Origin of the sequence: Micromonospora violae, from assembly GCF_004217135.1 — a bacterium.
Lineage (GTDB): Bacteria > Actinomycetota > Actinomycetes > Mycobacteriales > Micromonosporaceae > Micromonospora > Micromonospora violae.
The window spans coordinates 1,491,883-1,546,937 of the sequence record NZ_SHKK01000001.1 but is presented as its reverse complement, the minus strand read 5'-3'; the positions used below and the strand labels follow the sequence as shown (position 1 = coordinate 1,546,937).

61 protein-coding genes (2 of these 61 only partly in view) are annotated in these 55,055 nt (G+C 72.1%); 30 read left to right on the top strand and 31 right to left on the bottom strand.

Features of this window, described 5'->3' with window-relative positions; translation table 11 throughout:
• From EV382_RS06865 to EV382_RS06855, 3 genes are all read right to left on the bottom strand, one after another.
• On the bottom strand, window positions 1–151 hold the beginning of the coding sequence (locus EV382_RS06865) for a VOC family protein (protein WP_130400752.1). The gene continues 572 nt to the left of window position 1, outside the view; 151 of the gene's 723 nt are visible here — the first part of the coding sequence; the start codon lies at window positions 149–151; its stop codon lies beyond the left edge, outside the window.
• 440 nt (window positions 152–591) lie between these two features.
• A complete protein-coding gene (locus tag EV382_RS06860) occupies window positions 592–1,200 on the bottom strand; it encodes a transposase (RefSeq protein ID WP_130400751.1) in 609 nt (202 codons plus the stop codon).
• Window positions 1,179–1,643, bottom strand: coding sequence for a winged helix-turn-helix domain-containing protein (locus EV382_RS06855; RefSeq protein WP_244236577.1), 465 nt, complete (start codon window positions 1,641–1,643; stop codon window positions 1,179–1,181). Before EV382_RS06855 ends, EV382_RS06860 begins: the two co-directional genes overlap by 22 nt.
• 113 nt (window positions 1,644–1,756) lie before the next feature.
• Between EV382_RS06855 and EV382_RS06850 the strand changes: the two genes are divergently transcribed.
• From EV382_RS06850 to EV382_RS06840, 3 genes are read left to right on the top strand one after another with little or no spacing between them, the layout of a single operon-like run.
• Window positions 1,757–2,647, top strand: coding sequence for a hypothetical protein (locus tag EV382_RS06850; protein WP_130400749.1), 891 nt, complete (start codon window positions 1,757–1,759; stop codon window positions 2,645–2,647).
• Window positions 2,631–3,083, top strand: a complete 453-nt coding sequence (locus EV382_RS06845; RefSeq protein ID WP_130400748.1) for a hypothetical protein — start codon at window positions 2,631–2,633, stop codon at window positions 3,081–3,083. Before EV382_RS06850 ends, EV382_RS06845 begins: the two co-directional genes overlap by 17 nt.
• Window positions 3,080–3,466, top strand: coding sequence for a hypothetical protein (locus EV382_RS06840; protein WP_130400747.1), 387 nt, complete (start codon window positions 3,080–3,082; stop codon window positions 3,464–3,466). The genes EV382_RS06845 and EV382_RS06840 overlap by 4 nt, the downstream gene beginning before the upstream one ends.
• Before the next feature lie 31 nt (window positions 3,467–3,497).
• Here EV382_RS06840 and EV382_RS06835 read toward each other — a convergent pair whose 3' ends face one another.
• From EV382_RS06835 to EV382_RS06815, 5 genes are all read right to left on the bottom strand, one after another.
• On the bottom strand, window positions 3,498–3,791 hold the full coding sequence (locus EV382_RS06835; RefSeq protein WP_130400746.1) for a DUF6510 family protein: 294 nt from the start codon (window positions 3,789–3,791) through the stop codon (window positions 3,498–3,500).
• A 25-nt stretch (window positions 3,792–3,816) separates the two neighbouring features.
• Window positions 3,817–4,581 carry a ferredoxin reductase gene (locus EV382_RS06830; RefSeq protein ID WP_130408538.1) on the bottom strand — a complete coding sequence of 255 codons (765 nt, stop codon included), beginning with the start codon at window positions 4,579–4,581 and terminating at the stop codon, window positions 3,817–3,819.
• Window positions 4,582–4,588: 7 nt separating this feature from the next.
• The gene (locus EV382_RS06825; protein ID WP_130400745.1) at window positions 4,589–5,188 is read right to left on the bottom strand and encodes a sulfite oxidase-like oxidoreductase; all 600 of its coding nucleotides are present in this window, start codon (window positions 5,186–5,188) and stop codon (window positions 4,589–4,591) included.
• Window positions 5,189–5,263: 75 nt separating this feature from the next.
• Window positions 5,264–6,289 (bottom strand): TerC/Alx family metal homeostasis membrane protein, encoded by a 1,026-nt coding sequence (locus EV382_RS06820; protein ID WP_130400744.1) that lies wholly within the window; start codon window positions 6,287–6,289, stop codon window positions 5,264–5,266.
• A gap of 208 nt (window positions 6,290–6,497) precedes the next feature.
• A complete protein-coding gene (locus EV382_RS06815) occupies window positions 6,498–6,908 on the bottom strand; it encodes a DUF2267 domain-containing protein (protein WP_130400743.1) in 411 nt (136 codons plus the stop codon).
• Window positions 6,909–7,063: 155 nt separating this feature from the next.
• Between EV382_RS06815 and EV382_RS06810 the strand changes: the two genes are divergently transcribed.
• Window positions 7,064–7,336, top strand: a complete 273-nt coding sequence (locus EV382_RS06810) for a DUF2795 domain-containing protein (RefSeq protein ID WP_130400742.1) — start codon at window positions 7,064–7,066, stop codon at window positions 7,334–7,336.
• A gap of 78 nt (window positions 7,337–7,414) precedes the next feature.
• Window positions 7,415–8,080 (top strand): DUF1345 domain-containing protein, encoded by a 666-nt coding sequence (locus EV382_RS06805; RefSeq protein ID WP_130400741.1) that lies wholly within the window; start codon window positions 7,415–7,417, stop codon window positions 8,078–8,080.
• Window positions 8,081–8,387: 307 nt separating this feature from the next.
• On the opposite strand, the gene EV382_RS06800 is transcribed toward EV382_RS06805, so the two are convergent.
• The 5 genes from EV382_RS06800 to EV382_RS06780 form a co-directional block, all read right to left on the bottom strand.
• Window positions 8,388–9,056 (bottom strand): hypothetical protein, encoded by a 669-nt coding sequence (locus EV382_RS06800; RefSeq protein WP_130400740.1) that lies wholly within the window; start codon window positions 9,054–9,056, stop codon window positions 8,388–8,390.
• A gap of 57 nt (window positions 9,057–9,113) precedes the next feature.
• Window positions 9,114–10,088 carry a pirin family protein gene (locus tag EV382_RS06795; RefSeq protein WP_130400739.1) on the bottom strand — a complete coding sequence of 325 codons (975 nt, stop codon included), beginning with the start codon at window positions 10,086–10,088 and terminating at the stop codon, window positions 9,114–9,116.
• Between the two features lie 409 nt (window positions 10,089–10,497).
• Entirely contained in the window at window positions 10,498–11,523 is a 1,026-nt protein-coding gene (locus EV382_RS06790; protein WP_130399851.1) for an IS30 family transposase, read from the bottom strand.
• A 368-nt stretch (window positions 11,524–11,891) separates the two neighbouring features.
• Window positions 11,892–12,476: a hypothetical protein gene (locus tag EV382_RS06785; protein WP_130400738.1), complete on the bottom strand. Its 585-nt coding sequence runs from the start codon at window positions 12,474–12,476 to the stop codon at window positions 11,892–11,894.
• 720 nt (window positions 12,477–13,196) lie between these two features.
• On the bottom strand, window positions 13,197–13,523 hold the full coding sequence (locus EV382_RS06780; RefSeq protein ID WP_130400737.1) for a MazG-like family protein: 327 nt from the start codon (window positions 13,521–13,523) through the stop codon (window positions 13,197–13,199).
• Between the two features lie 258 nt (window positions 13,524–13,781).
• Here EV382_RS06780 and EV382_RS06775 point away from each other — a divergent pair, with 258 nt between their 5' ends.
• Window positions 13,782–15,152 carry an alpha/beta hydrolase family protein gene (locus EV382_RS06775; RefSeq protein WP_130400736.1) on the top strand — a complete coding sequence of 457 codons (1,371 nt, stop codon included), beginning with the start codon at window positions 13,782–13,784 and terminating at the stop codon, window positions 15,150–15,152.
• Window positions 15,153–15,210: 58 nt separating this feature from the next.
• Here the strand turns inward: EV382_RS06775 and EV382_RS06770 are convergent, their stop codons facing one another.
• Together EV382_RS06770 and EV382_RS06765 are read right to left on the bottom strand one after the other, a co-directional pair.
• Entirely contained in the window at window positions 15,211–15,924 is a 714-nt protein-coding gene (locus EV382_RS06770) for a hypothetical protein (RefSeq protein ID WP_130400735.1), read from the bottom strand.
• Window positions 15,925–16,354: 430 nt separating this feature from the next.
• A complete protein-coding gene (locus EV382_RS06765) occupies window positions 16,355–16,858 on the bottom strand; it encodes a VOC family protein (protein WP_130400734.1) in 504 nt (167 codons plus the stop codon).
• 58 nt (window positions 16,859–16,916) lie between these two features.
• On the opposite strand from EV382_RS06765, the gene tsaA reads away from it, so the two are divergent.
• A complete protein-coding gene (gene tsaA, locus EV382_RS06760) occupies window positions 16,917–17,345 on the top strand; it encodes a tRNA (N6-threonylcarbamoyladenosine(37)-N6)-methyltransferase TrmO (RefSeq protein WP_130400733.1) in 429 nt (142 codons plus the stop codon).
• Window positions 17,346–17,371: 26 nt separating this feature from the next.
• Here tsaA and EV382_RS06755 read toward each other — a convergent pair whose 3' ends face one another.
• Window positions 17,372–18,001, bottom strand: coding sequence for an MBL fold metallo-hydrolase (locus EV382_RS06755; RefSeq protein WP_130400732.1), 630 nt, complete (start codon window positions 17,999–18,001; stop codon window positions 17,372–17,374).
• A complete protein-coding gene (locus EV382_RS06750) occupies window positions 17,998–19,086 on the bottom strand; it encodes an S-(hydroxymethyl)mycothiol dehydrogenase (RefSeq protein WP_130400731.1) in 1,089 nt (362 codons plus the stop codon). The genes EV382_RS06755 and EV382_RS06750 overlap by 4 nt, the downstream gene beginning before the upstream one ends.
• A gap of 184 nt (window positions 19,087–19,270) precedes the next feature.
• On the opposite strand from EV382_RS06750, the gene EV382_RS06745 reads away from it, so the two are divergent.
• Both EV382_RS06745 and EV382_RS06740 read left to right on the top strand, forming a co-directional pair.
• Window positions 19,271–19,690: a hypothetical protein gene (locus tag EV382_RS06745; RefSeq protein WP_130400730.1), complete on the top strand. Its 420-nt coding sequence runs from the start codon at window positions 19,271–19,273 to the stop codon at window positions 19,688–19,690.
• A gap of 26 nt (window positions 19,691–19,716) precedes the next feature.
• A complete protein-coding gene (locus EV382_RS06740; protein ID WP_208758328.1) occupies window positions 19,717–20,898 on the top strand; it encodes a low temperature requirement protein A in 1,182 nt (393 codons plus the stop codon).
• A gap of 148 nt (window positions 20,899–21,046) precedes the next feature.
• Here the strand turns inward: EV382_RS06740 and EV382_RS06735 are convergent, their stop codons facing one another.
• The gene (locus EV382_RS06735) at window positions 21,047–22,459 is read right to left on the bottom strand and encodes an FAD-binding oxidoreductase (RefSeq protein ID WP_130400729.1); all 1,413 of its coding nucleotides are present in this window, start codon (window positions 22,457–22,459) and stop codon (window positions 21,047–21,049) included.
• A gap of 142 nt (window positions 22,460–22,601) precedes the next feature.
• On the bottom strand, window positions 22,602–23,096 hold the full coding sequence (locus tag EV382_RS06730) for a hypothetical protein (RefSeq protein ID WP_130400728.1): 495 nt from the start codon (window positions 23,094–23,096) through the stop codon (window positions 22,602–22,604).
• Window positions 23,097–23,140: 44 nt separating this feature from the next.
• On the opposite strand from EV382_RS06730, the gene EV382_RS06725 reads away from it, so the two are divergent.
• The 7 genes from EV382_RS06725 to EV382_RS06695 all read left to right on the top strand — a co-directional run bounded on the left by EV382_RS06725 (window position 23,141) and on the right by EV382_RS06695 (window position 32,352).
• Window positions 23,141–24,118 carry a helix-turn-helix transcriptional regulator gene (locus EV382_RS06725; protein ID WP_130400727.1) on the top strand — a complete coding sequence of 326 codons (978 nt, stop codon included), beginning with the start codon at window positions 23,141–23,143 and terminating at the stop codon, window positions 24,116–24,118.
• A gap of 77 nt (window positions 24,119–24,195) precedes the next feature.
• Entirely contained in the window at window positions 24,196–24,828 is a 633-nt protein-coding gene (locus EV382_RS06720; protein WP_165435735.1) for an ATP-binding cassette domain-containing protein, read from the top strand.
• On the top strand, window positions 24,825–26,102 hold the full coding sequence (locus EV382_RS06715) for a type 2 periplasmic-binding domain-containing protein (protein WP_130400725.1): 1,278 nt from the start codon (window positions 24,825–24,827) through the stop codon (window positions 26,100–26,102). The genes EV382_RS06720 and EV382_RS06715 overlap by 4 nt, the downstream gene beginning before the upstream one ends.
• The gene (locus tag EV382_RS06710) at window positions 26,099–27,865 is read left to right on the top strand and encodes an ABC transporter permease (protein ID WP_130400724.1); all 1,767 of its coding nucleotides are present in this window, start codon (window positions 26,099–26,101) and stop codon (window positions 27,863–27,865) included. The genes EV382_RS06715 and EV382_RS06710 overlap by 4 nt, the downstream gene beginning before the upstream one ends.
• Window positions 27,862–30,270, top strand: coding sequence for a tetratricopeptide repeat protein (locus tag EV382_RS06705; RefSeq protein WP_130400723.1), 2,409 nt, complete (start codon window positions 27,862–27,864; stop codon window positions 30,268–30,270). The genes EV382_RS06710 and EV382_RS06705 overlap by 4 nt, the downstream gene beginning before the upstream one ends.
• 40 nt (window positions 30,271–30,310) lie before the next feature.
• Window positions 30,311–30,934: an ABC transporter ATP-binding protein gene (locus EV382_RS06700; protein ID WP_130400722.1), complete on the top strand. Its 624-nt coding sequence runs from the start codon at window positions 30,311–30,313 to the stop codon at window positions 30,932–30,934.
• On the top strand, window positions 30,931–32,352 hold the full coding sequence (locus EV382_RS06695) for a DUF6297 family protein (protein ID WP_130400721.1): 1,422 nt from the start codon (window positions 30,931–30,933) through the stop codon (window positions 32,350–32,352). Before EV382_RS06700 ends, EV382_RS06695 begins: the two co-directional genes overlap by 4 nt.
• 31 nt (window positions 32,353–32,383) lie before the next feature.
• Here the strand turns inward: EV382_RS06695 and EV382_RS06690 are convergent, their stop codons facing one another.
• Window positions 32,384–33,415 (bottom strand): extracellular catalytic domain type 2 short-chain-length polyhydroxyalkanoate depolymerase, encoded by a 1,032-nt coding sequence (locus EV382_RS06690; protein ID WP_130400720.1) that lies wholly within the window; start codon window positions 33,413–33,415, stop codon window positions 32,384–32,386.
• Window positions 33,416–33,548: 133 nt separating this feature from the next.
• Complete coding sequence (gene pdxR / locus EV382_RS06685; RefSeq protein ID WP_130400719.1) at window positions 33,549–35,030, bottom strand: MocR-like pyridoxine biosynthesis transcription factor PdxR; 1,482 nt, start codon at window positions 35,028–35,030, stop codon at window positions 33,549–33,551.
• Window positions 35,031–35,092: 62 nt separating this feature from the next.
• Here pdxR and EV382_RS06680 point away from each other — a divergent pair, with 62 nt between their 5' ends.
• The gene (locus EV382_RS06680; protein WP_130400718.1) at window positions 35,093–35,704 is read left to right on the top strand and encodes a LysE family translocator; all 612 of its coding nucleotides are present in this window, start codon (window positions 35,093–35,095) and stop codon (window positions 35,702–35,704) included.
• Between the two features lie 71 nt (window positions 35,705–35,775).
• Here the strand turns inward: EV382_RS06680 and EV382_RS06675 are convergent, their stop codons facing one another.
• On the bottom strand, window positions 35,776–36,378 hold the full coding sequence (locus tag EV382_RS06675) for an MBL fold metallo-hydrolase (protein WP_130400717.1): 603 nt from the start codon (window positions 36,376–36,378) through the stop codon (window positions 35,776–35,778).
• A gap of 173 nt (window positions 36,379–36,551) precedes the next feature.
• Here EV382_RS06675 and EV382_RS06670 point away from each other — a divergent pair, with 173 nt between their 5' ends.
• Complete coding sequence (locus tag EV382_RS06670) at window positions 36,552–37,439, top strand: pentapeptide repeat-containing protein (RefSeq protein WP_244236576.1); 888 nt, start codon at window positions 36,552–36,554, stop codon at window positions 37,437–37,439.
• Window positions 37,440–37,511: 72 nt separating this feature from the next.
• The gene (locus EV382_RS06665; RefSeq protein WP_130400716.1) at window positions 37,512–37,748 is read left to right on the top strand and encodes a preprotein translocase YidC; all 237 of its coding nucleotides are present in this window, start codon (window positions 37,512–37,514) and stop codon (window positions 37,746–37,748) included.
• Between the two features lie 7 nt (window positions 37,749–37,755).
• Here the strand turns inward: EV382_RS06665 and rnhA are convergent, their stop codons facing one another.
• Both rnhA and EV382_RS06655 read right to left on the bottom strand, forming a co-directional pair.
• A complete protein-coding gene (rnhA, locus tag EV382_RS06660) occupies window positions 37,756–38,229 on the bottom strand; it encodes a ribonuclease HI (protein WP_030491933.1) in 474 nt (157 codons plus the stop codon).
• 10 nt (window positions 38,230–38,239) lie between these two features.
• Entirely contained in the window at window positions 38,240–39,523 is a 1,284-nt protein-coding gene (locus tag EV382_RS06655) for a lycopene cyclase family protein (RefSeq protein ID WP_208758327.1), read from the bottom strand.
• A gap of 319 nt (window positions 39,524–39,842) precedes the next feature.
• Here EV382_RS06655 and EV382_RS06650 point away from each other — a divergent pair, with 319 nt between their 5' ends.
• From EV382_RS06650 to EV382_RS06640, 3 genes are all read left to right on the top strand, one after another.
• Complete coding sequence (locus tag EV382_RS06650; protein WP_130400714.1) at window positions 39,843–40,328, top strand: hypothetical protein; 486 nt, start codon at window positions 39,843–39,845, stop codon at window positions 40,326–40,328.
• Window positions 40,329–40,414: 86 nt separating this feature from the next.
• Window positions 40,415–41,026 (top strand): class F sortase, encoded by a 612-nt coding sequence (locus EV382_RS06645; RefSeq protein ID WP_130400713.1) that lies wholly within the window; start codon window positions 40,415–40,417, stop codon window positions 41,024–41,026.
• Window positions 41,027–41,125: 99 nt separating this feature from the next.
• Window positions 41,126–42,226 carry a magnesium and cobalt transport protein CorA gene (locus EV382_RS06640; RefSeq protein ID WP_130400712.1) on the top strand — a complete coding sequence of 367 codons (1,101 nt, stop codon included), beginning with the start codon at window positions 41,126–41,128 and terminating at the stop codon, window positions 42,224–42,226.
• Window positions 42,227–42,245: 19 nt separating this feature from the next.
• Here the strand turns inward: EV382_RS06640 and EV382_RS06635 are convergent, their stop codons facing one another.
• Window positions 42,246–42,956, bottom strand: a complete 711-nt coding sequence (locus EV382_RS06635; RefSeq protein WP_130400711.1) for an MBL fold metallo-hydrolase — start codon at window positions 42,954–42,956, stop codon at window positions 42,246–42,248.
• A 105-nt stretch (window positions 42,957–43,061) separates the two neighbouring features.
• Between EV382_RS06635 and EV382_RS06630 the strand changes: the two genes are divergently transcribed.
• Window positions 43,062–43,478 carry a YchJ family protein gene (locus EV382_RS06630; RefSeq protein WP_130400710.1) on the top strand — a complete coding sequence of 139 codons (417 nt, stop codon included), beginning with the start codon at window positions 43,062–43,064 and terminating at the stop codon, window positions 43,476–43,478.
• A gap of 24 nt (window positions 43,479–43,502) precedes the next feature.
• Window positions 43,503–43,889, top strand: coding sequence for a VOC family protein (locus EV382_RS06625; RefSeq protein ID WP_130400709.1), 387 nt, complete (start codon window positions 43,503–43,505; stop codon window positions 43,887–43,889).
• A gap of 35 nt (window positions 43,890–43,924) precedes the next feature.
• On the opposite strand, the gene EV382_RS06620 is transcribed toward EV382_RS06625, so the two are convergent.
• The 4 genes from EV382_RS06620 to EV382_RS06605 all read right to left on the bottom strand — a co-directional run bounded on the left by EV382_RS06620 (window position 43,925) and on the right by EV382_RS06605 (window position 48,492).
• Window positions 43,925–45,178: an MFS transporter gene (locus tag EV382_RS06620; protein ID WP_130400708.1), complete on the bottom strand. Its 1,254-nt coding sequence runs from the start codon at window positions 45,176–45,178 to the stop codon at window positions 43,925–43,927.
• 207 nt (window positions 45,179–45,385) lie between these two features.
• Window positions 45,386–46,351, bottom strand: coding sequence for a mechanosensitive ion channel family protein (locus EV382_RS06615; RefSeq protein ID WP_130400707.1), 966 nt, complete (start codon window positions 46,349–46,351; stop codon window positions 45,386–45,388).
• Between the two features lie 360 nt (window positions 46,352–46,711).
• Window positions 46,712–47,770, bottom strand: coding sequence for an IS110 family RNA-guided transposase (locus EV382_RS06610; RefSeq protein WP_130400442.1), 1,059 nt, complete (start codon window positions 47,768–47,770; stop codon window positions 46,712–46,714).
• 251 nt (window positions 47,771–48,021) lie between these two features.
• Window positions 48,022–48,492, bottom strand: a complete 471-nt coding sequence (locus EV382_RS06605) for a DIP1984 family protein (protein ID WP_130400706.1) — start codon at window positions 48,490–48,492, stop codon at window positions 48,022–48,024.
• Between the two features lie 186 nt (window positions 48,493–48,678).
• Between EV382_RS06605 and EV382_RS06600 the strand changes: the two genes are divergently transcribed.
• From EV382_RS06600 to EV382_RS06580, 4 genes are all read left to right on the top strand, one after another.
• Window positions 48,679–49,809 (top strand): peptidoglycan recognition protein family protein, encoded by a 1,131-nt coding sequence (locus EV382_RS06600; RefSeq protein WP_130400705.1) that lies wholly within the window; start codon window positions 48,679–48,681, stop codon window positions 49,807–49,809.
• 88 nt (window positions 49,810–49,897) lie between these two features.
• The gene (locus EV382_RS06595; protein ID WP_130400704.1) at window positions 49,898–51,472 is read left to right on the top strand and encodes an FMN-binding glutamate synthase family protein; all 1,575 of its coding nucleotides are present in this window, start codon (window positions 49,898–49,900) and stop codon (window positions 51,470–51,472) included.
• 445 nt (window positions 51,473–51,917) lie between these two features.
• A complete protein-coding gene (locus EV382_RS06585) occupies window positions 51,918–52,442 on the top strand; it encodes a GNAT family N-acetyltransferase (RefSeq protein WP_130400703.1) in 525 nt (174 codons plus the stop codon).
• Window positions 52,439–53,041 carry a GNAT family N-acetyltransferase gene (locus tag EV382_RS06580; protein ID WP_244236574.1) on the top strand — a complete coding sequence of 201 codons (603 nt, stop codon included), beginning with the start codon at window positions 52,439–52,441 and terminating at the stop codon, window positions 53,039–53,041. The genes EV382_RS06585 and EV382_RS06580 overlap by 4 nt, the downstream gene beginning before the upstream one ends.
• Here the strand turns inward: EV382_RS06580 and EV382_RS06575 are convergent.
• Window positions 52,933–53,910: a helix-turn-helix transcriptional regulator gene (locus EV382_RS06575; RefSeq protein ID WP_130400702.1), complete on the bottom strand. Its 978-nt coding sequence runs from the start codon at window positions 53,908–53,910 to the stop codon at window positions 52,933–52,935. The genes EV382_RS06580 and EV382_RS06575 overlap by 109 nt on opposite strands.
• Window positions 53,911–53,971: 61 nt before the next feature.
• Here EV382_RS06575 and EV382_RS06570 point away from each other — a divergent pair, with 61 nt between their 5' ends.
• Window positions 53,972–54,442, top strand: a complete 471-nt coding sequence (locus EV382_RS06570) for a VOC family protein (protein WP_208758326.1) — start codon at window positions 53,972–53,974, stop codon at window positions 54,440–54,442.
• A gap of 121 nt (window positions 54,443–54,563) precedes the next feature.
• The gene (locus EV382_RS06565) at window positions 54,564–54,929 is read left to right on the top strand and encodes a hypothetical protein (RefSeq protein ID WP_130400700.1); all 366 of its coding nucleotides are present in this window, start codon (window positions 54,564–54,566) and stop codon (window positions 54,927–54,929) included.
• A gap of 84 nt (window positions 54,930–55,013) precedes the next feature.
• On the opposite strand, the gene htpG is transcribed toward EV382_RS06565, so the two are convergent.
• A protein-coding gene (gene htpG / locus EV382_RS06560; RefSeq protein WP_130400699.1) for a molecular chaperone HtpG crosses the window boundary here: on the bottom strand, window positions 55,014–55,055 show its 3' portion. 1,887 nt of this gene lie beyond the right edge of the window; the window shows 42 of its 1,929 coding nt (coding positions 1,888–1,929); its start codon lies off the right edge, out of view; it ends in the stop codon at window positions 55,014–55,016.

Genomic DNA, 55,055 nt, shown 5'->3' with positions numbered 1-55,055 from the left:
GGATGTGGAACGCGTTGTCGGTGGCGGGCAGGAGCAGCACGCCGTCGTGTGGATCGTCGACGATCCCCCGCCCCAGGAGCCCGGACCAGAACTGCGCGAGCCGCATCGGCTCGCGCGCGTCGAAGGTGATCGCGAACAGGTGTGCGGTCATCGCTGCGCTCGTCTCCCATCCGACCGGACGCCGTGCCAGCCGTCGCAGCGGGAGCCTAGGAGCCTGCCCGGCCGATCGCACCCGAGTTTCGGCGCGATCATCCCCGGTGCGGCAGGGCCACACCCCAACCCCAACGCGGCGGCACAAAATTCCGGGTCGTCGGGCAGGCCGACAAAGCGCAGGTGTCGGCATCGCGACAGATCCTCGCGTCCGCCTTCTGCGCTGTTAGCTTCTTTCGATCACCGTCGCGAATGACACCCCAGGGGCCAGCCGATGATCTTGGATGATCTCGCACCGTATTGGACAGAAGTCGAGCAACGCTGGGATCGCACGGTGCGAATCGTCGACTCCGCGACCAGCGACACGCTGCCGCGCACCATCGAGATCACCGAGGTGCAGCGGCATCCTCGGCTACAGAGGTTGAAAGGTCGAGGTTCGGGCTATCTCGGTGGTTCGGGTTCGAGGGTCATGCCGGTGCTGGCGAAGAAGCCGGCGAGGAGATCGGTTTGTTGCTGACAAGCGCGTAGTCGGCGTTTGACCAGTTGGGCGAGGTGGTCGACGCCTCGGGCGGCGGTGTTGGTCAGGCCGCGTTTCATCCAGCGCCAGACGCCTTCGGTGGGGTTGAGGTCCGGGGCGTAGGGGGGTAGCCGGATCACGGTCAGCCACGGCCGGGCGGCGATCAGGGTGTGCATGCGGCGGCTGACGTGGGTGTTCAGGTTGTCCCAGATCAGCACTATCGGCGCGTGCAGGCGCTGGTGGGCTTGGTCGAGGAAGGCGATGTAGTCGTCCTCGCTGAAGCTGCCGCGCTCCCCGGCGCGACCGCGGTGCAGCCGGGTTCGCCACATCAGCCGGCCTCGCTGTCCGGGCTTGAGGCAGACCAGGCCGGCGATCGAGATCCGGCCGGAGCCCTTGCCGGAGACCTCGACCACCGGCGTGTGCCCGCGCCGGGCCCACGTCTTGGCCACCGGCGGTCGCATGACCTGCCCTGCCTCGTCCTGGAAGCAGATCCAGGCGCCCTGCGCCGCCGCTAACCTCTTACCGACGGCCACCGCCCACGATGCCAGCCGGCGATCGCTTCCGGATCGCGTTCGATCGCCCGACGAGTGGGAACCTGCTGGCTGTACCCGAGGCGATGCAGCAGGTAGGACACCCCGCGCAGCGTGTAGGAGACGCCGAAACGACGCTCGATCACCTCGGCCACCCGGGTGAGAGTCCAACGGGCATCGGCCCAGCCGTGCACGATCGGACCTTCATCGAGCATCTCGGCCAACTGTTTGCGCTGCTCAACGGAGAGTTTGCAGTCCGAGCCGCCCGGCCCGGCCGACGCCAGAGCCTCCGTTCCGCCAGCAGTCCACTGTCGCCGCCACAGACGCACCGACTTCTCCGAAACCCGCAGCTCAGAAGCGATCTGCGCGGTCGGTACGGACTCCTCGAACATCGCCGCGGCCTGGATCCGGACCTTCTCACGCCGGACCCGGGCTGCCGCGTTCATGCCACCACCAGCCGGATACCTCATACCCCCGGCCTACCAAACCCATCGACATCGGTCACGCCAACACGCCGACGGACGTCAGCCTTTCAACCTCTGTAGCGGAGATCACGCCCATGATGATTGTCGGTGATCGGTTCGCCGGCAAGAGTGCGCTGTTTCATCGAATCTCGAACAGCAGCGGGTACGTACAACAGCGGACCAAGGATCACACCACCCACAAAGTCGTCATCCGCGGTCGCAAGGGAAAGGTGAACGCTCTTGTCGCGGTCACACCGGGCCAGCAGGTCGGCGAGGAGTTCGTGGACGGCGACATCGACGCGTGGAACGCCATGTTGCAGCCACCCAACTATCCCTCGGGTGTCATATACGTGGTGGCTGAGCGGATGACCCGGTCGTGGACGGCGGACGAGATCAACATCGTGGAGCAGCAGCGCGCCGCGATGGAGGCGGGTCAGCGGGAGTCGTTGCAGCGTGCGCTCGAGGAGGCCTGGCGCGATTCACTCGACCACGAGCCGTCGCCGGAGGAACTTCGCGCAAAGCTACCGGACATCGACCAGGAGGTGGACCGCAGAACCCCCTCACAGTCTGAACAGTACTGGCAGTTGAGCATGGACAACGAGTGCAAGCACTTCGAGTTGATCGCTCGTCGGCTGCTCGAGTCCTGGGGAAATGGCAGCGCTGCCCAGAACGCCTGGCTCATCATCGCCGTGACAAAGGTTGACCTGCACCGGAGGAACCAGCTTGACGAGCTCAAGCGGTACTACATTCCGAATCCGTCGGTGCCGCTGTCCCCATTCGGGCGGCTGCTCAGCGATTTCATCCGCGGATTCGGATCCGGGCCCAAGCCGCGTCTGGCGATCCTCCCCTTCGCCGGTCAGCGTGAGAACTTCCGCGTCCTGCCCTCCGTAGCGGAGGCGACCTCGCAACTCGACGACACCAGGTTCGACGCGTTGCAGCGCACTTTCAACAACACGCTGGGAGAGTTCTGTGGGCTCCAGAGCTGAGGCGGGATCGCAGTACACGTCCGGCGACGACTTCGAACGTTCCCTGCGGGAGGCCGAGGCGCTGCTAGCCACCGTGGATGGAGCGCGCGACCGCTATCGGCGTTACCTACTCATCGAGCGGATCGCCGTGGCCGCGATCCTCGCCACCGGTGTCTGCGCGCTCATCGCCGTGCTGCCGCACTACGCCGGGGCAGCGGCCACGCTGGCGGCATTCGTCGTACTGCCCACAATCCTGGTGAGCTCCCTGCGGAAAGGTGTGCGGGCGCCACTGAACGCCGAGATCTATCGGGACGAGAAAGTCATGGCGGGGATGGTGAACATCCTCCGCGAACTCCTTCCGCTGATTGCCGAGAACGAACGGTGGTTGGAGCTGCGGATCACCCAGACCCGCATGCGGATCGGTCGGTTTCCCATCGAACCGCGAGGTCGGCGATGACGGCCTCTGGCGGCTCCGCGTCCCACCAGGAGCAGGCGTGGCCGTGGTTGTGGCTGGCACGGCTGGGCATTCTGCTCTCGGTGATCAATGGCGCGTTTCAGGTCGTCCGCATCCTCACGACGAACGCGACGACCGTGACGGCGCTGGTCAACGACGACCTGGTGGTGTGGAGCCTCGCGACCGTGGCAGTTCTGCCCCTGCTGATCGGCGCTGGGATCTTCCTCTATGACCTGACGGCCCCGAGGAGCGACTTCGACGCTTTCCGGCCGGAACGGCAAGCGCGCAGGATCGCCCGACTTCGTACCGGAATCGCGTTCCTGGCACTCGGTGCTGTGCTCACGGTGGCCTACGCGACCGTGTTGGTCTGGGCTCTGCACCGATGACGTCCGTCGGCTGAGCGTGTCGGGCCAACAGTCAGAGTGGGCCGGGGAACGTCTGCTCCATCGGCATCGGCACCTGGAGGAAGGTGGTGCCGCGCATGTCCAGCCAGGCCCGGTCCGGCCCACGCACCAGACGCATCATCACCTCCTCGCAGGACGGGCAGCGGGCGACGAGGCCCGGTGCGTGCGAGTAGACGTGCAGGCTGGCCATCGACCCGGTCATCCCGCAGTTGTCGCAGCGGCCCACCGCGGTGCTCAGGTCGACGGTGAACAGCTCACGCATCGGGCCGTCGAGCATGTTGCCGTCCAGGTACGACATCTCGGTCATCGGAATCTCCTCGACAGGGCGTGCGTCAGCCGGTGGGGCCGAAGCGTTCGGTCTTGACCTTGCGCGACGGGTGGCCCAGGCCCACCAGCAGGTCGGCCACGGTCTCCACGAACGCGGTCGGGCCACAGACGTAGGTCAACGGTTCCAGATCCGGCGGCCACCCGTGGGTGTTGACGTCCGCCAGCCCGATCCGGTGCGGCTCACCGCGCCAGCCCTCGGGCGCCTCGCGGGTGTAGACGTACGCGACGTCCAGCCCGAAGTCGTCGCGGGCCCGGCGGCGCAGCTCGTCGGCGTAGATCACGTCGACGGGGGTGCGGACCGAGTAGACCAGCCGGAACAGTGCCTTGCTGCCCGCCGCCCGCCGCGCCCGGATCATCGCCATCAGCGGCACGATGCCCGAACCACCGGCGACGAGCTGCACCGGCGCGGTCTCCTCGGGTCGCCAGATGAACCAGCCACCGAGCGGTCCGCGGACCTCCACCGGGTCGCCGACGCCAAAAACATCAATGAGGTACGGCGACACCTCGCCGTCGTGCACCCGCTGCACGGTCACCTCGATGCGCGGGCCGCCAGGCCCGTCCACCGTCGGCCCGGCAATGGAGTACGACCGGGCCGCCTGGTAGCCGTCCGGGGCGGTGAGCCGCAGGTCGACGTGCTGCCCCGGCAGGTGCCCCGGCCAGTCCGGCACCTCCAGCACCAGGGTCTGCGCGGTCGGTGTCTCCACCCGGCGCTCCACCAGCCGGCCAACCTGCCAACGGTTCGGCGTCCGACGCTGCGTGTTCGTCGCCACGGCGCGCTCAGTCACCCTGGTACCGCTGTTCGCGCCACGGATCGCCGTAGTCGTGGTACCCGGCGGTCTCCCAGAACCCCGGCTCGTCCATCGTCTTGAGCCGGATGCCGCGCACCCACTTGGCGGACTTCCAGAAGTACAGGTGCGGCACCAGCAGTCGCGCCGGGCCGCCGTGCTCGGCGGGCAGCGGAGCGCCGTCGAAGGTGTGCACCACCCACGCCTGGCCGCCGCGCAGGTCGTCCAGCGGCAGGTTGGTGGTGTACCCGCCGTAGGAGTGCGCCAGCGCGAAGTGCGCCCCCGTGTCGACGTCGGCGAGCAGCGTGTCCAGGGAGACGCCCTGCCAACTGGTGCCGAACTTGGACCAGCGGGTGACGCAGTGGATGTCCACCATCGGCGTCTCCTGCGGCAGGGCCATCATCTCCTGCCACGACCAGCGGTGTTCGCTGCCGTTCTCGGCGGAGATGACGAACTCCCAGGTGTCCAGGGACACCCGGGGCGTCGGGCCTGCCGAGAGCACCGGAAAGTCCTCGGTCAGATACTGACCCGGTGGCAGCGCCGGCTCCTGCGTTCGGGGCCGGCCCTGAAAGCCCGGTGACACGATTCCCATCACCCAGTCGTACCACCCGCGCCGGCCGGGGCGGGAGCTTTCCCGCGTACCCCCTCGTCGGCTGGCGCGGCGCGGTCAGTGCCGGTCCGCAACGACCTCGCGGTCCGCGGGCAGGTCACCGCCCCGGGTGGCGCGCAGGCTGGTCAGTGTGACCACCACCAACACGCCGATGATCACAAAGAGCGAGGCCAGGGTGGGGATCTCCGGAACGTTGTCCCAGATGCCGTGCGCCCAGTGCAGGCCCAGCTTGAGACCGATGAACGCCAGGATGATGGCCAGGCCGTAGCTGAGGTGCACCAGCCGGCTCAGCGCCGCGTGCAGGACGAAGTAGAGCGCCCGCAGACCGAGCAGAGCGAAGGCGTTGGTGGCGAACACCAGGTACGGGTCCTCGGTGATGCCGTAGACCGCCGGCACCGAGTCGACCGCGAAGACGATGTCGGTGGCCAGCACCGCGACCACCACCAGGGCGAAGGGGGTGAGCGCCCGCTTCGCGCCCTGCCGGACGGTCATCCTGGTGCCGTGGTACTCATCGACCACCGGCATGACCTTGCGCAGCAGCTTCACCGAACGCATGTTGTTGATGTCGACCTCCTGCTGGTGCCCGGACAGGGCGTCGCGCAGCAGCTTCACCGCGGTGGCGATGAGGATGATCGCGAAGAGCAGGAAGGCGAAGTCGAGGGTCTGCAACGCCGCCGCGCCGAGAGCGATGAAGACGGCCCGCAACACCAGCGCGCCGGCGATGCCGTACAGCAGCACCCGCTGGGCGAGCACCGCCGGCACCGCGAACGCCGCCAACAGCAGCATGAAGACGAAGAGGTTGTCGACCGAGAGCGACTTCTCCACCAGGTAACCGGTCAGGTACTCCACGCCCTGCTGGGAGCCGAAGCGGAACCACAGCCAGGCGCCGAACGCCAACGGCAGGGCGATGTAGAACGCCGACCAGCCGATGGCCTCCCGCATGGACACCTCGTGCGGGCGGCGCGTGACCAGGAAGTCCAGAACCAGCAGCAGGATGACCCCGATGATGGTGACCGCCCACAGCGTGGGCGTGCCCACCGACGACAGGTCACTGGCGGCGGACAGATAAGAAAGGTGGCTCATATGAGGTCTCCTCGAACACCGTCATGTTCGAGGTCTCCTTCACCCACCAAAAGGTGGACAACCACCCGAGGCGCGCCGGGCGCGCCGTACTGACCGGAATGGTTCGTGGGAAGTACTCCCCTCGCACGACCAGGTTAGGCCAGGCGGAATCGCCACGCCAAGCGGGACATCGATGGTTGCCCTGGTAAACCGCTGTGGGTGGAGCCCGTCAGCCGCGGCGCAACGTCGCCCCCGGGGCCATCGCCGGCTCGATCAGACCCCGATAGTCACGCGGCAGTTGAGTCGCCACGTCATCGAACTCACCACCGGTGATCGCCTCCCGCAGGGTGGTGAAGACCGCCCGGCTGGCGTCCTGGGCCGCCGGCTCCGGCACACCGGCGCGCAACGCGACCCGGGCCACGAACTCCGCCGCGCCGAACCGGTCCGCCTGCTCCGTGCTCGGGCTCGGTTTCAGCACCAGTTGCAGCGGCTGCGGCAACTGGGCGGCCAGGTCCAACACCTCGCCGCCGGTCAACCGCTCGGCGAACGTCTCCAACACGGCCCGCGTCAACTCCACCGCCCGCTCGGACGACGTGGCGGTGCGCTGGGAAACCTGGTCGATGAAGGTGTCGTAGTTCATCGCGTACTCCCTTGGGCTCGCGTCGGCGACTGCGGGTACCCGCGGCGGCCGAGGAGAAACGGCGCCGGGTTTCCTCCGCCGGCGGGCGTGACCGGGCGGCGGACGGGTAACCGCCGCCGGTCGTCACCACACCGATGCCCGAGGGAGCCCACGCCATGGCGAGCTACGCCGACGTCCTGCAGTACCTGTCGAGCCTGGACTACCCGGCCGAGAAGGACGACGTGGTCCGCGAAGCCGAACGGGAAGGTGCCCCGCCGGACGTGCTGAAGGCGCTCCGCGCCCTGCCGCCGGTCGACTACGCCAACGGGACCGAGGTGGCCCGCTCTGCCGGGATCGAAGCGGCACCCGAGGTGAGCCCCGCCCAGCGGGCCGAGCAGGCCCGGGACAAGAAGCACAACCGGGTCTCGCAGCACCTGCGCGGCATCTGACCCGGCGGTGGCGGTGCCCGATCCCGTCGTCGCCACCCGGCACGAACCATCCAGCGCCCGGACCGGGGAGCGGCACGGATGACCCGCACCGGCCCGTCCCGGCCAGCGGATGTACGCTTCCCGGCCGCGGCACAGCTCGCCGTCGTGGCGGTGGTCGGCATCATCGCCGGCTGCGTCTTCGCACTACTGCTGCCGCTGCCGCTCGCCGCCCTCGTCGGCTGGGACGTCGGCGCGCTGAGCTGGCTCGTGCTGGTCTGGCACAAGATCTGGCCGATGGACGCCGAGCGCACCGCCCAACTCGCCGTCCACGAGGACCCGAACCGGGCGATCCGGGACGCCCTGCTGCTCGTCGCCTGCCTGGCCAGCCTGCTGGCCGTGGGGCTGGTCGTGGCCAGCTCCCAGAACGCGCCCCCCGGGACGACCCGGGAACTGCACAGCGGCCTGGGAGTGCTCAGCGTGGTGCTCTCCTGGTTCGTGGTGCACACCGTGTTCGCCGCCCGGTACGCCCGGATCTACTACACGGGCCCGGACGGCGGGGTGAACTTCAACCAGCCCGAACCGCCGTGCTACTCCGACTTCGCGTACGTCGCGTTCACCATTGGGACGACGTTCCAGATCTCCGACACCAACCTGACCAGCAACGAGATGCGTCGTACGGTGCTGCGGCACTCGTTGGTGTCGTACCTGTTCGGGGCGTTCATCATCGCCGTGACGGTGAACCTGCTGGCGGGTCTGGCCAAGTGAGGTTGTGGCCTGTTCCGGTGGGGCTCGGGCCTGGTTCGGTGGGCTCTGGTCTGTTTCGGCCACGAGGCCCCGGAGCGCGACACGGGGTGGGCCGATCGGAGCGCCGGGACAGGCGGGCGCCCCTGGTCACGAACCGCGACCCAGGGCGCCACGACGCCTGCCCAGGCGGTGAACCGCTCCCGAACCGGTCACGGTCACCTGGCGGTGGAGGGCCACCCGAACCGAGCGGCCAGCACTGCCGGGTCCAACCATACGGCAGGACATCCCCCGTTTGGTCAGAATTTGCGGAAGTGTGGGCCAGGGCACGTCACGGCCGACCGGTCACCTCCGCGTACCGGTGCTCCAGGTCGACCCGGGCCAACGCCCCCACCAGCCAGGCCAACTGCTCCGACTCACCCGTGGCCAGGCCCGCCAGGTCCTCCGCCGACCGGCCCAACCCGAGCCGACGCGCGGCCGCCAACGCCCGCCGGTCGGCGACCGGAGCCACCTCCCGCCACAACGCCTGCGCCTCCCGGAGAAACAGCTCGACGACCTGGTCGTCGACGCCCGGAAGCTCAGCGAGCAGCGCCCGCTCCCGCACCGGGTCGTGGTGCGCCACCGCCCGCAACCTGCGCAGATCACCCCGGTACCGCTCGACCACCGTCCGGGCCAGATCCCCCAGCGCGGCGGCCAACGCGTCCACGTCACCACGTTGGCCGCTGGCGCGCAGCACCCGTACCCGGTCCTCGTGCAGCGAACGAGCCAGCCGGGCCGCGCTGTCCCACCCCTCGTCGCGGACCGCCCGCGCCCCATCCAACGCCCGCCGGAAATCACCACGACGGGCCAGCAGCACCGACAGGTAGAGAACCTGGAACAGGCTCGCCGGGTTGTTGGTCACCCGGAACCCGTACTGCTCGGCGAAGCCCCGCCCGCTACCGGCGAGCCGGCGCGCCAGACGTTTACGGTCCTCCACCGGAGTGATCAAACTGGTCGCCATGGCGGCGACTACCCGCGCCGCCGACAGCCACACACCTTGCCGGGCGCGCCGGTGGCATCAACCGTGCAGGCCGCCGGTACGGTCCCGGGCCTTGAGGCGGGTCGTGGGCAGGGCGGGCGCCAGCAGCGGTGGCGCCGCATCGTCGGCCACCACACCGAAGCGACTCGCGCCGGCCATCCAGTCCTCCCGGGCGGCGGCGATCTCCTCGTGCGACCGGCCCACGAAGTTCCACCACATCACCAACGGCTCCTCGAACGGCGTACCGCCCAACAGCAGCAACCGCGCCCCAGGCCCACCCCGCACCGTCAGCTCCCGACGACCCGAACCCAGATACAGCAGCGCCCCCGGCTCGAACCCGACCCCGGCCGCCTCCGCGGACCCGGACATCGCCAGCACCGCGTACTCAAAATCGGGCCGCAACGACAGCGTCGTCGGCGCCGCACCACCCAACTCCAGCTGCACCCCCACCAGCGGGGTGTGCACCACCGCCGGTGACCGCTCCCCGGCGAACTCGCCAACCAGCAGGGTGGCGTCCACCTCGCCGTCGCGCCAACGCGGCAGGTCGGCGTGGTGCGCGAAGTCCGCCGCCCCGGCCCGCGCCGGATCCGGCAGCGCCACCCAGAGCTGCACGCCGTGCATCACCGGCGGGTGGGTGGCCGGCGAACGCTCCGAGTGGGCGATGCCGTTCCCGGAGGTCATCACGTTCAGCTGGCCGGGCACAATCGGCTGCACACTGCCCAGGCTGTCCCGGTGCAGGATCTCCCCGTCAAGCAGCCAGGTCACCGTCTGCAACCCGGTGTGCGGGTGCGGCGGTACCTCCATACCGGGCCGCTGAGCCACATCGTCCGGGCCGAAATGATCCACGAAACACCACGCGCCAACCATCCGGCGGGCGCGCTGCGGAAGCAGCCGCCGCACCGTGGTGTACCGACCCAACGGCACATCGTGGCCGGGCAACAACACACTGCCGGGATCGACGTCGGCCACGCCAGGCGGTCGGGTCTGCGCCAGCATCGATTCAGTACGCTCCACCGCCCGACTGTACGCTCACGCCAACCAACGACCCCGGCGCTTCCCGCCAGGGCAGGGCGGGGTTCACCAGCCCGTGGTCGTCACGGCACCGCCCTGTCGGCGCTCGCACATCGGCGCTGTCTGGCCTGCTCCGGGATTCATCGGCACGGACTTGTCGGCGCGGCCCAACCTGGTCCCGGGCTCATCGGCCTGGGCTTGTCGGCACTGCCTGGTCTGGTCCGGGCTCATCGGCGCAGCGCGGCTTGGCGGCATGGTCCGACCTGGTCCGGGCTCATCGGCGCGGGTCCGCTGGTTGCTGGCGGACACCAGCACGCTGTTAAGACCGGCAACCATCGCTTGGCGTCGATCACCTCATCCCGCCACGTCGCCAAACGCGAGATCTTGGACAGTTTCCGTTCTGTGGGCGGGCTCAACCGGTGGTTGCAACACCGAGTAGCTGGGTCATCTTCTCACCTGGGGTGGCCCAGCCCAGGGTCATGCGGGGGCGGTCGTTGAGTTCGTCGGCGACGTGGTCGAGGCCGGCCTGGTCGATGGTGGTGAAGTCGAATTGGCCCTTGGGGAAGTACTGGCGCAGCAGCCCGTTGGTGTTCTCGTTGCTGCCGCGTTGCCAGGGGCTGTGGGGGTCGCAGAAGTAGACCGGGCAGTCGGTGGCGATGGTGAAGTCACGGTGGCGGGCCATCTCGACGCCCTGGTCCCAGGTCAGCGAGGCCCTCAACCGTTGTGGGAGCCAGGTCATCGCGGTGGCCAGCTGGGACACGACGTGTTCGGAGACCTTGCCCTCGGGCAGCCCGACCAGGATCACGAACCGGGTAGCGCGTTCCACCAACGTGGCGATCGCGGAACCACCGCGCCCACCCCGACGGACCCCTTCGAGCAGGTCACCCTCCCAATGCCCCGGCACCGCCCGGTCAGCGACCTCGGCTGGCCGGTCAGCGATGCGCAGGTTCACCCAGGGCCTAGCTGAACGCACCGCCCCGGCGCTCGCCGGCCGGCGGCGGCGGGCGGCCCGACCCGAGCGCAACGCCATCTGCCGCGTCAAGTCCGCACGCAGATTGCCCCGCGCCTGCAGGTAGATCGCCTGGTAAATCGTCTCGTGCGACACCCACATCTCCGGCGTGTCCGGGAACTGCGTCCGCAGCCGGGCACTGATCTGCTGCGGCGAACGACGTCGTCGCAGCATATCCAGCACCACCTGACGCAACGGCCCGTCAACAGCCAACCGCGGCACCCGCCCGGACCGGTTATGCCGCAGAAACGACGCCCACTGCGCCATCAACGGCTGATACCGCTGCCCATAGCGCTCGAACCGACCCACCTCCCGCGAGATCGTCGACACCGACCGCCCCAACCTTCGCGCGATCGACCGCAACGACTCACCCGCAGCCCGACCCAACCCAATCTGCTCCCGCTCCAGCGGGCTCAACCTCGACGCCATAACCACCCCAACGACAATCACCGAAGGGTGTTGCAACCACCGGTTGAGCCCGCCGTGCGAACGAAAACTGTCCAAGATCTCCAGGCAACCCCCGACCAGAGGACGCATTCGCCTCCCCGAGAGGGCCTTACATCTCCAGCCCGCCCGACCGACGAACGCATCGAGCGACCGACAAACGACAGCCGGCGGCGGGCGGCGGCGGGCGGCGGCGGGCGGCGGCGGGCGGCGGCGGGCGGCGGCGGGCGGCGGCGGGCGGCGGCGGGCGGCGGCGGCAACAGCAGGGAGGCCGCTGGCCGGCACCCCAGGTTGCGGGTGCCGGCCAGCGGTCGGTGTCCTGTCGTGCGGTGGTGCGGTGGTGGTGCTGTGGGTCAGCTGTTCCAGTACTGGGCAACCAGGTCAGCAGCCTGCTGCTCCCACTGGGCGTAGGCGTCCGGGTAAGCCGACACCTGCACCGTCTGCGCGGCCTCGGTCAGCGGCATGTCCTGCCAACCGTCGACCTGCTTCAGACCCTTCAGGAACGCCGTCGTCGAGTACTCAGGGTTGGTGATCTGCTCCGGGGTACCCCAACCCGAGCTCGGGCGCTGCTGGAACAGGCCCAGCGAGTCGTGGTCGTTCATGTCACCCAGGTGACCCAGGTTCTCCAGCTTCGACTCCTGCAGGCTCGTCGCGATCGAGATCACCGCGGCCCGCTCGGGCATACCGGCCTTCTTCGTGGCGGCGATGATCGCCTTGACGTTGGCGGTCTGCTCGTCGTTCAGGGTGATGTGCGACTGGTCGCCCTGGGTGCCGTGCGGGATCAGCTTGCTGGTGTCGGGCTTGTCAGCCTGCACCGCGACCGCAGCCGGCTTGGCGTCGACCGGGTTGGCTACGTGGGCGATCGGGCCGGCGAAGACACCACCGGCGAACGCGAGACCAGCAACGGACAGCACGCTCTTACGAATGATCGTGTTCATGGGGGTAGCTCCTTCGGGGGTAGGAACACCCGACCGCCAGGGGGCGGCGGCAGGGTGTGAGCACCTCGTCCGGCGCTGCACAAACAAGGGGGAAAGTCTGAGGGGGTGACGCCCCGCTGGGCGTCGGGGTCGGCGACCTGCGAGCGGGGGCTCGTGGCGCCGGGTCCCTGTGTAACGACCAGGCGGCCGGGGTCATTCCCGAGGCGGCCTGTCCGCCGGCACCCTCATCGAGGCGCTGGCCGGGCGGTTGGTCGTGGGGACTGCAACGACCGGGCGGTCGGGGTCATTCCCGGAGGTTGGCCCACCTGCCAGGCACCCACATCGAGGCGGTGCGGTCGGTCGTGGGGACTGCAACGACCGCGGGTCCAGGGTCATTCCCGGGCGGCCCACCTCCCGGCACCCACATCAAGATGGTGGCCGGGCGGTTGGTGCCGGCGTCCCACACCCGTGCGGGCCGGGCGGGCAGTGGTGCTGCGATCGTCAGGATGTGTAACGACCCCGGGCCAGCGACGATTCCACCGCACGGGTGCGCCCGGCCACACCCCACAACCACCCCTCACCGGACAAACCACCCAAACCGACGTCAGGCCGGCGGTGTCGAATCGGCCCTCACTCGGGTGATCCACTCGAGTTCATGAAAGTCGGGGCATCCGGGACGGACGGGACCCCCCGACTTCATGAAACCCGAGTCGATCACGATCATGCCGACCGACGCAGCACTCACAATGCGGACATAGGGCCGTTCAGGCGGGAGCGCACTTTTGCGGCGCAGGCGTTCAGGGCCGTCTGGGCGTCCAGCCCCAGGCTTTCGATGGCCACCAGGGCGGTGAAGGCGACGTCGGCCAGTTCCGCCGCGACATCCTCTCGGGTGTGGGTGACACCTTTGCGCGGATTCTGCCCGAGCAGCCCGATCCAGGCGGCCGACGCCTCCCCCGCTTCCTCGGTCAGCTTGAGGATGCGGCAGGTCAGTTCGGTCTGCCCGGTTCCGTTCGCTGCGTCCAGCCAGCCGCGCGACGCGCGGGCCGCCTCCCAGATCGACTCGTCCACGACGACCAGTCAACCTGACGGACCGACCGGCCCACGCGACCGGGTACGGCACGGCCACCACGGATGAGCGCAGCCGGCCGGACCCGCGCGCGGCGCATACCACGCGACCTGAGCGGCTGCACAGTCGTGCCTGACCGGCCGATCAGCGTACCCATTGACACTGGTCGACGGCGGTTCTAGGTTCAGGACGCTACCGGCCGGTAGGCAACCGTCCCGCTGGTCGCCCCCGGGCGACAAACCGTCCGATGGGGAGCGTCGATGCTGTCCACACCCGTTCGCACCCTGCGCCGGTTGCTCGCCGCGACCGCGACGGTCACCCTCGCGATCGGGCTGGCCGGTGCCGCGCCGGCCGGTGCCACCGGTCGCGACCCGAGGGGCAGCGAGCCGCTGCCCGGCTACACCATCGAGAATCCGCCGCTGGCCCCGTTGGTCGTGGGAGGAAAATCGACGACGGTACGCCAGGGCGTACACCGCCACGCTGGGTACATCATCGAGGTCCCCGGGCGGTGGAACGGCGATCTGGTGCTGTGGGCGCACGGGTACCGCGGTCAGGGCACCGTGCTCTCGCCGGAACCGCCCGGGTTCGAGCTGCGCCAGCGGCTCCTGGAGCAGGGGTACGCCTGGGCGTCGTCCTCGTACGACCGTAACGGGTTCGACATCCGTTCCGGGGTGCTGGGGACGAAGGATCTCGCCGACCACTTCGGGCGGACCGTCCGCCGGCCGCAGCACGTCTACGTCGCCGGGGTGTCGATGGGTGGGTACGTCATCGGTCGTTCGCTGGAGCAGTACCCCGGCTACTACGACGGCGCGTTGCCGATGTGCGGGGTGCTCGGCGACCAGACGCTGCTCGACTTCTACCTGGATTACAACCTGGTCGCGCAGGCCCTCGCCGGGGTGCCGGCGTACCCGACGCCGGCCGACTACCTGACCAACGCGGTACCCCGCATCCAGGTGGCGCTCGGTCTGGCCGGGCTGACCCCGACCGGGCCGGACACCACCACGGACCGGGGCAAGCAACTGCGGGCGATCACCGTGAACCGTTCCGGCGGGCCGCGCCCGGGGGCGGACGCGGCGTTCGCGCTCTGGAAGGACTTCCTCTTCTCGATCAGCGTGCCCACCGGGAGCGGCAACTCCCCGGCGCAGCGGCCCGGTCAGCTCTCCACCAACCTGCTCACCCGCTACGCCCCGAACAGCCCGGTCGACGTCAACGCGAGCGTGCGGCGGGTGGCCCCGGAGAACGTGCGTCAGCGGCTCCTGCCGACGTTGACCGAGGTGCCGCGGATCGCCGGCCGCCCGAGCGCGCCGGTGCTGAGCCTGCACGGTCTCGGCGACCTGTTCGTACCGTTCAGCATGGCGCAGGCGTACGCCACCGACGTGGCACGGCACGGTCGCAGCAGGCTGGTGGTGCAGCGGGCGATCCGGGCCACGCAGCACTGCGAGTTCACCCCGGCCGAGGCCGGCGCCGCCTGGGACGACCTGGTGTCCTGGGTACGCACCGGCAAGCGCCCGGCCGGCGACAGCGTGACCGACCCGGCGGTGGTGGCCCGGCCGGACTACGGCTGCCGGTTCAGTGACCGCGAGGCGTACGCGGCCGGGGTCGGCACCCGCCGCCTCTACCCGGCCTGCTGACGACATGACGACGCCGGCCGGCCCCTGAACGGGACCGGCCGGCGCGGATGTGCGGGTGTCACCAGAGCTGCTGGACGATGTCCGCCGCCTGCTCCTCCCACTGCGCGTACGCGTACGGGAAGGCGGAGACCTGCACGGTCTGCGCGGCGGCGGTCAGCGGCAGGTTCTGCCAGCCGCCGACGTTCTTGAGTGCGGTGAAGAACGCCGTGGCGGCGTACTCCGGGTTGGTGATCTGGTCGGGCGTGCCCCAACCGGACGACGGACGCTGCTGGAACAGGCCCTGCGAGTCGTGGTCGTTGTACGCGCCGAGGTGGCCGAGGTTGTACAGCTTCGACTCCTGCAGCGAGGTGGCGACGCCGATCACGGCGCCCCGGTCACCGACGCCGGTCTTCTTGGCGGCGTCGACGATGGCCCGGGCGTTGGCCAGCTGGGCGTCGTCGAGCGGTACGCGCGACTGTGCGCCCTCGATGCCGTGCGGAATCAGCTGCGCACGGCTCGGCTTGCCCGCCGGCGGCTTGCCGGTGGCGGAGCCGGTGGTCAGGCCCGACTCGACGGGCTGATCGTCCTGCTTCGCCGAGCTGGCGGCCTTGCCGGTGGCGAGGTCGATGGCGGCGACGGCGCCCTGGTGCGGCCCGGAGGTGACCGGGGCGGCGGTTGCGGTCGGCGCGAGGGCCAGACCGCCGAGGGCGGCCACACCCGCCACGCTCAGCGCGGTCTTGCGGTACGAATCCTTAGCGATGGCGGGGAGCCATCGAGTGAAGTCGACCTTCACGATGGTTGCCCTTTCGATCGTGCGAAGCGCTCCGGGGTGAACACTCCTCGGGAGATGACCGCGGAAAGGGGTTTGGTCTCCGGCGGTACGGGGGACACAACCGGGTTCACCTGTCGGGCATTCCGGAAAGGCCCGAATCTCGGCCGGGTGCGGCCGCGGTCACGGCACCGAGTCGGACATTGCGGCTCTGGGCACATCAGGCCGGATGGCCGTGACGGAGGGTGATTTCGGAACCGGGGGCCAGTTTCCGAACATCAGCCTTTGCTCTGCTGCCCTATATGCACCGGCTACGGTCCGGAAACGCCGGCGCGATACCTCCGTGACTGGCGGAAAGCACGTCTTCGCAGCTCGGGGGACGTGGTGCAGATAGGGCAGCAGAGCAAAGGGGCAAAACACGGTGGTGGGATGGCGGGCAGTTAGTGGTTTGTCGCTACCGTGAGTTGGCGTCTGGGCCAACACCGTGGGTGAGGTTGCCCTCGTCCGGTCCGGGGAGTTCCTGGAAGATGGTGATCTGAAGGTCGGCGGGGGCGTCGAGGCGGGAGTTGAGCGACTGCCACGGCGTACGCGTCGGCGGCGCGATCTCGCTCGCCCCGGCGGCCACCAGACGGGCGGTCGTCGCCTCCGTGTCGTCCACCTCGAAGGCCACCCGGATGCGCGGCGCGACCTGCCGACCCACCTCGACCTCGTCGATCAGGCGTTTCTGCGCCGGATTGGCGATCTCCAGGGTGGCGCGGCCGGCGTCCAGGATCACCACCCGGGCATCCCCCTCGCTGATGAACTCCGCCTCCTGCGGCAGACCCAGCGCGTCGCGGAAGAACGCGACGGCGGCCTCGTGGTCGGCGGCCTCCACCACGAGGCGCAGCTGACGGACGACCGGGGCGGGTGAGGCGCCGGGAACGGCTGAGCCGGCGGGGACGGGCGAGTCGGTGGCCATGCGCGGCAGCCTAACGTCGCGGTGGGGCTAGGTTGAGGCCGTCCAGGAGGGAGCGAGGATGGTCGAGACAGGAAGCGACGACGCGTACCTGCTGCACCCGGTCGGCCGGGTCGCCTCGTCACTGACCGACGCGGCGAGCGCACCACGACAGGGCGATGAGGGCGCGCCGCCGGCCTGGTTGGTCTTCGACCCGCTGGTCGAACGGGCCCTGCGCGACCTGCGGGTGGGCGCCGAACTGCTGGTGCTGACCTGGTTGGACCGCGCCCGGCGTGACGTGCTGGCGGTGCACCCGCGCGGTGACCAGACCCGACCGGAGACCGGGGTTTTCAGCACCCGCTCCCCGCACCGGCCCAACCCGATCGGGCTGCACCGGGTGCGGGTGCTGGCGGTGGACGGGCTGCGCGTCGAGGTGGCCGACCTGGAGGCCCTCGACGGCACCCCGATCCTGGACGTCAAACCGGTGCTGGGCGCGGCCGACGAACGCTGAACCGCCGACCGCGCCGCAAGCGGGCCTCAGTGGCCCCGGGCCAACCACTCCGACAGGTGCGGCGCCTCCGCGCCGATCGTGGTGTCGTCGCCGTGGCCGGTGTGCACGACCGTCTCCGCCGGAAGGGTCAGCAGCCGGGTACGGATCGACTGGACGATGGTGGCGAAGTCGCTGTACGAGCGGCCCGTCGCGCCCGGACCACCGGCGAAGAGCGTGTCGCCGGTGAACACGACGCCCAGCTCCGGCGCGTGGAAGCTGCACGCGCCGGGGCTGTGCCCGGGGGTGTGCAGCACCCGCAGCGTGGTGCCGCCCACCTCGATGCTCTGCCCGTCGTGCAGCTCGCCGTGGGGCGGCAGGTGCGGGTGCACCATGTCCCAGAGGACCCGGTCGGCGGCGTGCAGCAGCACCGGCGCGCCGGTGGCCTCGGCCAGTTCGGGTGCGACCCGGACGTGGTCGTCGTGGGCGTGGGTGGCCAGGATCGCCCGCACCTGCCGGTCTCCCACCAGGGCGCGGATCGCCGCCGCGTCGTGCGGCGCGTCCAGGACGACGCACTCGCGGTCGTCGCCGATCACCCAGACGTTGTTGTCCACGTCGAACGTCTGCCCGTCCAGCGAGAACGTGCCCGAGGTGACGGCGTGGTCGACGCGGGCGCTCACGGGAACACCACCACCGAGCGGAGCACGTCGCCGTGGTGCATCCGGTCGAACGCGTTCTCGACCTGGTCGAGGGCGATCTCCTCGGTGACGAATGCGTCGAGGTCGAGTCGGCCCTGCAGGTACAGCTCGGTGAGCATCGGGAAGTCGCGGCTGGGCAGGCAGTCGCCGTACCAACTGGACTTGAGTGCGCCGCCGCGCCCGAAGACGTCCAGCAGCGGCAGCTCGATCTGCATCTGCGGGGTCGGTACGCCCACCAGCACCACCGTGCCGGCCAGGTCGCGGGCGTAGAACGCCTGCTTCCACGTCTCCGGTCGACCCACCGCGTCGATCACCACGTCGGCGCCGAAACCGCCGGTGGCGGCACGGATCGCCTCGACCGGGTCGGTCTCGGAGGCGTTCACCGTGTGCGTGGCACCGAACTTGCGGGCCCAGTCGAGCTTGCGGCTGTCGGTGTCCACCGCGACGATCGTGGTGGCGCCGGCGAGGACCGCGCCGGCGACCGCCGCGTCCCCGACACCACCGCAGCCGATCACCGCGACCGAGTCACCCCGGGTGACGTTGCCGGTGTTCATCGCCGCACCCAGCCCGGCCATCACCCCGCAGCCGAGCAGACCCACGGCGGCGGGACGGGCCGCCGGGTCCACCTTGGTGCACTGCCCGGCGTGCACCAGCGTCTTCTCGGCGAACGCGCCGATGCCCAGCGCCGGGGCGAGTTCGGTGCCGTCGGTGAGGGTCATCCGCTGCTTGGCGTTGTAGGTGTTGAAGCAGTACCACGGCCGACCCCGGCGGCAGGCGCGGCACACCCCACAGACCGCCCGCCAGTTGAGCACCACGAAATCACCCGGGGCTACGTCGGTGACGCCCTCGCCAACCTGCTCCACGATGCCCGCCGCCTCGTGACCGAGCAGGAACGGGTAGTCGTCGTTGATGCCGCCCTCGCGGTAGTGCAGGTCGGTGTGGCAGACCCCGCACGACTGGATCCGGACGATCGCCTCACCGGGCCCGGGATCGGGCACCACGATGGTAGTGACCTCGACCGGCGCTCCCTTGCTGCGGGAGATGACTCCCCGGACTTCCTGGCTCACTTCGCCTCCTGCTGGTGGTCTGCGGCAGGGCCGGACGCCGGGGTGGGCGGTGTGCCACGGGCCCGGCGGTGGGCCCGAGGCGAACCTACCGTGACCACCACGGCCAGCCCAGCCGCCCCGGCGGGTTATCGCGGGCGGTCCGGGGTACGCGGGCCGCATTCGACCACGGCCAACGGGAGTGACAATGAAACTCGCGCACCTGCCGCTGCGGCTCAGCATCGGCGCGTACTTCCTCAACTCGGGTCTGGGCAAGCGCAACCTGGAGGGCGACGCCGCGGAGGGCATGCACGGCATGGCGGTCACCGCCATGCCGCAGCTGAGCCAGTTCGAGCCGGCGCGCTTCGCGAAGGTGCTGGCGTACTCGGAGGTCGCCCTGGGGGCCGCGCTGATGGCGCCGTTCGTCCCGGCCCCCCTGGTCGGGCTCGGCCTGACCGCGTTCGGTGCGGGCCTGGTGCAGCTCTACCTCAAGACGCCCGGGTTGCGGGAGCCCGGCAGCATCCGCCCGACCCAGCAGGGCACCGGGCTCGCCAAGGACGTCTGGCTGGTCGGCGCCGGTCTGACCCTGGTGCTGGAGGGGTTGACCCACGGCCGTCGGCGCCGCTGACCCGGCGTTCGACCTGAGGAGACGCGGTGACCCAGCCCCGGTCGGTGCGACCGTTCTACCGGCCGATGCGGCCACGGCGTCGCGACGAGCCGCACCGCGCGGCCACGCCGCTGGAACTCTTCTTCGACCTGTGCTTCGTGGTGGCCGTGGCGCAGGCCGCCGCCAACCTGCACCACGACGTCTCCGAGGGTCACCTCGGCCACGCGCTGACCAGGTACCTGATGGTCTTCTTCGCGATCTGGTGGTCGTGGATGAACTTCACCTGGTTCGCCTCGGCCTACGACACCGATGACGACCTCTACCGGATCGCGACGCTGGTGCAGATCGCCGGGGCGCTGATCATCGCGGCCGGGGTGCCACGGGCGTTCACCGACGGCGACTTCAGTGTCATCACGTACGGCTACGTGGTGATGCGCATCGCGCTCGTCGTGCAGTGGTGCCGGGCCGCGGCCGGTGACCCGGCGCACCGCCGGGCGGCCCGGCGGTACGCGATCGGCGTCACCGTCGTTCAACTCGGCTGGCTGCTGCGGCTGGCCCTGCCGCAGGGTTGGGGGACGGCGGCGTTTCTGCTGCTGGTCGTGGCGGACCTGCTGGTGCCGGCGGTCGCCGAGCGACCGGGGATGACTCCCTGGCACCCGCGACACATCACCGAACGGTACGGGCTGTTCACCCTGATCGTGCTCGGGGACGTGGTGCTGGCCACGTCGGTGGCCATCCAGACCGGAGTGGACGCCGGCGACCGGCACCTCTGGTCGCTGGCGGCAGCGGCCACGGTGACCGTGTTCGCCCTGTGGTGGCTCTACTTCGACCGGCCCGTCGAGGCGCCCGCCCAGCTGCCGTACTCCCTGCTCTGGGGGTACGGCCACTACCTGATCTTCGCGGCAATCGCCGCGGTCGGCGCGGGCCTGAGCGTGTCGGTGGACTACGAGCGGCACCTCACACACATCTCGGAACGGACCGCCGGGTACGCGGTGGCCGTCCCGACCGCCGTCTTCCTGCTCACGGTCTGGGCGCTGCACGTCCGCCGGCGGCAGCGCGCCACGGTGGTCGTGGCCTTCCCGGTCGTCGCCCTGTTGGCGCTGCTCGCGCCGCTCGGGCCGGCCCCGGTGTACGTGCTCGCCGGGCTGCTGGTCGCGCTGGTGGCGGTGACCGTGCTGGTGCGCAGCCGCGACCTCGACCGGATTGCGACGGCGGCCGACCCGGCCTGACGGCGGGTCAGGCCACCTCCCGGGCCGGGTCGGCCAAGTCGTCGACGAGCCGGCCGTGCCGCATGAGCAACGCGTCCCAGGCGTAGTTCTGGTGCAGCCGCCACGGGCGCGCTCGCGCCCGGCCGACGAACTATCGGCGGGCTCGCACCTACTCGCCCCGGCCCGGGGCGATGTTGTGGTTCACGCGGAAGATGTTGGTCGGGTCGTAGCTGCGCTTGACCGCCGCCAACCGTTCGTACGTCTGCGCGGGGTAGGTGGCCGCGACCCCGTCGGCGGTGGCGTCGCTGGCACCGAGGAAGTTCACGAACCGCCCGCCGGTGCTCCACGGCGCGATGGCCTGCAACAGTCGGGTCAGGTGACCGTGGAACGCCTCGGCCTGATCCGGCCCACCGATCGCGACCGCGTAGAAGGTGAAGGCGGCGTCCCGCAGGTCGATCGCGTTCGTCGGCTCCGGGCGGCGGTCGAGTGCCCCGCCCAGGTGCCGGATCTCCAGGACGGTCAGCGGGCTGCCCGTGTCGGGGCCGGCCTGGGCGATGATCGTGTCGACCAGTTCCGGGGTGAACTCCCGCAGCAGTGCCGAGCGGTCCACGAACGGGATCGGGGTGGGCGGGTCGGCGTGGATCGAGCCGACCGCGCTGTACGGCATCTCGGTCACCGAGTCGATCAGCGTCGGGGCGATCGCGCGGAGCGGGGCGATCAGCCGTTCGCCGTCCTCTGCCGCGCCGACGTAGGCGATCCGGATGTGCGCCACCAGCCGGCCGCGCAGCGGTTCGGGCACCTCGGGGAGCGGTGGCAGTTGCAGCAACGCGACCGACGACGTCATCTCGTCGGGGACGTCGGCCGTCCATCGTCCCCACGCCGTGAGCACGTCGGCCGCCCGCTCAGCCGGGAAGAAGAGGCCGCCGCCGTAGATCCGGCTGACCGGGAAGAGGGCGAACTCCAGCGCGGTGACCACGCCGAAGTTGCCCTTGCCGCCGCGCAGCGCCCAGAACAGCTCCGGCTCGTCGGTCGCGGTCACGGTGCGCAGCTCGCCGTCCGCGGTGACAAGCTCGATCAGGTGTACGTGGTCGGCGGCGAAACCGAAGGTGCGGCCGATCGGGCTCAACCCGCCGCCGAGCGTGTAGCTGACCGCGCCGACGCTCGGCGCCGCCCCGTTGAGGGGTGCCAGCTCGTGTTTGGCCGCCGCGTCGACGACCTGCTGCCACCGCACGCCGGCCTCGATCCGGGCGGTTCGCGCCTCGGCGTCGATGACGACCCCGTCCATCCGCCGGGTGGTGATCAGCAGCGCTCCGGCCGACGGGAGCGCGGAGTGCCCGGTGGCGAGCACCGCCACCGGCATGCCCTGGTCGGCGGCGAAGCGGACGGCTGCCTGGACGTCGGCGGCGTTGGTGGCGCCGACCACGAGTGCCGGCTGCTGCGGAATGGCGAGGTTGTACGACGCGCACTCGACGTCGTACCCCTCGCCGCCGGGGAGGAGCACCGGTCCGCTGGTCTGGGCCGCGAGCTGTGTTGCGGCCTCCTTGGTGATCCCGGTGTGGTGGGCTGGATCGTTGGGGTTCATCACGCTGTGCCTTCCATGGTCGGGACGTGCGTCCGTCCCGGATGCGACCGCGTGTCGATTGGTTCGAGGTGTGGCCGCGACTGCGAGGCGCCTCACACGTCGGGTGCCGTGCCGGTCAGCAGGGCAGCGACGAATGACCTGGCTAGGACGCCCGGGTGAAGGTCATGATCCAATTGGTTTCCCAGGTCTGCTCGCCGTCGACCGAGAACGCCTGCTCCCACCGCGCGGTGGTCGCGCTGATCTCCGACCAGATGAACCGACACCGGACCGGACGCCCCTCGTGCTGGTCGTCGGCGTAGAAGCGGCCGACCCCGTCGACGAAGCGACCCACCATCGGTGGCTGCCCCAGCACCCCGATGTCGCTGCTCATCCAGTAGATCGACCACTCCTGCCGGGCCGGGTCGAAGACCCGGACCGTGGCGCCGGCGGAACCCTTGGTGGGGAAGGTGATCTCGTCGAAGTTGCCGCCACCGGCGAAGAAGCCGTGCGCCACCGACACCCCCGGGAACTCCTCCCACTCGTCGGAGCCGACCAGCCGCTTACGCAGCCGCCGGTTCACGACGTTCCAGGTGCCCGTGAAAAAATCGAAGTCGCCGGTCGTCCCACCGGCGCCGCCGCTCGTCGCGTTCTCAGTCATGTCGGGACGGTACGACTGGTCCCCTGACACCTAGTGTCAGGGGAGTGCGGGCCTCTCGACTTGTCTCCCTCCTGTTACTGCTCCAGTCGCACGGCCGGATGACCGCCGCGCAGCTCGCCGAGCGGCTGACCGTCTCTCCCCGCACCATCTACCGGGACGTCGAGTCGCTGCACGCCGCCGGCATCCCGCTCTACGGAGAGGCCGGGCACGCCGGTGGCTATCAGCTTGTCGACGGCTGGCGGACCCGGCTGACCGGGCTGACCGCCGAGGAGGCCGACCGGCTGTTCCTCGCCGGGCTGCCCGGCCCCGCCGACGAGTTGGGGTACGGCGACGTGGTGGCGGCGCTGCAACTCAAGCTGCACGCCGCGCTCCCCGCGCCGCTGCGCGACCGGGCGACCCGACTGCAACAACGCTTCCACCTGGACACTCCCGGGTGGTACGCCGACGGCGACGCCTCCCCCGAGCTGGCCCGCACGGCCGAGGCGGTGTGGCGGCAGCACCGCGTCGAGGTGCGCTACCGCAGCTGGAACGGCGAGGTGACCCGCGTTCTGGAGCCGTACGGCCTGGTGCTCAAGGGGGGCCGTTGGTATGTGGTGGCCGACCAGCCCGGCCGTGGCGCGCCGGCGACGTACCGGGTCAACCAGATCCTCGCGCTGACACCGCTGGCGCAGGAGTTCGACCGCCCCGCCGACTTCGACCTGCCGTCCTGGTGGCGGGCGCACGTGGTGCGGTTCCGGGCCCGGCTGCACCGCGACGAGGCCCACGTCCGGCTCTCGCCGGCCGGGCGGGAGCGGCTGCGCGAGGTTGCCAGCGACCCGGTGGTGACCGCGATGGACGCCAGCGCCGGGGCACCGGACGCGCGGGGCTGGGTGACCGCGGTGCTGCCGATCGAGTCGCTCACCCACGCTCACGGTGAGCTGCTGCGCCTCGGCGCCGACGTCGAGGTGCTCGCCCCGACGGCGCTGCGGGAACGGCTGGCCGCCACGGCTGCCGGGCTCGCCGCGCTCTACTCCCCCACCTGATCCACAGTGGAAAGGGACGGGGGCGTCGATTGTCGGCACAATGTGCCACCCTGGGACGGTCATCGACGTCACCGGAGGTGAGGGTCACGTTACGGCTACGCGCACTGGTCGCCGTCCCCGGCACCGGGCCGGTGACCTTCGACGTTCCCGCCGGCACACTCGCCGCCCTGGTGGCGCCGCCCCGGTTCGGCACGGCGGTCGCCCGGGTGCTGGCCGGGCTGGCCCCGCCGGTGACCGGTCGCGTCCTCGTCGGTGACCGGGACGTCACCGGCCTGCCGCCGCCGCGCCGGCAGATCGGCTACGTGCCCGCCGGTGGCGCGCTGCTGCCGCAGCTCACCGTGCGGCGCAACATCGAGTACGGCCAGCGCAAACGCGAACGGGTGCACGAGGTGGCGAACGACTGGACGGCCACCGTGGTCGACCGACTCGAGTTGGCGCTCTCCCTCGCCCTGCTGCCGCACCAGATCTCCGCCGCCCAGCGGTTCCGGGTGGCGCTCGCCCGGGCGGCGGCCTGCCTGCCCGAGGTGCTGGTGGTGGACCTGCCGGCCGGATCGGCCGGCGACAGCCGCCTCGGTGACCTGATGCCTCGACTCTCCCCACCGGACGCTCCCGGCGTGGCGGTGCTGGTCTGCACCGCCGACCCGGCCACCCTGGCCGAGATTCCGGTGCGACACGAGTTGGTCACCGAGCCGAGCGAGGCGAGTCGATGAGGCCGGCGCTGCGGGCGAGTCGTCGTACGCTGCTGCGGGCCACCGCCGCGGGTGCCACCGCGCTGGCCGCCGGCTGCTCCGGCGGGTCCCGGTCGGTGCAGGTCGCGGTGGTGTGGAGCACCAGCGAGCTGGACCGGTTCCGGGACGTCGTCCGCGGCTACTCCCCCAACGTGCAGGTGGTCAGCGCCGGCAACGACATCGACGCGTTCCTGCGCGCCCGACACCTCGCCGGCACCAGCCCGGACGTGGCGATCCTGCCCCGCCCCGGCCTGGTCACCGAGTACGCCCAGCGCGGCTGGCTGAGCCCGGTGCGCGGGTCCACCGAGTACGCCGTACCCGCCGGGCTGGGCGAACTGCTGACCGCCGAGGGTCAGCGCTACGGCGTCTGGGTCAAGGCGGCGCACAAGTCGCTGGTCTGGCACCTGCCCTCGATGCTGCCGGTCCAGCCCGCCAACTGGGACGCGCTGGTCCGGCGTACGCAGGAGTTGGGCGCGCTCGCCCGGCGCGACGGCGGGCCGGCGCCGCTGGCCATCGGCGCCGCCGACGGCTGGGTGCTGACCGACTGGTTCGAGAACGTCCTGGCCGACGTGGCACCGGAGAGCTACAACACCCTGGCCCGACCGGACGCGGACTGGCAGAGCAGACCGGTGCGCGACGCACTGGACCGGCTCGCCGGGCTCTGGAGCATCAAGGGGGCGTTCGTCGGCGGCGGCCGTCGCGCCCTGCTCACCCAGTACGAGGAGTCGGTGATCCAGGTGGTGCACACGAAGCGGGCGGTGATGCTGGTCGGGGCCGACTTCACCGCCGACGTCGCCGACCCGTTCCAGCGCGGCCCGGAAGCGCCGGTCACGTTCCGGTTCCCGGGTGCCGAGCCGGGCGGCGGCCCACTGATCGTCGGCGGGGACGCGGCCGTGGCGTTCGCCGACGCCCGGGGCGGGGTCGAGCTGGTCGAGTGGCTCACCAGGGCCGACTCGTTCCAGCCGTGGCTGCGCGCCGGCGGCTACCTCTCACCCAACACCAACGTCACGATCGACAGCTACCGGGACGCGGTCGGCCAGCGGCTCGCCGAGGAGATGCGGACGCCCCGCACGCTGCGTTTCGACCTCTCCGACCAGTTGCCCGGCGCGTTCACCGGTTCGGACGGGGTCGGCATCTGGCGGATCATGCAGGGGTTCTTCGCCGACGTCACCGACGGGGTCCGCGCCAGCGAGGCGATTCGCCGGGCCACCGGCCTGCTCGCCACCGCGGCCCGCAGCGCGGGGGGCGGCCGATGAGCCAGGTGCGGGTCCTCGGGGAGCTGGCGGTCCTCGACGACGTCGGGCCAGCCCGACGGGGTCGGGCGTATCCGGCGGCGGGGGCGACCTCGGCCCTGCTGCTGCCGGCCGCGGTGCTGCTCGGCGGGCTGGTGCTGTGGCCGGTGCTGCGGACCATGCACGCCAGCGTCACCACCGACGGTCGCTGGGTCGGCGCGGCGCACTTCCGGGCCGCGCTCGCCACCCCGGGCACCGGCGCGGTGGTCGGCCGGACGGTCCTCTGGGCCCTGCTGGTGCCGGCGGTGGTGACGGCACTGGGCTACCTGCTCGCCGCCGCGTCGCGCCGCTCCCAGGAGGGCGGCCTGGTCCGGTTGATCCTCCTGGTGCCGGTGGCGTTGCCGCTGGTCGTCACCGGGGTCACCTTCCGGCTGATGTACGACCCGGACCCGAGCCGGGGGTTGGCCACCCTGGTCGCGACCCGATTGACCGGCCGGTCGGTCGACGACGCGCCGCAGCTGCTCGGGCCGGGGCTGGTCACCGTCGCGCTGATGTCGGCGTTCGTCTGGGCCTGGGTCGGGTTGGCGGTGCTGGTCTTCCGGTCCGCGCTGGACGCGGTGCCGCCGAGTCTCGCCGACGCGGTCCGTGCCTACGGCGGCGGGCGTCGCCATGTGCTGTGGGACGCCCAGTGGCGGCCCCTGCTGCTGCGCACGACGGCGGTGGTCTTCGCGTTGGTGGCGGTCGGCACCAGCCGCACGTTCGACCTCATCCTGGTGATGACCCCCGGTTCGGTCCGCGACGAGGCCTCGGTGCTCGCGCTGCGGATCTGGCAGACGTCCGGGGGCACCACCACCGGCGACGGCGCGGCGCTCGGCGTGGTGTGGCTGGTGGCGGTGATCGGCGGGATCATCGTGGCCGCGCTCTTCGTCCGGCAGGCGTGGCCGCCGCCGCGCGTCGAGGCGGCACCGGAGCCCGCTCCGGCGGCCCCGCCCCGGCGGGTGTTCCGACTGCTCGCGGCGGGTGCCGCGATCGCCTGGCTGGTGCCGCTGGCGGTGCTGGTCGCCACGTCGGCGCACGGCCGGGTGGACGCCGCCGCGCGCGGCTGGTGGTCGACGACGCCGACTGTCGAGTCGTACCGCGACGTGGTCACCGGCACCGAGCTGTGGCGCACGTTGAGCTTCACCCTGCTGTTGGCCACCGCGGTGACCGCCACGGTGCTGGTGGTCGCGCTGCTGGCCGCGTACCCGCTGGCCTGGTTGACCGGGCCGGCCGCGCAGGCCACCGGCCTGCTGCTGCTGGCGGCCAGCGTGGTGCCGATCCAGGTCATCGCCGGGCCGGTCAACGAGGTGCTGGGCCTGGTGCTCTCGTCCGGCACGGCGCAGGGCCTGGCCCTGGTGCACATCGCGCTGGGCGTGCCGTTCGCGGTGCTGGTGCTGCGCAACGCGTTCGCCGACCTGCCGGTCGAGCAGGTCCACGACGCCCGGCTGGGCGGGCGCCGGTGGTGGCACACCCTGCGCCGGTTGGCCCGGCACAACCTGTCGGCGGTGGTGGCGGTCGGCGTACTGGAGTTCGTCCAGGTCTGGAACGACCTGGTGGTGGGTCGGCTGTTCGGTGGGCCGGGGGCGTCGCCGCTCGGGCCGTTCCTGGCCGAGCAGACCCGCGGCTTCGTGAGCAACAGTGGCGCGTTGGCGGCCAGCTCGGTGCTCGCCTCGGTGCTGCCGGTGGTGCTCGTGGTCCTCTCCCGGCGGCACCTCGTCGCCGGGCTGGTCTCCGGAGGCGTGCGGTGACCGGGCCGGGTGGTGCGCGCGGCGGTTCGCGCTGGCCGGCGCTGATCGCGATCGGCGGCGTGCTCGGCAGCATCCTCGCCAACGTGGGCAGCAACCTGGCCGGCAACCTCCTCTCCGAGCTGGCGGCCAGCGTGCTCGGGCCGGTGACCACCGTGCTGGCCGCCGGTGGCGTGGTCGGGTACGTGGTGTACGAGGTGCGCCGCCGCCGGGCCGGCCGGGAGGTCGGCCCGGAGCCGACGGAGGTGCTCACCACGCCCGCCACCGGGGCGCCCACCCTGCCCTACACGGCCGAGTTCACCGGGCGCGCCCAGCACGTCGACGCGGTCGTCGGTCTGCTCGCGCGCAAACACGCGGTGGCGGTCCTGGGCCGACGTGCGGTGGGCACCTCCGCGTGCGCGGTGCAGGCGGCCAACCGGTGCCGGGAGGACTTCCCGGACGGGCAGTACTACCTGGACCTGCGGCGGCGCGGCCGACCCCGGACGGCCCGGCAGGTGCTCACCGCGCTGGCTCGGATCCTGGGCACCGCACCGCCGACCTCCGGCCGGCCGGACGCGCTCGCCGTCGCCGCCGACGCGCTACGCGGGCAGCTCGACGGTCGCAAGATCCTGCTGGTGCTGGACAACGTCGACCGTCCCGACCAGGTCCAGCCACTGTTGCCGCCCACCGCGCGCACCTGCCGCCTGCTCCTCGCCGGTGGTCCGGCGCTGGTCGGCCTGGAGGGGGTGGTCGCGCACTGGATCGCCGAACCGGGCACATCCGAGGCGGTGGAGCTGTTCGCGACGGCGGGCGGGGCCGCGCCCGCCGCCCGGGTCCGGCGTGCCGACCCGCGCACCGACCCGGCGGTACGCGACATCGTCGACCTGTGCGGGCGGCAACCACGCACCGTCCGCGCGCTCGGTTACCGGACGGCTCAGCACGGCTGGCGGCACTCCGACGTGCTGGACGCGCTGCGTCGCGCGGTGCAGACGCCCCCGCATCAGCGCCTCGCCGTCTCGCCGGCGGCCCGCCTGGTCACCGAACGGGACATCGCCTACCGGGTGCTGCCCCGCGCGGCCCGACGGTTGTACCGGCTGATGTCGCTAGCCCCCGCCCCGGTGGACCGGCCCACCATCGCCGCGCTGGCCGGGCGGCACGCCGAGCTGGTGACCATGCTGCTCGACCGGTTGGCCGCGGCGGCGTTCGTGGTCGGCGCGCCCGGCGACCGGTACGAGATCCGCCCCCTGCTGGCCGGCAGTGCCCGACTGCACCTGCGCGACGCCGATCCGGTCCGGGCCCGGGTCGCCGCGCAGGCCCGACTGACCCGGCACCTGGCCCGCCGCGCGGAACGGCACGTGGCCAACCTGGCGGTGCTCGGCTCGGCCGGGGACCGAGAGTGGTCGCTGCCGCTGGACGACGACCCGTACGGGTGGTTCGACCTGCACCAGGAGCTGCTGCTGGCGGTGGTGCGGGTGCCGGCCGGCGCGAAGGAGACCCTGCCCCGCCGGGTCCGCCGGTGGTGGTTCCGGCTGGCCGTGGCGTTGTGCGGGTGGCTGGCGTACGCCGAGCGGCTCGACGAGTGGGAGCAGGTCTGCCGCACCGTGCTGGCCACCCCGACCGCCGACGACCGCCCGGAGATCGCCGGTTGGGCCCACAACGAGCTGGGTGTGCTGCGCCGACGCCGGCACGACCCGCAGGGGGCGGCTGCCGCGCTCACCCTCGCGGTCAACGAGCGTGGTCGGCGCGGCAACGCGCAGGCGCGGATGAACCTCGGTCTGGCCCTGCTCGACCTGGGGCAGCTCGACGACGCGGTGGAACACCTGGAGATGTCCCGCCGACACCGCTCGGGTGCCGACCGGGCCGGGCACGCCCTCACCGACCTGGGCCTGGGGGCGGCACAGCTGGCCCGGGGGGAACCGGACACCGCGCACCACCACCTGGTGCGGGCGGCCAACACGTTCCGGTCGGTGGGTGACGCACGCGGGTACGCGGCGGCGTTGACCAATCTGGTGCTGGTGCACGCGGCGCTCGGCGAGCACCTGGACGCCGCTCAGGCGTGGCGGGCCGCACTGCGTGAGTACGAGTCGGTCAACGACCCGACCAGCCGGGCGACGGCGTTGCTCAACGCCGGGGCGACGCTGCTGAACAGCACACCGGGGCAGGCGCGGACGGCGTACGAGCTGTTGACCGAGAGCCGCCGGCTGCGCGACGAGACCCGTCCGACCGCCGGGCTGGCGCGCACCCTGCTCTACCTGGGCGACGCCTGCGCCGCGCTGGGCGACCCGGCCGAGGCGCGACGGCACTGGGCGGACGCGGCGACGTTCGCCGAGGAGGTCGCCGACGCCCAGGGGTTGGCCGCCGCCGACGCCCGACTCGACGACGACCCGGAGAGCCGCGTGACGGACGACGCCGAGAGCCGCGTGACGTAGGTCGCTCGGGTTGGCCGGTGGCCGGGCTCTGGGAGACTCTGTGATCGTGGACGCGCTCTCGGTACGGGGACTCAGCCGAAACTTCGGCGACCTGGTCGTGCTCGACGATGTGAGCTTCACGCTCCCGGCGGGCCGGATCGCGGTGGTGCTGGGCCCCAACGGCAGCGGCAAGACCACCCTGCTGCGCTGTGTCGTCGGTGCCGACCGACCGGACGCGGGCGAGGTGCTGGTGCAGGGCCGCCGGGCCGACGAGACCGATCCTCAGGTGCGGGCGCTGGTGGCGGCCGCCCTGGACGACATCGACTTCTTTCCCGACCTGTCCGTGGTCGAGCACCTGGAGTTGGTCGCGTACGCCCACGGGGGTGACGCCGAGCCGGTCGAGGAGGTCCTCGCCGAGCTGGGTCTGGAGCCGGCCCGCGACCAGTTGCCGGTGACGTTGTCCAGCGGACAGCGCCGCCGGTTGGCGCTGGCGTCCTGTTTCGTCCGGCCGCGTCGGGTGCTGATCCTGGACGAGCCCGAGCAGCGGCTGGACGTACGCGGGCGACAGTGGCTCGCCGACCGGCTGCTGCGGGAACGGGCGGCGGGCACGGCCGTGCTGCTGGCCTCGCACGACCCGGAGCTGATCGACGCGGTGGTCGACGAGCGCATCGAGATCGGCAAGTGACCGCCGGGCCGGCCACGGTCGCCGACACGCTGGCCGGGGTGCCCACCGCCCGCCAGGTGCGGACACATCTGCGCCGGGCCCGCAGCCGGCACCACGACCATTCCCTCGGTGACGTGCTGGGCGACGCGTACGTCATGGTCCTGTTCGTGGGCATGTACGGCTGGTTCGCGATCAGCGCCAGCCGTAACCTGCTGGACTCCCCCACGGTGGGGCGGGCCGAGCCGGGTGTGCGGTGGTGGTTGGCCGTCGCCGCGCTGCTGGCCGGCGCGGGGCTCGCCTGGCGGGGCCTGCGGGCGCTCGGCCCGCTGCTGGTCACCCCGGCCACGCAGAGCTGGGCGGTCAGCGGGCCGATCGACCGGCGGGCCTGGCTGGCGCCGCGCTTCGTCCTGCTGCTGGTGGGCGCGGCGGCCGGCACCGCGGCGCTCGCGGTGGCCGTGGCGGCGCTCGGTGGAGTCAGCGACCCGACGGCCCTGGGTTGGGCGGCGGCGGCCGGAGCGGGGTGGGGTGCGGCCGCGTTGGCGCTCAGCGTCGTCGCCCAGAGCAGCCGGTCGGGGCGACGCTGGCCGACAGTCGTCGGGGCGGTGCCGATGGCGGCGGCGGCCGTGATCACCGCAGTGGTCGTGCTCGTCGGTCGCTTCGGCGACGGGCTGCCCCGGCCGGCGACGACGCCGACCATCGCGCTGGTCGCCCTCGCCGTGCCGCTCGCCGTCCTGGGCACGATCCGCGCGGTACGCGCGCTGCCCGGCGTCGACCGGGCCACCCTGACCACCGGCGCGCAGTTCGCCAACGCCGCCGCAACGGCCACGATCCTGCTGGATCCGAGTCTGCTCGCCGGTCTGGTGGAGAGCCGCCGCTGGCGTCGGATCGGCCGGGTCCGCAGTCGCCGCTTCCGGCCCGGCCCCGGCTGGTGGGCGCTGTTGCAGGCCGACGTACGCCGGTTGCGCCGGCACCCGAGCGCCGTGCTGATCTGGGCGGCGCTGATCGGGGTGCAGTACGCTGCCGCGCTCGCCCTGCCCGGGTTGGCCGGCGCCGCGCAGGTGGTGTTCGCGTACCTCGCCGCCGACCGGCTGACCGGCGGTCTGCGGGCGGTCAGCCGCTCACCCGGTCTGCGCCGGGCGCTCGGCGGCAGCGACAACCTGCTGCGCGGGATCCACGTGGTGGTGCCGGCTGTCGGCGCGGGCCTGTGGTGGTTGCTGACCCTGCCGACCGTCGACCCGGGGCCGGCGTGGCTGGCGCCGACCCTGGCGCTCGGGGTGGTGGCCGCCGCGTTCCGGGCCGGCACCCGCCCGCCGATCGACTACGGCGGCGCGACGGTGAACACGCCGTTCGGGATGATCCCGGTCGACCTGCTGCGGCAGGGTTCACGCGGGCCGGCGCTGATCGCCGTGCTGGTCCTCGTCCAGCTGTTCCTGGGCTGACCGGTCGCCCGCCCCGGCCAGCCCGGGACACTCAGCCGTCCAGCCGCCGGACCATGTTCATGATGGTTTCGACCTGCGCGCCGCCCTTGATCGGGAAGTTGGTCGCGCCGAGGTAGCCCCACCAGTCCCAGCAGCCGTTCGGGTTGCTCAGGGAGGTGCTGGCCTGCGGATACAGGATGATCAGATTGTTGGTGTCGGCGTACTGGTTGAGGTTGGCCCGGTCGACGAACGCCGTGCCCACCGTAGCGGCGGACTGCACGCAGCCGTGCAGGGCGACCAGCAGGCGACACGACTGGCCGGCCGCGCAGGCCGACGGGACGTACGCGTAGCCGTTGGCGTCCATGCTCAACCCGTTGGCCCAGCCGTTGACCGCGAACGTGTTCTGGCTGAATCGGATGAGCGAGCCGCCAAGTGCCCCGGTGTTCGGGGCGTTGACCCCGCCGAGCAGCTTGCGCAGGAGGGCGTTCTGCGGGTCGATGCCGCAGTCGTTGAGGTACGGCGACGCAGTCGCCGCGCACCCGAGCGTGCCGTACGGGGTGACCCAGGAGTGACCGGCGGCGGAGCCGCTGTCGTACTGCACGCTGGCCCCGAAGTGCTGGTAGTACCGGACCAGGTCGTCGGTGACGGACTTCTTGACCGTGGTGTCGTTGCCGCCGTGGAACACGTACACCGGATCGCCGGACAGGTTGCCGACCGGGTCGACCCAGCCGTACGTCGCCCAGGTCCGGGTGTACGCCTGCAGGGCGCCCACGTTGGTCGGGTACCGGTTGTCGCCGCAGCCGTAGAGGGCCTGGGCGACGGTGTTCTGGGAGCAGTAGTACGGCCCGGCGGCGAAGACGGCCGCCCCTCGGATCCGCGACGAGTAGGCGACATGCAGCTGCGTGGCCATGTAGCCACCGGAGGAGACCCCGGCGACGTAGACGCCGGTGACGTTGTAGGTGCCCAGCGACCCGGAGACCGGGGGTTTGGTGGCGGGGTTGGCGGCCTGGGCGGGAGCCGCGGCGGTCAGGATCAGCAGGAGCACGGCCGCGAGGGTGGTGGCGGCTTTCAGCGGTGTGGGCATGGGCGCTCTCCTCGGCAGCGCCAACGAGGACGTCGGCGTGCGCCGAAGCTACCGTGACATAGACCACACCGGATATGACGGCAACCGCCACGTCCGCCGACGCGGGAGTGTTCCCGGCACCCATTCCCCGTGGTCAGGAACCCTGCACATGGCTGAGGGCGGCGGCGAGGGCGGCGACGCCGTCCTCGATGTCGGTGGGCGTACGGGCCGCGTAGCCGAGCACGAGGCCCGGTCGGTAGGGGCGCTGGCAGTGCCAGGACAGCGGCTGCACCTTCACCCCGCGCGCCAGCGTCGCCGCCGCCAGCTCGGTGTCGACCACGGCGTCGTCGAGCGTGATCATCAAGTGCAGACCGGCGGCGGCGCCGTGCACCGTCGCCGAGGGCACCGCACGGGCCAGCGCGGCGATCATGGCGTCGCGTCGGCGGATGTGTCGACGGCGCAGCAGCCGCAGATGCCGCTCGAAGGCGCCGGAGGTCATCAGCTCGGCCAGCACCAGTTGCGGTAGCACGGCGTTGCCGAGGTCGGCGTTGCGCTTGGCGGCCACCACCGCCTCGCGCAGCCGCGGGGGTACGAGCAGCCAGCCGACCCGCAGGGCCGGGGCGAGCAGTTTGGAGACGCTGCCGGCGTAGCAGACCTGCTCGGGCAGCAGGCCACGCAGCGCCGGCACCGGGGGACGGTCGTAGCGGTGCTCGGCGTCGTAGTCGTCCTCGATGATTAGACCGCCGGCCCGCGCCCAGGCGACGAGCTGGCGGCGGCGGTCACCGTCGAGCACCACGCCGGTCGGGAACTGGTGCGCGGGGGTGAGCATCACGGCCGGTACGCCGCCGGCGGCCAACTCGTCGACCCGCAGCCCGGCGTCGTCGACGGCGACCGGCGGGGTGCTCATCCCCCAGTTGTTCAGGTGCTGCCGCACACCGAGGGAGCCCGGGTCCTCGACCGCGATCCGGTCGAGACCGGCAGCGGTGAGGGCCTGGGCGAGCAGGCCGAGCGCCTGGGAGACACCGGCCACGATGATCACCTCGACGGGGTCGACGCTGATCCCACGGTTGCGGGCCAACCAGGCGGCCACGGCGCGGCGCAGCACGGGCGCGCCACAGGGGTCGCCGTAGCCGAGGTCGGCCGCGGCGAGGCGGCGCAGCACGGTCCGTTCGGCGCGCAGCCAGTCCGCGCGGGGAAAGGCGGTCAGGTCGGGTACGCCGGGCGTCAGGTCGATGGTCGAGTGCGCCGCGCGTACCGCGTCGAAGATGTCGGTGCCCGGTGCCGGCGGGAAGGTCGCGACCGGTGCCGGCGCGGTGGCCGGGGCGGGTGTGCGGGCGGCCGGCGCGGCGACGACCACCGTGCCGGCCCGGCCCCGGCCGGCGATGTGTCCCTCCTCGGTCAGGCGCTGGTACGCCTCGGTGACCACGCCCCGGGAGACACCGAGGTCGGCGGCGAGCACGCGGGTGGGGGGCAGTCGGTCACCGACCGGCACCCGGCCCTCGGCGATGGCCTGCCGCAGCCGGTCGGTCAACCAGTCGGCGCGCCCGCCCGGCGCGGCGTCGGTGATGGTCAGGTACAGGAAGTCGGAACCGGCCGATATGGACCTGTCAGAGGCCGCTGGTTTGGCTCTGCCCATCGGACCATTGTGGCAGCAGAGTGAGCAGGAGCCAGACCTGCCAACTCCGTCGGAGGACAACCGTGACCATCCCATTCCTGATCACCACCCTGATCGTGGTGGTCACCCCCGGCACCGGGGTGCTCTTCACCCTCTCGGCCGGCCTGTCGCGGGGTGCTCGGGCCGGCGTGCTGGCCGCGTTCGCCTGCACGCTGGGCACGTTGCCGCACCTGCTGGCCGCGATGACCGGGCTGGCCGCGCTGATGCAGACCAGCGCCGCGGCGTTCGAGATCGTCCGCTACCTCGGGGTCGGCTACCTGCTCTGGCTGGCCTGGTCCATCGCGCGGGATCGCGACGCCTTCACGGCGACGACCGAGGCCCCACAGCGCTCGGCCATCCGGGTGATCGTCTCCGGGGTGCTGGTCAACCTGCTCAACCCGAAGCCGACGATGTTCTTCGTCGCGTTCCTGCCGCAGTTCGTGGACACCACGGCACCGGGGTCGACCCGGGCGATGCTCGGCTGCGGCGCGGTGTTCATGCTGCTCACCTTCGTGGTGTTCAGCGGCTACGGCATCTTCGCGGCCCGGGTCCGCGACCGGGTGCTGACCCGACCCCGGGTCACCGACTGGCTGCGCCGATCCGCCGCCGGCACGTTCGTCGCGCTCGGCGTGACCCTCGCCCTCACCGAACGATAGGAATCACCCGTGCGGTTCGCACACTCACCACCGCCCCGTTTCCGCACCACGACGGCCGGTGACGACCGGAGTCAGGCGGTGTCGCCGGGCGCCAGGTGACGGTAGCCGGGGATCGTCTCGGTGAACCAGCCGGCGACGCTGGCCAGGCCGCGTTCGTTGAGCTGCGCGTCGTGGATCGGGTACGCCGCCGCCGCGCCCACGGCGGCGGCGAACCGGATCGCCTCGTCGAGGCGCAGCCAGGACCCATGGGCCGGGACGAGCAGGGTGCGCACCGGCTCGTCCGGCACGTGCAGGGCGTCACCCGGGTGATAGAGCTCGCCGCCGATCAGATAGCCGAGGTTCGGGCAGTCGGGCTGCCCGTCGTGGATGGCGGCGTGTCGGCCACCGTGCGCGCTGACCGTCATGCCGGCCGCGGTGAACCGCTGCCCCGCGCGGACCCGGGTCACCGGCAGCTGGGCGAGATCCGGCAGTCGGGCACCCTCCGGGGCGTACACGGGGACACCGAGACCGGCGAGCCGCAACACGTCCACGTGGTCGGTGTGCTCGTGGGTGACCAGGACGGCGTCCGCGCCGACCAGGGCATCCGGCTCGCTCCACGTCCCCGGGTCGACGACCAGCACCCCTCCCTCGTGCTCGATGCGGACACAGGCGTGCGTGAACCGGGTGATACGCATCAGGCGACGGTACGCGGTCGACGGACGCCGGCATCGGGAAGGCCTGCGCGGTGGCGCTGACCACCCCGCACCGCGACGGCCGGCCACGCGCACACACGGTGACCCCGATCGGCTTGGTCGGCTCGGCACAGGAAACAATGGTGGTCCACCCTGATGCCAGGAGGACCGTCGGCGTGTCGCACCCCACCGCACCGCCGTCCGGGGCGGCGCAGCTGCGCGCCGACTGCGGACGCTGCTTCGGGCTGTGCTGCGTGGTGCCCGCCTTCGCCGCGTCCTCGGACTTCGCCATCGACAAACCGGCCGGGTCGCCCTGCCCCAACCTGCGCCCCGACCACCGCTGCGGCATCCACACCGAGCTGCGGCAACGCGGGTTTCCCGGCTGCACGGTGTTCGACTGTTTCGGGGCCGGGCAGCAGGTCGCCCAGGTGACCTTCGGCGGGCGGGACTGGCGGGACGCGCCGGAGACGTTGCCGGCGATGGCGGAGGCGTTCGCGGTGCTGCGACCGCTGCACGAACTGCTCTGGTACCTCACCGAGGCGGTGGCGCTACGCCCACCGGCCGACCTGCGGGCCGAGTTGGAACGCGCCCGCGCCGAGACGCTGACGCTCACCGAGGGTGACCCGGCGCAGCTTCGCGCGGTGGACGTCGCCGGGCATCGGGACCGGGTCAACCCGCTGCTGTCCCGGGCCAGCGACGCGGCCCGCGCCCCCGGAGGTGTGGACCGTCGGGGCGCGCACCTGCTCGGGGTGGACCTGCGCCGCGTCGACCTGCGCCGGGCCAACCTGCGCGGCGCGCTGCTCATCGGCGCCGACCTGCGCGGAGCGGACCTCGGCCTGGCCGACGTCACCGGTGCTGACCTGCGCGGGGCCGACCTGCGGGGCGCGGACCTGCGGCGCACGCTGTTCCTGCACCAGACCCAGCTGGACGCCGCCCGGGGTGACACGCGCACCGGGCTACCGCAGACGCTCACCCGGCCGGCGCACTGGACGGCGCTGCCGCTCACCCCGGTCCCCCAACCGGCCCGGTCCGCCGCACCCGCCCGCCGGGGCCGCCGCCGCTGACCGGAAGGTTTCGGCCGGGACGACGCCGGGTAGCCAGCGCCGACGCGGACCGGCATCGACGGGGGGCACGGCGTGGGCTACCGAAATCGCCAGGGTAAGCAGCCGGGCGACCCGCAGCAGAGCGAGGACGAGGCCGGCGAGGTGCCACTGGTGCAGGTCGAGGCGGACACCGAGGTCCCCGCACCGGCGGACACCGACGCCCGGCCGGACATCGTGACCGAGCCCGACAACTCGGGCGTCGCCGGGGGTTCGTCCGGCAGCAGCGGTGGTGGTTCCACCATGCCGGGGCACCCCGACGCGACCCGCTGACCCCGCCTCAGCGGCTGGTCAGCGCGGCCCGCGCCTCGGTCATGCCCTTGTTGGCGAGCCCGTCGGCGCGCTCGTTCTCCGGGTGCCCGTTGTGCCCCTTGACCCACAGCCAGGTGACCTCGTGCCGTTCGCAGGCCGCCTCCAGCCGCTGCCACAGGTCGGCGTTCTTCACCGGCTGCTTCGCGGCGGTACGCCAGCCGTTGCGCTTCCACGACGCGAGCCAACTCGTGATGCCGTTACGCACGTACGTGCTGTCGGTGTGCAACTCCACGGTGACCGGCCGGTTCAGGCTCTCCAACGCCTGGATGGCCGCCATCAGCTCCATCCGGTTGTTGGTGGTGGGCGTGGCCTCGCCGCCGCACAGCTCCCGCTCGTGATCGCCGTAGCGCAGCAGCGCACCCCAACCACCCGGCCCGGGGTTGCCACTGCACGCCCCGTCGGTCCAGATCTGCACGCCCCTACCGGCCGCCGCGTCCACCATGCCCGGCAACCTACCGGGCGCGGACGTCGTCCTGCCCGCTCGGGGGGCCGCCGCGCCGAGCCGCGCCCCGAGCCCCGCCCACCACCGCGGGTGGGATGGCCGGCGCGGGCCGGGTCGGGCGCAGCCGGTCGCGGACCCGGTGGACGGCGTCACCGGCGGTCGCGGCGATCATCGGCAGCAGCCGGGTCGAATTCATGATCGCGACCTCCTCGGCCGGGGTGGTGCCGCCGTCGAGGAAGCGCAGCACCCGCTCGGCGGGGTTGCGGTCGAAGAGCCGGTCGAAGAACTCGGGACCGCCGACCCCGCCCCGGTCCAGCGCCCGCAGCGCCACCGCGTCCATCCAGCGGTGCCGGCGCGGGTACGCCGGCGCGGGCACCGGCGGTCGGCCGGCGGCGAGGGCGCGGGCCACCTGGTCGGCCTGGCGGTACATGGCGGAGAAGGTGAACCCGGTGGAGGGGCGGGTCGCGCCGCCTGCGGTACCGAGCCGGACCACCCGGGGGGTGGGCTGCGCCGGAAACGGCGCGTCGGTCATCGGAATCACCCCGTTCTCCACCTCACGCACCCGCAGCCCGGCCGGATCCAGCCCGAGCAGATCCCGGTAGCCGGCCAGCGCCGCGTCGTAACCGGCGTCGGTGAGCAGGTCCGGCGAGAACTCGGTGTACTCGACCAGGGCGTAACGGTCGCTGACCGGCAGCACGTACCCGAAGGAGACGCCCCGGGGCGGCTGCGGGGTACGGAAGTCCATCAGCACCGCACGGGTCGGGTCGAACACCGGCCGGTCAGCCTCCAGCCACCAGCCACGGAAGTGCTGCAACCAGGTGGTTCGCCCCGCTCGCGCCGGTGGGCGGGGGCGGGAGTCGAGCACCCAGCCGGCCCGTACGGTGCGCCCGTCACCGGTGCGCACCAGCACCCGGGAGCCGTCGTCGCGCACCGTCTGCGCGGGCGCGACGATCCGGGTGGCGTCGAGGCGACGTTCGGCCTCGGCAGCCCGGTCGTAGACCGGGCCGGAGCGGAGCATGGCGTACCGCAGCGGGGTGAGGTCCAGGACGCGGCGTCGCGCCGCCGTCGCCACCTCGACCTGCGGCCAGCTCGCGCTGAGCAGCGGGTCCAGGTCGGTGTCGGGGTGGCCCCAGAACGCCCAGGTGCGGTCCTGACCGCGTCGGCGCACCGGGTCGACGATGGCGATCCGCAACTCCCGGACGCCGTGCCGGTCCAGTGCGGCGAGCAGCAACGACGCCGCGCCACCACCACCGAGCAGCGCGAGGTCGACGTCGAGCGGCGCGGAGTCGGTCACCCGGACCACGCTGCCACACCGTCGTGCCCGCCGCGCGGTCGGCAGAGGCCGGCTGAGCCATGGCCCGCGCAGGCCCGCCCACACCGACCCGGCGGCGTATTCGCGCCGTCGCCGGCAATACCTCGCCATCGACCCAGCGGCGACAGCCCGCAGCTCTCCCCGCCTTCGGGTGGACACGTGACGGCAACGAAGGTTTCTCATTTTCACCTGATCGAGGACCCAACCCACCTAGTGTTGGGCACACCGGTGCTCGTCACGGAGTTGGCCACCCGAACGACGTCCCACGCAGTCAGCGGACGAAAAGTGAGGGAAGACGCGTATGAAGGTCTCAACAGCACTCTGCTCGGCGGCGCTCGGCGTGGGCCTCGGCACGCTCCTGCTGCCAGGCGCCGCACTGGCCGACACCACGGTGTCACCGGCCACCACCCCGGTCGGGGGGACCGTCGTTCTCACCGCGACGACCTGCAACCCGAAGTCGGGTGACGCCCTCTTCCGGGTCACCGGCCCCAACCGCGACCAGAACGTCCGATCCACCACGGCCGCCGCCGGCGGCGGGCTCAGCGCCGAACTCTTCACCGCCGGATTCACCCTGGGCACGTACACGGTGGCGGCGACCTGCGGCGACGGCAGCTCGGCCGGCACCGCCACGTTCACCGTCACCCCGATCGGCGGCGCGCCGGCCGGCTCCGGGGGCGACAGCCGCGACACCGGCGCTCTCGCCGCCGGCGGCACGCTGCTCGGCACCGCCCTCGCCGGCGCGGTGATCCTGATCCGCCGGCGTCGTCCGGTGTCCACTGTCGCCTGATCGGCGACCGTTCCATCCCTGAGACGGGTGCCCGCGCCGGTGACACCGGTGCGGGCACCCCGACAATCCCGTGCGGAGGTGCCCAGGTGTGGTGGCGGCGGACCCTACCGGCCGTGGTCGCCCTGCTCGGCGTGACCGGGCTCGGGCTGATCACCGTCGGCCTCACCGCCGACCCGGCCCGGCCACCACGACCATCGGCCGACGCCCCGACCCGCACCCACCCCGCACCGGACCTGGCCCCGCTGCCACCCGCCGCGCCGGTCCGGGTGCGGATCCCCGCGATCGACGTACGCGCCGACATCGTCCCGGTCGGCGCGGACGCCGCCGGGGTGCTGGAGGTGCCACCACTGGATCGGCCCACCCTCGCCGGTTGGTACCGGCACGGAGTCAGCCCCGGCGAGACCGGCAACGCCGTCCTGGTGGGCCACGTCGACTCACCCTCCGGCCCGGCGGTCTTCTTCGACCTCGGTCGACTCCGCGCCGGGCAGCAGGTACAGGTCACCCGCGCCGACGCGCAGGTCGCCACGTTCACCGTGGACGACGTCCGCGCGTACCCCAAGGAGCACTTCCCCACCGCGCTGGTCTACGGCCCGGCGGACGCCGCCGGGCTGCGCCTGATCACCTGCGGCGGCCGGTTCGACGCCACCACCGGCAACTACGTCGACAACGTCGTCGTCTTCGCCACCCGCACTGCCTGAAGCACAGCGCCCCGCTGTCGGGAGGCGGACCCCGCTCGTCAGAATGCGGTGGCACCATCCCCTGATCGAGATGGTGCACCGGCGACGGGGAGGCACGCGGTGAGTCAGCGACCGGTACGGGTCCGGGCCGGTCGAGGCGTACGCGCCCTGGCCCGCAGACTGCTCGGACGGGTCGATGGCGACTCCCCCAACCCCCGTCGGTCCAACCCGGACGCCGTTGTCGACTGCGCCGTCTACGTCAACGGCCGCCGGGAGCCCGGTCGACCGCACTACGCCGACGCGTACGCCAGGGCGCGGCACGGCCGCGACGCCTTCGTGTGGCTCGGACTGCATGACCCCGGCCCGGCCGTGCTCGCCGCGGTAGGGCAGACCTTCGGCCTCGACGAGCTGACCGTCGAACAGGCGCTCGCCGACGGGCACCGGCCCACCGTGCAGCGACAGGGGCCGGTCACGCTGCTGGTCCTGCGCACCGCCGGATACGTGGAGCACGATGAGCTGACCGACACCTCCGAGGTGATCGACACCGGGGACGTCATGGTGCTGCTCGGTGACCGCTTCGCCATCACGGTGCGACACGGCGCCGCCGGGGCGCTGCGCAGCGTCCGCGCCGACATCGAGCGCCGCCCCGCACTGCTGGCCGCCGGCCCGTGGGCGGTGGCGTACGCCGTCTGCGCCCGCATGGTCGACTCCTACCTGGAGGTGGCCGGACACGTGGAACGCGACCTGGAACGGGTCGAGGAGGCGGTGTTCGCCCGCGACCGCACGGCCGACATCCAGCACATCTACCAGCTCAAACGGGAGGTGGTGGAGTTCAAGCGGGCGGTCCTGCCGTTGCAGGCGCCGATGCGTACCCTGCTCGGACCCGACGGTCCGCCGCGCGCCCTGCACCGCTGGTTCGTCGACGTGGACGGCCGACTGAGCCGGGCTGTGGATCGGGTGGCCGCGTACGACGACCTGCTCACCTCGATCGTCCAGTCGCGGCTGGCGCAGCTCGCCGTCGAGCAGAACAACGACATGCGCAAGATCGCCGCCTGGGCGGCCATCGCGGCCACCCAGACCGGCATCGCCGGCATCTACGGCATGAACTTCGACCACATGCCGGAGCTGGCCTGGCGCTACGGCTACGCCGGGGCCCTCACCCTGATGGCGGCGGCGGCCCTGTTCCTGTACCGCCTGTTCCGTCGCTCCGGCTGGCTGTGAGGCCCGCCGACGGGGGTGTTCAGCGGTGCGCGGAGAGGAACGCGCGGATGCGGTCGCGGGGCTTGTCGGTCAGCTCCGGGCCATGGGTGAAGGCCGCGAGGTCGTAATCCAGCTCGCCGAGGACGTGCGCGGTCTCCTGGGTCAGCCGGAAGTCGCTGCACAGCAACTTCGGCGCCCAGCGGACGCCGAGCACGTTGAACAACGCGTCGCCGGTGATCAGCAGGCGGGTCGGCTCGTGCAGCAGCGACACGTGCCCGGGCGAGTGCCCGGGGGTGTGCACCACCCGCAGGCCACCACCGACGTCGAGCAGGTCCCCGTCAGCCAGCGGCTGCGCCACCTCGACGGCCGGGAAACGGCCACTGTTGAGCCGGGCGAACAGCCGGCCGCCGGTCACGGCCGGGTCGCTGACCGGCGCGCGGCCCGCCTGCGCGTACGGCACGTCGGCGGCGTGCGCCGCGACCGGGGCACCGGTGCGGCGGGCCAACTCCGCCGCGCCGCCAGCGTGATCGGGGTGGGCGTGGGTGAGCACGATCCGGGTCACGTCCGCCGGCAGCTTGCCGATCGCCGCCAGCCCGCGCACGATCCGGGCCGGCGCCTTGGCCAGCCCGCAGTCGACAAGCGTGACACTGCCGTCGTCGTCGACGAAGGCGTACGAGTTGACGGCCGAACGGCCCACCGTGGGGATGCGCCAGACGTTCGGGGCCAGTTGCACGGCCGGGGCTCGCGTCATGTCGGCGAGTATAGGAACGATCGTCAACTGTCGTTGTCGACCGACCGGCGACCCGCCTGACCGGCCGGTGCCGCAGGACCAGGGCGGGTGCGGCAGGATAGTGCCGTGGGTAAGGGTGCGGGGCGTCGGCGGGCGAACGCGACGACGGGACGGGTGTGCCCGTGCGGCTCCGGCCGGGCGTACGCGGAGTGCTGCGCCCCGGCGCACGCCGGCGACGCCCCGGCGACGGCCGAGGCGTTGATGCGCTCCCGGTTCAGCGCCTTCGCCCTCGGTGACACCGGTTACCTGCTGCGCAGTTGGCACTCCTCGACCCGGCCCGCCGCCCTGGAGCTCGACCCGGGGCAGCGGTGGACCCGACTGGAGATCATGCAGACCGAGCGGGGCGGCCTGCTCGACGCCGCGGGCACGGTCACGTTCCACGCCCACTACCGGGACGCGGGCCGGCCCGGCACGTTGACCGAACACAGCCGGTTCGTCCGCGAGGACGGTCGGTGGGTCTACGTTGATGGTGACCAACCCTGACGGCTGTTTGGGCGGAGAACGCCGATGACCATGACCTTCATCAACCTGCCGGTGCGCGACCTGACCACCGCCACCGAGTTCTATCGCGCGATCGGCTTCACCGGCGACCAGGCCGAGCCGGCCGGTGACACGATGGTGCTCACCGTCTCCGACACCACCCGACTGGTGCTGCACCTCCGCTCCGGCTTCGAGGCGTACACCGGGGTCGCCACGCCGGACACGGCGACCAGCCGGGAGGTGATCATCGGGCTGTCGGCGTCGAGCCGCGGCCAGGTCGACGAACTGGTCGACCAGGCCGCCGTCGCCGGTGGGGAGTCGCTCGGGCCGGGAACAGCCGACGGGCCGATGTACATGCGCGGCTTCCGGGACCTCGACGGCCACCAGTGGTCGTTCCTGCACGTGGCGGGTTGACCGCACGGCCCGGTGGCAACCGCCACCGGGCCCGGTCAGTCCCGGCCTTGGGGCGACGCCGCGGCGACGCCGCTGGGCATGGTCGTCCGGCGCCGGGTCAGCAGCACCAGCGCCACCGCGAGGTACGCCCCGGCGGTCAGCGCGAACGCCACGGCGTTGCCGGCCACCGTGGCGAGTAGGCCGTAGCCGGCGTACGTCACGATGATCAGCACGTCGGTGGCCATCCCGGCCAGCGAGGTGACGGTCGCGCGGCTGGTGCCGGTGATCCGGGCCTGGAGTCGCGCGTCGGCCAGCACGGTGGCCAGCTGCGCCGCGCCGAAGGCCACCGCGAGCAGCACGAATCCCGCCGGGTGCCGGAGCAGGGCACCTCCGGCCAGCGCGACGCCGACCAGCCCCAGCAGCGCGGCGTACCCGCGGCTGCCCAGCCGCTCCCCCGCCGGGGCGAGCAGCCCGCCGACGGTCACTCCGGCCCAGAGCAGCAGGAGCAGCAGGGGCACGGCCTGCGCTCCGACGCCGGTGTCCAGGGCGAGCAGCGGGGTGTACTCGTCCAGCGCGCCCCAGTCGGCGGCGACCACGGCCACCAGCAGCACGGCCGACCGTACCGGCGGGCGGGTGCGGACCTGCGAGACTCCGGCCCGCAGCGTGCCCCACCACCCCGGGTCACCCTCGTCGTCCGGGCCTGCGGGCGGCACCGCCGCCGGAATCCGGTGCTCCGGGAACCGGGTGGCGACGAGGGCGGCGAGCAGGCCGGCGAGCACGCTGGCCGCGCCGACCGTCGGGTACCCACCGACGGTGAGTACCGGGCCGGCGAGCACCCCGGAGACCACCACACCCAGCACCCCGGCCGTGCGCGCCCGCCCGAGCACCCGGGCGTACCGGTCGACCGCGCCGAGCCGGTCCAGTTCGGTCCAGACCAGCGCCTCCAGGGCACCGGAGACCAGTGCGCCACCGGCGCCCCAGAGCAGGAAACCGAGCGCGAACGCCGGGTACGACGGCACCAGCACCCAGAGCGCGAACCCGGCGGCGGTCACCAGCGGGGCGAGGCTGAGCAGCAGCCGGCGGGACACCACGTCGGCCCAGGCGCCGGAGGGCACCTCGAACACGATGCCGGCGGCGGACCAGACGACGAAGAGCGAGGCGATCTGCCCCACCGACAGCCCGGTGTCGGCGAAGAACACCACGTACAGCGGGTAGAGCAGGACGAGGTCACTGAGGAACGCGTACCCGTAGAGGGTCGCCGTCAGCCGACGGACCGCCGGGTCGGGCACGCGCGAAGCGATGGGGATCATGGGGCCTTCCCGTGGGAGCGGAGACGGACACCGGATGTGCGGTGACCGTGGTGGCCCACGGGATCGGCCTACGCCGCTGGATCAATGTCGCCAGGTCATGTCCGCGATGCTAGACAACCGGCGCGGCCGCGGCCAACGCATTCGGCGGCCGGAGAACGCGATGCGGGGCGGGATCAGGTCGATCCCGCCCCGCCGTAACGCCGGATGTCAGCGCCGGTCGACCGGCGGAATGACAGTGGTGGTCTCGCTGTCGTCGCTGTTGCGCTGCCCGGGCACCGCGCGGTCGGTACCGCCGGTGACCACCTGGGTCGCGTCGGGGTCGGCACCGGCGCCCACCACCTGCGTGGCGTCCGAGCTGACCGGGAAGCGCACGACCTGGGTGGCGTCGGTGTCGGCGGGCCGGGTCACCACCTGGGTGGCCTCCGGGTCGCTGGTGGGGGCCGACGCGCGGGCCAGTTCGGCCTCGGCGTCACGGCGACCGGCCCGGTACGCCTGGGCGTGCTCGGCGATCAACTGCGACTCCCGCTCGGCGCGGGTCAGCCACGACTCCCAACGGCTCTGCATCGGACGGATCAGGCCGCCGCCGACACCGACGACGAGGATGCCGCCGATCGTGGCCAGCACGGCGATCAGCACGGGGGTGGTGACCGCGGTGGCCACCCCGATCTGGTTCAGCGCGGCGATGACGCCGAGGCCGAGGATGAACACCGAGGCGATGGTGGCCAGCACCCGGCCGTACGACAGGCCGCCGAGCGCGCCGCTGATGATGTCCTTGACCGCGTTGGCGATGGCGGCTGCCACCACGACGATGACGATCGCGACGAAGGCCCGGGGCAGCCACGAGATCACCGCGCCGAGCAGGTCGGAGATCGGGTTCGGCCCCCAGATGCCGAAGGCGAGCTGGAGGGTGAACAGCAGCACCGCGTAGTAGGCGAGCTTCGCGACGATGTCGCTGGCGTCGTACCGGGAGCGGCTCAACGCGCGGCGGATGCCGCCGCGTTCGACGGCGCGGTCGAAGCCCACCCGTTCGAGGACCTTCTCCACGATCTTCAGCACGGCCTTGGCGATCAGCCATCCGGCCACCAGGATCGCCAGGAAGGCGACGGCCTTGGGCAGGAAGAGCATCACCGAGCGGAGAGCGTCGCCCACCGCGTCGCTGACGTTGTCACTCATCTGGTCATTCCTTAAGGGCAGCCGGAACGGTCAGCCCCGGACCTACCCCCGACCCGACGCGCGGAAACGCCGAGCAGGCACTGTCACCCGCGCCAGCGGGTGCTGGTGAGCGACCAGCACGCGATCGCGGATGTGGAGTGCCCCGAACCCGCCCTCGCCGTCGTGGACCTGTACGTGGTGATGTGGTGTACGTGCTGCGGTGTTACCTGTCCTCGGTGCTGGGCTGCGTCGTGCCTGGGGAGTCGAACCCCGCGCTGCCCACCGCGCGCCAAGAAGGGTGCCGGGGTTACAGCCCGGCCCTGTGTGTACACGCCCCCACGACGGCTACCTGCTCCACATCGGTGCTGGAGTTGGACGCTCCTATGACGCGTCAAGTGGCTGGGGAGGGTTTTCGAGGCGCCGGTAGAGGTCTCGGGCGACGTAGCGTTTGAGGCAGCGTTTGATCTCGCGGTCGGTTTTGCCTTCGGCGCGGCGGCGCTCGGCGTAGGCGCGGGTGTCCTCGTCGCGTTGCAAACGGGTCAGGACGATGGTGTGTAGGGCGCGGTTGAGTTGGCGGTCGCCTGAGCGGTTGAGCCGGTAACGGACGGTCTTGCCGGACGATGCGGGGATCGGCGCGGCGCCAGCGAGCATGGCGAACGCGGCGTCGTTGCGGCAGCGTCCGGGGTGCGACCAGGCGGTGAGCACGGTGGCGGCGACGATCGGTCCGACGCCGGTGAGGTCGAGCAGGTCCGGGCGCCAGGAGCGGACGATCGCTCGGATCGCTTTTTCGTGTGCGGCGGCTTCGGCTTCGAGGAAGCGGACGCGGCGGGCGAGGTCCCGCAATACGCTCAGGCAGGTGAACACGTCGACATCGGCGCTGGTGGTGGGGCGTAGTCGGGTGGCGGTGGTAAGCATGACCCGGGTGCTCTGGCCGCGGAAGCGGGCTCGCACCACCTCCGGAGCGGTGATCACCAACGCGTGCAGCTGCCGTTGGGCATCAGCGCTGGCCTCCACGGCCGCTCGGCGGGCGGTCAGCCGCACCTGCAGCGCTGCGCGTTGCGCGCCGGTCTTGGGCTGCGCCAGCCGCGTGCGGGCCAGGGCGTCACGGGCGGCGCGTTCGGCGTCGATCGGGTCGGACTTCGCCCCGGCACGACGGGCTGGGCGCTGCGGCCGGTCCAATTCGACGACCAGCTCACCACTATCGGCCAGGTGCCGGGCCAAGCCAGCGCCGTAACCGCCGGAGCCCTCGAGAGCCCAGGCCCGCAGCCCCGAATGCTGTCCGGCTAGAGCCACCAACTGTGCGTAGCCGTCCGGGTCGGTGCTGACCGTGACACGGGCCAGCACTCCGCCCGTGCGGGAGTCGAGCACGGCGGCGGTGTGGGTGTCTTTGTGGGTGTCGACACCGATGACGACCTCGACCACGTCTGCCAGCATGGACATGCGTTCTCTCCTCACCGTGGGGACGCAATGGTCCGGTCCGGTGCGGAGATGGCAGGACTGTGATGAGACACGCCAGCCGCTAACTGGCGGTCAAGCTCCTGATCAGGCCAAACGTCTCCCGCCGGGCCGGCGCCGGCAGCAGCAGACGGACAAGTCCGGTCAAGGGCACGAAGCCAGTCAGGCCAAGAGTCACGCCCACCGCTGCCAGCTATCAGCTCACCACTGCTGAACCGACCCCGCCATGCTCACAGTCAGTCCAGCAGGTCAGCCTCCCAGTTGGTGCGCTGAATCTGCACCTCGAGTTGCCGGAGCTCCCCGGCGAGTCGGTCGGCACGCTCCCGAAGCTCGGCGACCGGCAAGCCGGCGAGCATCTTCAGCTCGGAGCGGAGCTGCCGGGTCACGTGGCCGCGTCCGCTGCCGGCGGCGGCGTCGGCGGCCGCCGTGATGGCGGCGTGCCGCAGTCGCAGGATGTCCCGCCGGGCCAACGCGTCGGTGAGTGTGCCGAGGTCGTCGACCGGCACCGCGGCGTTGGTCCGGTTGATGCGCCGGATCAGTGACTCCAGGTGGTCGAGGATCTGGTCCAGTTCGGTCAGGAGCACCGCGGCGTCCTCCGGCGGCAGCTCGCCCTCCTGGTACCGGGCGCTGCCGTTGATCCGGGTCCGTAGCTGCTCGACCCGTCGTGCCGCCTCGGCGCGTTCTGCCAGCGCCTCACCAAGTTTCATCTTCCACCCCCGGGTCAGTGGCCAGGTTAGCGGAAGGTTGATCTTTTGGCCGACCGGTTTTCCGGTCGCCCGTCGGGCTCGGACGCCCTCTAGCGCGCGGGCGAGTCTTGGCAATATTCTCCGGAGTGCGTGCGGCCACTGGAGCTACTTTTCATCCCCCCGCCGTCGGCCGCAGGAGGAGATGCAATGCACGTCGACCATTCCGAAGTGGATCGCCGGACGCTGCTGCGGGCCGGTCTCGGCGCCGCCACGGTCGCCGTCGTCGGGAGCGAACTCGCGTTCCCGCGCGCGGCGCAGGCCGCCCCGGGCACCGACCTGGACTGGATCATCAGCTGTGACGAGTGGGGCGCCCGCCCACCGATGGACCCGCTGTCGGTGAGCGCCACCGCCACCAACAAGATCATCGTGCACCACATGGCGTTCCCGAACGTCACCGACTACTCCCGCGAGCAGGCCGTCAAGCTGGCCCACGACTGCCAGGACCTACACATCGACGGCAACGGTTGGTCGGACACCGGCCAGCACTTCACGGTGAGCCGCGGCGGCTACGTGCTGGAGGGTCGCCGGGGCAGCCTGGAGCGGCTGGAAGCCGGCGACCGGCAGATGATCTCGGCGCACTGTCCGGGTGAGAACGGCCGGGCCATCGGCATCGAGAACGAGGGCACCTACGTCACCGAGACGCCGCCGAAGGCGTTGACCGACTCGCTGGTCAAGCTCTGCGTCGCGATCTGCCGCCAGTACGGGTTGCACGCGCACGACATCTTCGGCCACTGGGACTTCCGCACCACCGAATGCCCGGGTGCCGCCTTCTACCGACAGTTCCCCGAACTGCGGCGACGCGTGCACGCCGCCCTCGGCACCAAGCTCGGTGACGTGCCGGCGCGCCGCTGGCCGGACCTGTGGCGTTTCGTCAACTCCCCCTCCGTGCGGGTGGTGCAGCACCTGCTCGCCTACCGGGGCTACCCGGTGACCGTCAGCGGCACCTTCGACGCCGCGACCGTCACCGCCGTGCAGGACTGGCAGGCCCGCAACGGCATCGCGGTGGACGTGGACGCCACGCTCACCACGCCGACCTGGGAGACGCTGGCACCGGAGTTGAACCAGCACGCCAGCGGAGCGCCGGTCACGGCCGTGCAGGAAATCCTCGCCACCAAGGGGTACGCGGTCACCGTCACCGGCGCGTACGACCACGCCACCCGGACGGCGGTGCAGGAGCTCCAGGCGCTGCACGGGCTGCCCCGCAACGGCAAGCTCAGCACGAGCACGTGGTGCACGATCGTCGGCGGGTCGGTCCGCGAGTCGTTCCGGCACCGCTGAGCCCGTCGTGGCGGTGCGGGGGCGCACCCGCACCGCCACCAGCCGGCGCACCGGTTTGACCGGTCGCCGGGGCGGAAAGAGTTCCGGCATGACCTGGGTCCGTCGAGCCGTACCCGCTGTCGCCGCCGCCGTCGCGGCGCTCGCCGCGCGGGACCTGATCCAGCGCGACCACGCGCTGCTGCGTAACTTCCCGGTGCTCGGCCGCGCCCGCTACCTGTTGGAGACGATCGGGCCGGAGCTTCGGCAGTACATCGTGGCCGGCAACAACGAGGAGCGGCCGTTCACCCGCGACCAACGCCGCTGGGTGTACGCGTCCGCCAAGCAGGAGAACAACTACTTCGGCTTCGGCACGGACAACGACATCGAGTACACCCCCGGGTACCCGATCATCAAGCACCGCACGTTCGGTCGTGCGGTGCCGCCGTCGTCGCCGACCGCCGGGCACGACGTACGGTTGCCCTGCGCGAAGGTCCTCGGTGCGGCGCGGGGACGGGCCCGCGCGTTCCGGCCGGAGTCGGTCGTCAACATCTCCGGGATGAGCTTCGGCTCGCTCTCCGGCAACGCCATCACGGCGCTCAACAAGGGCGCGGCCCTCGCCGGCTGCCTGCAGAACACCGGCGAGGGCGGCCTGTCGCCGTACCACCGCAACGGCGGTGAGCTGGTCTTCCAACTCGGCACCGCCTACTTCGGCTGCCGCGACGAGCACGGCCGGTTCAGCCTCGACCGGCTGAAGAGCCTGGTCGCCGGCGCACCGGTCCGGGCGTTGGAGATCAAGCTGAGTCAGGGCGCCAAGCCGAGCCTCGGTGGGCTGCTGCCCGGGGCGAAGGTGTCCGCCGAGATCGCCGCCACCCGGGGCATCCCGGCCGGTCAGGACTGTGTCAGCCCGTCGCGGCACGCCGAGTTCTCCGACTGCGACAGCCTCCTCGACTGGGTGGAGTTGCTGGCCGCCGAGACGGGCCTGCCGGTCGGCATCAAGTCGGCCGTCGGTGACCTGGGCTTCTGGCAGGAGCTGGCCACCCTGATGCGCGACACCGGCCGGGGGGTGGACTTCGTGACGATCGACGGGGGCGAGGGCGGCACCGGCGCCGCACCACTGATCTTCACCGACTCCGTGTCGCTCCCGTTCCAGCAGGGCTTCTCCCGGGTGTACAAGATCTTCGCCGAGCACGACCTGCACGAGCGGGTGGTCTTCGTCGGCGGCGGCAAACTCGGCCTTCCCGACAACGCCATCGTGGCGTTCGCGCTCGGCTGCGACCTGGTCAACGTCGGTCGGGAGGCGATGCTGTCGATCGGCTGCGTCCAGGCGCAGAAGTGCCACACCGACACCTGCCCGACCGGCGTCGCCACCCAGAACGCGTGGCTCGCCCGGGGCCTGGACCCGACGTCGAAGTCGATCCGGGCGGCAAACTACCTGCGCACGCTGCGCCGGGACCTGACCAAGGTCGCCGAGGCCTGCGGCGTCGAACACCCCGGCCTGATCGGGACCGACGCCGTGGAGATCCTCGACGGCCGCACCGGCTCCACCCCACTGCACCAGGTGTACGGCTACCGGCCCGAATGGGGGCTGCCCTCCCCCGCCGACCAGGCGGAGATCATCCAGCTGATGGTCCCGGAAGGACCCCGGGGCGGCAGCGCCCCGCCCTCCGCCACCGCCGTCGGCTGAGGCCACGGCCACCCAGCCAGCGCGGATCGCGGATCGCGGATCGCGGATCGCGGATCGCGGATCGCGGATCGCGGATCGCGGATCGCGGATCGCGGATCGCGGATCGCGGATCGCGGATCGCGGATCGCGGATCGCGGATCGCGGATCGCGGATCGCGGAGAGCTTGATGACTCGGTGGCATCTTGATGACTCACAGACATCAACCGTTTCCCCGCCATGTCCCCGAAGTGCGGCCCGCCCGCGCACCACGACCGGCACCAACCACGACCGGCAGCCACCACGACCGCCAGCCGCCACGACCGCCAGTCACGACGACCGTCGGCCACCACGACTGCCGGGCACAACCATCGCCGTTGCACCGTCGTCCGAAGGACGCGACCGTCGGCAGATCGGTGCCGGCGATAAACGCGTGGAGCCGGCGACTCACCGCGTCTATGGTGGCGCGGTGCTGATCAGACGCGAGACACCCGCCGACGTCGACGCCATCCGGGCGGTGCACTCCGCCGCCTTCGCCAAGGCCGACGGTGGTCCGGGCACACCGGTCGAGGCGACGCTTGTCGACGCGCTGCGCGCCGACGAAGGCTGGCTGCCCGCGTACTCCCTGGTGGCGACCGATTCGGACGGCCAGGTGGTGGGGCATGTGGTGGCCACCCGCAGCCTGGTGGCCGGTGCGCCGGTGGCGCTGGGCCTGGGCCCGCTCGGTGTGCTGCCCGACTGGCAACGCCGTGGGGTCGGCAGCGCGTTGATGCACGCGGTGCTCGGCGCCGCCGAGGCGCGGGACGAACCGCTGGTGGTGCTGCTCGGGCACCCCGACTACTACCCGCGCTTCGGGTTCCGGCCCGCCGTCGAGCTGGGCGTCACCCCGCCGCAGCCGTGGGGGCCGCAGTACTTCATGGCTCGGCCGCTGACCGCGTGGCGGGAGTCGATTCGCGGCGAGTTCCGCTACCCCCGTCCGTTCGACGACCTGTGATCCCACCGCGCATTCGGCGCCGCCGCGCCACCGATCTCGACGGATGCGTCGCGGCGCTCGCCGAGGTGCACCGGGTCGACCGGTACCCGCTGAACTGGCCTGCCGACCCGCACCGCTGGCTACGCGAGCCGCACCCGGCGCGGGCCTGGGTGGCTGTCGACGCCGACGCCGACGCCGGAATTGTCGGACACATCGCGGTGCATCGGATCCCCAACCAGGTGGGTGGGCCGCCCGGCCGACCGACAGCCGAGGTGGCCCGTCTCTTCGTGGCGCCGAGGGCCCGTGGGTTGGCGCTCGGCGGCGCGTTGCTGGGCCGAGCCCGGAAGTGGGCGAACGAGCGGGGGGTCGACCTGGTGTTGGAGGTGGCCGCCGGTGGTGTGGCGGCCGCCGCGCTGTACGAGCGCACCGGCTGGCGATGCATCGGCACCAGCACGGCACCGTGGGCGGCGCCCGACGGCAGCGCGGTGTCGCTGCGCCACTACACGCTGCGTCACCGCGCGCCGGGTTCCGACGGCACACCGGCCAGCACCGCGAGGCGACGGGCGAGCCGGCCCGCGGCCTCGCGCAGCTCAGGGGGCTCCAGCACCTCCACCTCGTGATCCAGGCGGGCGAGGTGCGCGGCGAGCCAGTCCAGGCTGTCGCCCCCGACGGCCAGCACCGACCAGCCGTCGCCGTCGTCCTCGACCTGCCCCACCTGCGGCGGAACCACCTCGCGCACTCGGTCGGCCGGGGCGTGCACCCGCACCCGGGCCAGGTACCGGTACGGCGCGCCGGTCACCGACCGCTGCACGAAGACGACCGGATCCGGGTGCTCGCGGACCGGGAAACGCCAGGTCGTGGCCGTCGCGGCTCGCATCCGGTCCAGCCGGAACGTACGCCAGTCGTCGCGGTCGACGTCCCAGGCCATCAGATACCAGCGGCGGCCGGTCGTGACCATCCGGATCGGCTCGACCCTGCGCTCCCGCTCCCCCGCACCCCGGTCGGGGTAGTGGAACCGGACGCGGACCCCGTCTCGACAGGCCCGGGCCAGGGTCACCAGCAGCTCCCCGTCGATCTCGGCGACCGGGCCGATGAGGGTGTCGGTGGCGCCGTGCACCGCCCGCACCTCGGCGCGAAGCCGGGACGGCATCACCTGATCGAGCTTCGCGAGAGCCCGCAGCGCCGCCTCGCCCGCCCCGGCGACCGTGCCCCCGGAGGCCAGCCGTAGCGACACCGCCGTGGCGATCGCCTCCTCGTCGTCGAGGAGCAACGGCGGCAGCCGGGTGCCCGCACCGAGTTGGTAGCCGCCGCCGACGCCCGACACCGCGTGCACGGGATAGCCGAGCGTCCGCAGACGCTGCACGTCCCGGCGCACGCAACGACCGGTGACCCCCAGCTCGGCGGCGAGCTCGGCGGCCGTCCAGGACAGCCGTCGTTGCAGCAGCGCCAGCAGGCGCAGCACCCGCTCGGTCGTCGTCTCGACGGTCACTCGTCGATCGTTGCACGGATAGCGGAACGATCCTGTCCGCTATCCGCGAGAGGCTGGGATCATGACCGACCAGAGCAGGGAAGAAGGATCCGCCGTGACCCGCGACGTCCAGATCACGTTCGACTGCGCCGACCCCGCCGGATTGGCGACGTTCTGGGCCGAGGCGCTGGGGTACCAGGTGCAGGCCCCACCCGGCGACTTCGAGTCCTGGGACCAGGCGCTGGAAGCGATGGGTGTGCCGCCGGAGAACCGCAACGACGCGTCGGCGGTCGTCGACCCCGAGGGCTCGCGACCACGGCTGTTCTTCCAGCGCGTCCCGGAGCACAAGAAGGTGAAGAACAGGGTCCACCTCGACGTACGCGCGGCCCCCGGGCTGGCGGGTGACGAGCGGATGGCGGCCCTGGAGGCGGAGGCCGAACGGCTCGTCTCGCACGGCGCCAAGCGGCTCAGTCGGCACGAGCCCACTCCCCCGTTGGGCGCCGGTCATCTCGTCATGGCCGACCCCGAGGGCAACGAGTTCTGCCTCGACTGACCGATACGCGTGCGGCGTCCACGGCCAAGCTGCGACCAGCGACACATCACAGCAGGTCGGCGGTTTAGCCGGCGGCTGACGGGTGACCCTTGGGGGGAACAGCCTGACGAGGGGGGCCACGATGTCCGACGACACCAGCAACCGACCAAGCCGCACCGTCGAGCGCCCGCACGACGTGACGGACCCGCTGCTCTGGCAGTTGGCGATCGACGTGCTGAGCGCCCACGAGCCGGACGACGAGGGACGGTGCCGCAACCTTCAGTGCGTCGGGCAGTCCTGGCCGTGCACGGCCCGTACCGGCGCCGAGCACTCGCTGCGACTGGCCCGCAACACACCCACCGCGGTCGAGCTGACCATCGACGGAACCGACAGCGACGACGTCGACACGGACGGACGCCGCGATGCCGCGGTACCGGCCCCCCGGTGGGGTTGGAACGCTGGCCCGGTGGCCTCGCATCGGGGATCGAAGGCCGCCTCCGCGGCGTGACGGCGGGCCGCGTCGACACGCGGACGCTCGGCCGAGTGGATCGGCCGAGCGTCCGCGTATTTGACGGTGGTGGGTCCGCCCTGGTTACAGGGTGCGCGCGAGCCGGTCGGCGAGCGTGCGGGTGAA

What these genes read in the sequence shown, in the direction of transcription:
- EV382_RS06620 (WP_130400708.1), bottom strand. Translation starts at nt 45,178, where the DNA reads ATGATCCCCATCGCTTCGCGCGTGCCCGACCCGGCGGTCCGTCGGCTG.
- EV382_RS06810 (WP_130400742.1), top strand. Translation starts at nt 7,064, where the DNA reads ATGGCGAGCTACGCCGACGTCCTGCAGTACCTGTCGAGCCTGGACTAC.
- EV382_RS06650 (WP_130400714.1), top strand. Translation starts at nt 39,843, where the DNA reads ATGAAGGTCTCAACAGCACTCTGCTCGGCGGCGCTCGGCGTGGGCCTC.
- EV382_RS06850 (WP_130400749.1), top strand. Translation starts at nt 1,757, where the DNA reads ATGATGATTGTCGGTGATCGGTTCGCCGGCAAGAGTGCGCTGTTTCAT.
- EV382_RS06715 (WP_130400725.1), top strand. Translation starts at nt 24,825, where the DNA reads ATGAGGCCGGCGCTGCGGGCGAGTCGTCGTACGCTGCTGCGGGCCACC.
- EV382_RS06730 (WP_130400728.1), bottom strand. Translation starts at nt 23,096, where the DNA reads ATGACTGAGAACGCGACGAGCGGCGGCGCCGGTGGGACGACCGGCGAC.
- EV382_RS06735 (WP_130400729.1), bottom strand. Translation starts at nt 22,459, where the DNA reads ATGAACCCCAACGATCCAGCCCACCACACCGGGATCACCAAGGAGGCC.
- EV382_RS06800 (WP_130400740.1), bottom strand. Translation starts at nt 9,056, where the DNA reads ATGGCGACCAGTTTGATCACTCCGGTGGAGGACCGTAAACGTCTGGCG.
- EV382_RS06835 (WP_130400746.1), bottom strand. Translation starts at nt 3,791, where the DNA reads ATGACCGAGATGTCGTACCTGGACGGCAACATGCTCGACGGCCCGATG.
- EV382_RS06605 (WP_130400706.1), bottom strand. Translation starts at nt 48,492, where the DNA reads ATGAAACTTGGTGAGGCGCTGGCAGAACGCGCCGAGGCGGCACGACGG.
- EV382_RS06600 (WP_130400705.1), top strand. Translation starts at nt 48,679, where the DNA reads ATGCACGTCGACCATTCCGAAGTGGATCGCCGGACGCTGCTGCGGGCC.
- EV382_RS06615 (WP_130400707.1), bottom strand. Translation starts at nt 46,351, where the DNA reads ATGAGTGACAACGTCAGCGACGCGGTGGGCGACGCTCTCCGCTCGGTG.
- EV382_RS06635 (WP_130400711.1), bottom strand. Translation starts at nt 42,956, where the DNA reads ATGACGCGAGCCCCGGCCGTGCAACTGGCCCCGAACGTCTGGCGCATC.
- EV382_RS06745 (WP_130400730.1), top strand. Translation starts at nt 19,271, where the DNA reads ATGAAACTCGCGCACCTGCCGCTGCGGCTCAGCATCGGCGCGTACTTC.
- EV382_RS06765 (WP_130400734.1), bottom strand. Translation starts at nt 16,858, where the DNA reads ATGGCCACCGACTCGCCCGTCCCCGCCGGCTCAGCCGTTCCCGGCGCC.
- tsaA (WP_130400733.1), top strand. Translation starts at nt 16,917, where the DNA reads ATGGTCGAGACAGGAAGCGACGACGCGTACCTGCTGCACCCGGTCGGC.
- EV382_RS06855 (WP_244236577.1), bottom strand. Translation starts at nt 1,643, where the DNA reads ATGAACGCGGCAGCCCGGGTCCGGCGTGAGAAGGTCCGGATCCAGGCC.
- EV382_RS06840 (WP_130400747.1), top strand. Translation starts at nt 3,080, where the DNA reads ATGACGGCCTCTGGCGGCTCCGCGTCCCACCAGGAGCAGGCGTGGCCG.
- EV382_RS06815 (WP_130400743.1), bottom strand. Translation starts at nt 6,908, where the DNA reads ATGAACTACGACACCTTCATCGACCAGGTTTCCCAGCGCACCGCCACG.
- rnhA (WP_030491933.1), bottom strand. Translation starts at nt 38,229, where the DNA reads ATGGTGGACGCGGCGGCCGGTAGGGGCGTGCAGATCTGGACCGACGGG.
- EV382_RS06690 (WP_130400720.1), bottom strand. Translation starts at nt 33,415, where the DNA reads ATGCCCACACCGCTGAAAGCCGCCACCACCCTCGCGGCCGTGCTCCTG.
- EV382_RS06675 (WP_130400717.1), bottom strand. Translation starts at nt 36,378, where the DNA reads ATGCGTATCACCCGGTTCACGCACGCCTGTGTCCGCATCGAGCACGAG.
- EV382_RS06610 (WP_130400442.1), bottom strand. Translation starts at nt 47,770, where the DNA reads ATGTCCATGCTGGCAGACGTGGTCGAGGTCGTCATCGGTGTCGACACC.
- EV382_RS06785 (WP_130400738.1), bottom strand. Translation starts at nt 12,476, where the DNA reads ATGAACACGATCATTCGTAAGAGCGTGCTGTCCGTTGCTGGTCTCGCG.
- EV382_RS06625 (WP_130400709.1), top strand. Translation starts at nt 43,503, where the DNA reads ATGACCATGACCTTCATCAACCTGCCGGTGCGCGACCTGACCACCGCC.
- EV382_RS06595 (WP_130400704.1), top strand. Translation starts at nt 49,898, where the DNA reads ATGACCTGGGTCCGTCGAGCCGTACCCGCTGTCGCCGCCGCCGTCGCG.
- EV382_RS06565 (WP_130400700.1), top strand. Translation starts at nt 54,564, where the DNA reads ATGTCCGACGACACCAGCAACCGACCAAGCCGCACCGTCGAGCGCCCG.
- EV382_RS06570 (WP_208758326.1), top strand. Translation starts at nt 53,972, where the DNA reads ATGACCGACCAGAGCAGGGAAGAAGGATCCGCCGTGACCCGCGACGTC.
- EV382_RS06820 (WP_130400744.1), bottom strand. Translation starts at nt 6,289, where the DNA reads ATGAGCCACCTTTCTTATCTGTCCGCCGCCAGTGACCTGTCGTCGGTG.
- EV382_RS06805 (WP_130400741.1), top strand. Translation starts at nt 7,415, where the DNA reads ATGACCCGCACCGGCCCGTCCCGGCCAGCGGATGTACGCTTCCCGGCC.
- EV382_RS06825 (WP_130400745.1), bottom strand. Translation starts at nt 5,188, where the DNA reads ATGGGAATCGTGTCACCGGGCTTTCAGGGCCGGCCCCGAACGCAGGAG.
- EV382_RS06790 (WP_130399851.1), bottom strand. Translation starts at nt 11,523, where the DNA reads ATGGCGTCGAGGTTGAGCCCGCTGGAGCGGGAGCAGATTGGGTTGGGT.
- EV382_RS06710 (WP_130400724.1), top strand. Translation starts at nt 26,099, where the DNA reads ATGAGCCAGGTGCGGGTCCTCGGGGAGCTGGCGGTCCTCGACGACGTC.
- pdxR (WP_130400719.1), bottom strand. Translation starts at nt 35,030, where the DNA reads ATGGGCAGAGCCAAACCAGCGGCCTCTGACAGGTCCATATCGGCCGGT.
- EV382_RS06775 (WP_130400736.1), top strand. Translation starts at nt 13,782, where the DNA reads ATGCTGTCCACACCCGTTCGCACCCTGCGCCGGTTGCTCGCCGCGACC.